General features: G+C 32.3%; 45 protein-coding genes and 3 riboswitches. Of the genes, 7 read left to right on the plus strand and 38 right to left on the minus strand.

Going from position 1 to position 50,889, the window contains the following annotated elements:
- Nucleotides 1–37: 37 nt before the first annotated feature.
- Nucleotides 38–853: a MetQ/NlpA family ABC transporter substrate-binding protein gene (locus HMPREF3046_RS05990; RefSeq protein WP_070717473.1), complete on the minus strand. Its 816-nt coding sequence runs from the start codon at nucleotides 851–853 to the stop codon at nucleotides 38–40.
- Between the two features lie 108 nt (nucleotides 854–961).
- Nucleotides 962–1,068: riboswitch (SAM riboswitch) on the minus strand.
- A 147-nt stretch (nucleotides 1,069–1,215) separates the two neighbouring features.
- Between HMPREF3046_RS05990 and HMPREF3046_RS05995 the strand changes: the two genes are divergently transcribed.
- Both HMPREF3046_RS05995 and HMPREF3046_RS06000 read left to right on the plus strand, forming a co-directional pair.
- Nucleotides 1,216–1,641 (plus strand): hypothetical protein, encoded by a 426-nt coding sequence (locus tag HMPREF3046_RS05995; protein ID WP_070717475.1) that lies wholly within the window; start codon nucleotides 1,216–1,218, stop codon nucleotides 1,639–1,641.
- A gap of 166 nt (nucleotides 1,642–1,807) precedes the next feature.
- Entirely contained in the window at nucleotides 1,808–2,449 is a 642-nt protein-coding gene (locus HMPREF3046_RS06000) for an LPXTG cell wall anchor domain-containing protein (protein WP_070717480.1), read from the plus strand.
- Nucleotides 2,450–2,571: 122 nt separating this feature from the next.
- Here HMPREF3046_RS06000 and HMPREF3046_RS06005 read toward each other — a convergent pair whose 3' ends face one another.
- A complete protein-coding gene (locus HMPREF3046_RS06005) occupies nucleotides 2,572–3,906 on the minus strand; it encodes a putative glycoside hydrolase (RefSeq protein WP_070717483.1) in 1,335 nt (444 codons plus the stop codon).
- A gap of 214 nt (nucleotides 3,907–4,120) precedes the next feature.
- Nucleotides 4,121–4,561 (minus strand): P-loop NTPase family protein, encoded by a 441-nt coding sequence (locus HMPREF3046_RS06010; protein ID WP_242271454.1) that lies wholly within the window; start codon nucleotides 4,559–4,561, stop codon nucleotides 4,121–4,123.
- A 227-nt stretch (nucleotides 4,562–4,788) separates the two neighbouring features.
- Here HMPREF3046_RS06010 and HMPREF3046_RS06015 point away from each other — a divergent pair, with 227 nt between their 5' ends.
- On the plus strand, nucleotides 4,789–5,679 hold the full coding sequence (locus HMPREF3046_RS06015) for a fructose bisphosphate aldolase (RefSeq protein WP_070717486.1): 891 nt from the start codon (nucleotides 4,789–4,791) through the stop codon (nucleotides 5,677–5,679).
- 148 nt (nucleotides 5,680–5,827) lie between these two features.
- Here the strand turns inward: HMPREF3046_RS06015 and lqo are convergent, their stop codons facing one another.
- The 9 genes from lqo to betB form a co-directional block, all read right to left on the minus strand.
- Nucleotides 5,828–7,330 carry an L-lactate dehydrogenase (quinone) gene (gene lqo, locus HMPREF3046_RS06020; RefSeq protein WP_070717489.1) on the minus strand — a complete coding sequence of 501 codons (1,503 nt, stop codon included), beginning with the start codon at nucleotides 7,328–7,330 and terminating at the stop codon, nucleotides 5,828–5,830.
- Nucleotides 7,331–7,651: 321 nt separating this feature from the next.
- Nucleotides 7,652–8,482: a pyruvate, water dikinase regulatory protein gene (locus HMPREF3046_RS06025; RefSeq protein WP_070717492.1), complete on the minus strand. Its 831-nt coding sequence runs from the start codon at nucleotides 8,480–8,482 to the stop codon at nucleotides 7,652–7,654.
- A gap of 5 nt (nucleotides 8,483–8,487) precedes the next feature.
- Nucleotides 8,488–11,112: a pyruvate, phosphate dikinase gene (gene ppdK, locus HMPREF3046_RS06030; protein WP_070717494.1), complete on the minus strand. Its 2,625-nt coding sequence runs from the start codon at nucleotides 11,110–11,112 to the stop codon at nucleotides 8,488–8,490.
- Between the two features lie 212 nt (nucleotides 11,113–11,324).
- Nucleotides 11,325–12,917 (minus strand): acyl-CoA synthetase MbcS, encoded by a 1,593-nt coding sequence (mbcS, locus tag HMPREF3046_RS06035; RefSeq protein ID WP_070717497.1) that lies wholly within the window; start codon nucleotides 12,915–12,917, stop codon nucleotides 11,325–11,327.
- 131 nt (nucleotides 12,918–13,048) lie between these two features.
- Complete coding sequence (locus HMPREF3046_RS06040) at nucleotides 13,049–13,543, minus strand: antibiotic biosynthesis monooxygenase family protein (RefSeq protein WP_070717500.1); 495 nt, start codon at nucleotides 13,541–13,543, stop codon at nucleotides 13,049–13,051.
- Between the two features lie 73 nt (nucleotides 13,544–13,616).
- Nucleotides 13,617–13,823 (minus strand): sterile alpha motif-like domain-containing protein, encoded by a 207-nt coding sequence (locus tag HMPREF3046_RS06045; RefSeq protein ID WP_070717504.1) that lies wholly within the window; start codon nucleotides 13,821–13,823, stop codon nucleotides 13,617–13,619.
- 123 nt (nucleotides 13,824–13,946) lie between these two features.
- A complete protein-coding gene (locus tag HMPREF3046_RS06050) occupies nucleotides 13,947–15,128 on the minus strand; it encodes an amidohydrolase (RefSeq protein WP_070717508.1) in 1,182 nt (393 codons plus the stop codon).
- Between the two features lie 129 nt (nucleotides 15,129–15,257).
- Nucleotides 15,258–16,964, minus strand: coding sequence for a choline dehydrogenase (gene betA, locus HMPREF3046_RS06055; protein WP_070717511.1), 1,707 nt, complete (start codon nucleotides 16,962–16,964; stop codon nucleotides 15,258–15,260).
- A gap of 135 nt (nucleotides 16,965–17,099) precedes the next feature.
- On the minus strand, nucleotides 17,100–18,590 hold the full coding sequence (gene betB, locus HMPREF3046_RS06060; RefSeq protein ID WP_070717513.1) for a betaine-aldehyde dehydrogenase: 1,491 nt from the start codon (nucleotides 18,588–18,590) through the stop codon (nucleotides 17,100–17,102).
- 239 nt (nucleotides 18,591–18,829) lie between these two features.
- Here betB and HMPREF3046_RS06065 point away from each other — a divergent pair, with 239 nt between their 5' ends.
- The gene (locus tag HMPREF3046_RS06065; protein WP_070717516.1) at nucleotides 18,830–19,384 is read left to right on the plus strand and encodes a choline uptake/conversion transcriptional regulator CudC; all 555 of its coding nucleotides are present in this window, start codon (nucleotides 18,830–18,832) and stop codon (nucleotides 19,382–19,384) included.
- A 93-nt stretch (nucleotides 19,385–19,477) separates the two neighbouring features.
- Here the strand turns inward: HMPREF3046_RS06065 and HMPREF3046_RS06070 are convergent, their stop codons facing one another.
- From HMPREF3046_RS06070 to HMPREF3046_RS06140, 15 genes are all read right to left on the minus strand, one after another.
- The gene (locus tag HMPREF3046_RS06070; RefSeq protein WP_070717521.1) at nucleotides 19,478–21,100 is read right to left on the minus strand and encodes a BCCT family transporter; all 1,623 of its coding nucleotides are present in this window, start codon (nucleotides 21,098–21,100) and stop codon (nucleotides 19,478–19,480) included.
- Nucleotides 21,101–21,529: 429 nt separating this feature from the next.
- Nucleotides 21,530–22,822, minus strand: a complete 1,293-nt coding sequence (locus tag HMPREF3046_RS06075; protein ID WP_070717523.1) for an anaerobic C4-dicarboxylate transporter family protein — start codon at nucleotides 22,820–22,822, stop codon at nucleotides 21,530–21,532.
- A gap of 163 nt (nucleotides 22,823–22,985) precedes the next feature.
- Entirely contained in the window at nucleotides 22,986–23,228 is a 243-nt protein-coding gene (locus tag HMPREF3046_RS06080) for a hypothetical protein (RefSeq protein ID WP_070717527.1), read from the minus strand.
- Between the two features lie 220 nt (nucleotides 23,229–23,448).
- Nucleotides 23,449–24,210 (minus strand): CHAP domain-containing protein, encoded by a 762-nt coding sequence (locus tag HMPREF3046_RS06085; protein ID WP_070717531.1) that lies wholly within the window; start codon nucleotides 24,208–24,210, stop codon nucleotides 23,449–23,451.
- 428 nt (nucleotides 24,211–24,638) lie between these two features.
- Nucleotides 24,639–25,238, minus strand: coding sequence for an adenylyl-sulfate kinase (cysC, locus tag HMPREF3046_RS06090; protein ID WP_070717534.1), 600 nt, complete (start codon nucleotides 25,236–25,238; stop codon nucleotides 24,639–24,641).
- An 18-nt stretch (nucleotides 25,239–25,256) separates the two neighbouring features.
- On the minus strand, nucleotides 25,257–26,435 hold the full coding sequence (gene sat, locus HMPREF3046_RS06095) for a sulfate adenylyltransferase (RefSeq protein WP_070717537.1): 1,179 nt from the start codon (nucleotides 26,433–26,435) through the stop codon (nucleotides 25,257–25,259).
- Nucleotides 26,436–26,480: 45 nt separating this feature from the next.
- Complete coding sequence (locus HMPREF3046_RS06100) at nucleotides 26,481–27,356, minus strand: sulfite exporter TauE/SafE family protein (RefSeq protein ID WP_070717546.1); 876 nt, start codon at nucleotides 27,354–27,356, stop codon at nucleotides 26,481–26,483.
- Nucleotides 27,357–27,377: 21 nt separating this feature from the next.
- The gene (locus HMPREF3046_RS06105; protein WP_070717548.1) at nucleotides 27,378–27,989 is read right to left on the minus strand and encodes an NAD(P)-binding protein; all 612 of its coding nucleotides are present in this window, start codon (nucleotides 27,987–27,989) and stop codon (nucleotides 27,378–27,380) included.
- Between the two features lie 33 nt (nucleotides 27,990–28,022).
- Complete coding sequence (gene cobA, locus HMPREF3046_RS06110; RefSeq protein WP_070717551.1) at nucleotides 28,023–28,787, minus strand: uroporphyrinogen-III C-methyltransferase; 765 nt, start codon at nucleotides 28,785–28,787, stop codon at nucleotides 28,023–28,025.
- A 35-nt stretch (nucleotides 28,788–28,822) separates the two neighbouring features.
- Nucleotides 28,823–30,544 (minus strand): assimilatory sulfite reductase (NADPH) hemoprotein subunit, encoded by a 1,722-nt coding sequence (gene cysI, locus HMPREF3046_RS06115; protein WP_070717552.1) that lies wholly within the window; start codon nucleotides 30,542–30,544, stop codon nucleotides 28,823–28,825.
- A gap of 18 nt (nucleotides 30,545–30,562) precedes the next feature.
- Nucleotides 30,563–32,416: an assimilatory sulfite reductase (NADPH) flavoprotein subunit gene (locus HMPREF3046_RS06120; protein WP_070717555.1), complete on the minus strand. Its 1,854-nt coding sequence runs from the start codon at nucleotides 32,414–32,416 to the stop codon at nucleotides 30,563–30,565.
- A 162-nt stretch (nucleotides 32,417–32,578) separates the two neighbouring features.
- On the minus strand, nucleotides 32,579–33,310 hold the full coding sequence (locus HMPREF3046_RS06125) for a phosphoadenylyl-sulfate reductase (RefSeq protein ID WP_070717558.1): 732 nt from the start codon (nucleotides 33,308–33,310) through the stop codon (nucleotides 32,579–32,581).
- A 575-nt stretch (nucleotides 33,311–33,885) separates the two neighbouring features.
- Nucleotides 33,886–34,992 carry a 5,10-methylene-tetrahydrofolate dehydrogenase gene (locus HMPREF3046_RS06130; protein WP_070717561.1) on the minus strand — a complete coding sequence of 369 codons (1,107 nt, stop codon included), beginning with the start codon at nucleotides 34,990–34,992 and terminating at the stop codon, nucleotides 33,886–33,888.
- The gene (locus HMPREF3046_RS06135; RefSeq protein ID WP_070717564.1) at nucleotides 34,989–36,191 is read right to left on the minus strand and encodes a 5,10-methylene-tetrahydrofolate dehydrogenase; all 1,203 of its coding nucleotides are present in this window, start codon (nucleotides 36,189–36,191) and stop codon (nucleotides 34,989–34,991) included. The genes HMPREF3046_RS06130 and HMPREF3046_RS06135 overlap by 4 nt, the downstream gene beginning before the upstream one ends.
- Before the next feature lie 90 nt (nucleotides 36,192–36,281).
- The gene (locus HMPREF3046_RS06140; RefSeq protein ID WP_070717567.1) at nucleotides 36,282–37,874 is read right to left on the minus strand and encodes a solute:sodium symporter family transporter; all 1,593 of its coding nucleotides are present in this window, start codon (nucleotides 37,872–37,874) and stop codon (nucleotides 36,282–36,284) included.
- 285 nt (nucleotides 37,875–38,159) lie between these two features.
- Nucleotides 38,160–38,261: riboswitch (TPP riboswitch) on the plus strand.
- Nucleotides 38,262–38,384: 123 nt separating this feature from the next.
- Between HMPREF3046_RS06140 and HMPREF3046_RS06145 the strand changes: the two genes are divergently transcribed.
- Both HMPREF3046_RS06145 and HMPREF3046_RS06150 read left to right on the plus strand, forming a co-directional pair.
- Nucleotides 38,385–39,134, plus strand: a complete 750-nt coding sequence (locus tag HMPREF3046_RS06145) for a 3-oxoacyl-ACP reductase (RefSeq protein WP_070717572.1) — start codon at nucleotides 38,385–38,387, stop codon at nucleotides 39,132–39,134.
- 63 nt (nucleotides 39,135–39,197) lie between these two features.
- Nucleotides 39,198–40,490: an LLM class flavin-dependent oxidoreductase gene (locus HMPREF3046_RS06150; RefSeq protein ID WP_070717575.1), complete on the plus strand. Its 1,293-nt coding sequence runs from the start codon at nucleotides 39,198–39,200 to the stop codon at nucleotides 40,488–40,490.
- A gap of 95 nt (nucleotides 40,491–40,585) precedes the next feature.
- Here HMPREF3046_RS06150 and HMPREF3046_RS06155 read toward each other — a convergent pair whose 3' ends face one another.
- The 7 genes from HMPREF3046_RS06155 to HMPREF3046_RS11335 form a co-directional block, all read right to left on the minus strand.
- Nucleotides 40,586–41,350, minus strand: a complete 765-nt coding sequence (locus tag HMPREF3046_RS06155; protein ID WP_070717579.1) for a DUF4064 domain-containing protein — start codon at nucleotides 41,348–41,350, stop codon at nucleotides 40,586–40,588.
- Nucleotides 41,351–41,441: 91 nt separating this feature from the next.
- Nucleotides 41,442–43,397, minus strand: a complete 1,956-nt coding sequence (locus HMPREF3046_RS06160) for an FtsX-like permease family protein (protein WP_070717581.1) — start codon at nucleotides 43,395–43,397, stop codon at nucleotides 41,442–41,444.
- Between the two features lies 1 nt (nucleotide 43,398).
- A complete protein-coding gene (locus HMPREF3046_RS06165) occupies nucleotides 43,399–44,148 on the minus strand; it encodes an ABC transporter ATP-binding protein (RefSeq protein WP_002449305.1) in 750 nt (249 codons plus the stop codon).
- A gap of 131 nt (nucleotides 44,149–44,279) precedes the next feature.
- Nucleotides 44,280–45,176 (minus strand): sensor histidine kinase, encoded by an 897-nt coding sequence (locus tag HMPREF3046_RS06170; RefSeq protein ID WP_070717585.1) that lies wholly within the window; start codon nucleotides 45,174–45,176, stop codon nucleotides 44,280–44,282.
- Between the two features lie 5 nt (nucleotides 45,177–45,181).
- On the minus strand, nucleotides 45,182–45,847 hold the full coding sequence (locus HMPREF3046_RS06175) for a response regulator transcription factor (RefSeq protein WP_070717588.1): 666 nt from the start codon (nucleotides 45,845–45,847) through the stop codon (nucleotides 45,182–45,184).
- Nucleotides 45,848–45,859: 12 nt separating this feature from the next.
- Nucleotides 45,860–46,027, minus strand: a complete 168-nt coding sequence (locus HMPREF3046_RS11330; protein ID WP_167805834.1) for a hypothetical protein — start codon at nucleotides 46,025–46,027, stop codon at nucleotides 45,860–45,862.
- A gap of 167 nt (nucleotides 46,028–46,194) precedes the next feature.
- Entirely contained in the window at nucleotides 46,195–46,368 is a 174-nt protein-coding gene (locus HMPREF3046_RS11335) for a hypothetical protein (protein WP_176746075.1), read from the minus strand.
- A 71-nt stretch (nucleotides 46,369–46,439) separates the two neighbouring features.
- Nucleotides 46,440–46,541: riboswitch (SAM riboswitch) on the minus strand.
- Nucleotides 46,542–46,749: 208 nt separating this feature from the next.
- Between HMPREF3046_RS11335 and HMPREF3046_RS06180 the strand changes: the two genes are divergently transcribed.
- Nucleotides 46,750–48,225 (plus strand): alkaline phosphatase, encoded by a 1,476-nt coding sequence (locus HMPREF3046_RS06180; protein ID WP_070717589.1) that lies wholly within the window; start codon nucleotides 46,750–46,752, stop codon nucleotides 48,223–48,225.
- Between the two features lie 260 nt (nucleotides 48,226–48,485).
- Here HMPREF3046_RS06180 and HMPREF3046_RS11000 read toward each other — a convergent pair whose 3' ends face one another.
- From HMPREF3046_RS11000 to HMPREF3046_RS06190, 4 genes are all read right to left on the minus strand, one after another.
- Complete coding sequence (locus tag HMPREF3046_RS11000; protein WP_071859546.1) at nucleotides 48,486–48,587, minus strand: SE2200 family small protein; 102 nt, start codon at nucleotides 48,585–48,587, stop codon at nucleotides 48,486–48,488.
- A gap of 160 nt (nucleotides 48,588–48,747) precedes the next feature.
- On the minus strand, nucleotides 48,748–48,927 hold the full coding sequence (locus tag HMPREF3046_RS11510; protein ID WP_002449454.1) for a hypothetical protein: 180 nt from the start codon (nucleotides 48,925–48,927) through the stop codon (nucleotides 48,748–48,750).
- A 95-nt stretch (nucleotides 48,928–49,022) separates the two neighbouring features.
- Nucleotides 49,023–49,292 carry a DUF1361 domain-containing protein gene (locus tag HMPREF3046_RS11515; RefSeq protein WP_371093790.1) on the minus strand — a complete coding sequence of 90 codons (270 nt, stop codon included), beginning with the start codon at nucleotides 49,290–49,292 and terminating at the stop codon, nucleotides 49,023–49,025.
- Nucleotides 49,293–49,497: 205 nt separating this feature from the next.
- Nucleotides 49,498–50,721 carry a poly-gamma-glutamate hydrolase family protein gene (locus tag HMPREF3046_RS06190; RefSeq protein WP_070717594.1) on the minus strand — a complete coding sequence of 408 codons (1,224 nt, stop codon included), beginning with the start codon at nucleotides 50,719–50,721 and terminating at the stop codon, nucleotides 49,498–49,500.
- Between the last annotated feature and the right edge of the window lie 168 nt (nucleotides 50,722–50,889).

The following is a 50,889-nucleotide window of genomic DNA, read 5'->3' on the forward strand; positions in this document are numbered from 1 at the left end:
ACTTATCCAGATACTTTATGTCCCGGACTCTTATGATTTATTTGTTTTCATATGGAATAACATCATCGCCATATTCTTTTTTAATATATTCTTTGATTTCTTTAGATTGCATAACTTTTAATAATGTTTGGAATTTTTTATCATTTTTGTGACCTTCTTGAACAGCGATCGTATTCGCAAATGGTGATGATTGACCTTCCATAACAATAGCATCTTTAGACGGTTTTAAACCATTATCAAGTGCATAGTTTGAATTTATAATGACTGCAGCTCCTTCACCATTCTTATATGTTTTTGGTAAAAACTCTGCACCTTGTTGATGGTTAAATTTCAAGTGTTTTTTATTTTCAGCAATATCTTCAAATTTTGCATTTTCAATTTTAACGCCTTTTTTTAATTTAATTAATCCTTCATTAACAAAGAAAGATAAAAAACGTCCTTCTTCTGCAGGATTATTAGAAACGTAAATAGTCGATCCATCTGGAATGTCTTTTAAATTTTTATATTTTTTACTATATACACCCATAGGCGTCGTAAACACTTTACCTAATTCTTCAATTTTATAACCATGACTTTTCTTTTCAGCATTCAGATATGGAACATGTTGGAAGAAGTTCGCATCAACATCGCCTTTATCTAGTAATTTATTAGGCACCTTATAATCATTAACTTCTTTGACTTCTAAATCATATCCTTTTTTCTTCATTTCTTCCTTAGCTTTTTTTAACACATCACCATGAGGTGCTGGCGACGCTGCTACGGTAATTTTTTTATTATCTTCTTTCTGATTTCCACAAGCTGTTAGCGTTATCATTACTAATAAAATACTGATCATACCTATTAATTTTTTCATATATATTGACACCTTTTTATAAATTTTCAATTCTCATTTTCTCTTACTAGACATGTAAAGACATAAAAAAATACTTTCTACTATTAAGAGAAAGCATCGATACACTTTCTCTCATCTTCTAAAGTATGATTAACTTTATGTGAATTAGCACCATGTCATACAATGACGGTTGCTGGGTTTCGTAGGGCACATCCCTCCACCACTCTTGATAAGAGTTAATAGATTATTGAATTATTATTAACTTATCATTGATTTAAACGTTAGTCAATATATTTTTTAAATATTCTAAAAATTCTAAAAGTGTTAAGCCTATTATTTCAGGGAATATTCTTATAATCTGTATATAAGAAGGAAGGAAAATTATGATCCGTTATTTTTATCATTGTCTTAGTGCTTTAGTTATAAGTATCATCTTATTAATTACAATGGTTATCATGGATGGCTTAGTTCAATCGACTCATCTTACTTTATTGTTAATTAATATTGATTTCTTAATTGATCCAAGCAAGACGCCGTTATTATTAGAATTAGCCATTCATGTTTTTATAGGTTGGTTAATATATTTTATTTTTTTACTTATTTATCACGTCTTTAAACCATTATATAAAATAAGTTATTTCTTATTAATGATTGTTTTTACCTCTCTTTATCCGTCACTCAACGTTATGGCAAAGCGTTCATTCTTTCACTTTAGCTGGAATGAATACGGTTTATGGATGATTGCTCATATTATTTTTATGATTTTAATGGCTTGTTCCATTCCATATTTTTCTAAAAAGAAGTATTGATGCCTTATATAAATCATGTGATAAATATTGATTTAATGTTTACAAATCATTTATTCTTTAAGTTAAGTTAAAGATTTATTATGATTTTTTTTAAAACTCTGTTTCTGATCTATTTAAATGCTACACTCTAGTTGTAATTGATCATGAATGAAATGGGGTTTTCATTATGAAGAAAGTATCTTTCATTGCATCTACACTTTTAACAAGTACAATGCTACTTACAATGACTCACTCTGTAGAAGCACATCCTGCTAACTTAGTGACTAAAGATAATGCTAAACAAATTGCTACAGAGGCATTATCTAATAGTGGAGGTAATCCAAACCTACAACGATTGGGTCGTACTGTTGACAAAGGAGACTACTTTGAAATTATAAGTCATAATAGATTAAATGAAGGCATTGGAATGTATAAAGTTCATAAAAATGGCGAAGTTGAGTACAAAAATGGTGCATATAGTGACTTTAATCAACTTCAAGATACACGCATTCACATAGAATCAGGTATCGCTAAAGCCGCTAAAACAACTTCCTCTTCTCATCATACACAAATTAATTCTGTTGATTGTGCACGTGAACTCAACCGTTATTATGTAGGAACAATTGCTTCTTCTGAGGTGCCATCATCTAAATCACTTAAAGATACTCAAACCACACAATCTTCTGTTAAAACACTCCCAAGTACTGGTGACGATACACAACAACACTCAATTCAACTTTTAGCCTCACTTCTATTAGTTATGGGAACTTCATTATTACTAAAACAAAAACATCATAGTCATTCTTATTTATCTACTGAACATTTCTAATAAATAAAAAAAGGAATGCGTCAAGGAATTCAAAATGAATTCTGACGCATTCCTTTCGTTTAAATAGTCTACAAGATAAATCATTTCCATACTAAATGAATATACGAGAAATTGTCTCCATATTATTTATTTTTATTATCCGCTTGTTCATTATCTTGACTATCAGAATGTTGATCATCTTTGTCATTAGTTTGTTCTACACCTTCAGGGTCTTGTTCTTTAGCATTACCTTTTTTAGGATTATAATTAACACCTTCTGTATAATCATTACCTGCATTCCATAATAAGAATTCATTAACGCCGTTATCTTTTAAAGCTTGAACTTCTTCAGATATCGCTTTTGCATCATAATCAATATAATTACCAGCACCTAAATATGAAGCGGTAAAGTCTTGAATCCATGGTCTTGAAATAGGCTTATCTTTACCTAATGTATCTAATAAACTGTTTTCTTTTTGAATATAGCGATTGACTGTTTTATATGGTTCCGTATCTGGTGCTTGTAAACCGAAATCTCCATTGCTCCAATGAGATGGATAAATCATTGATGAAATGGCATCTACATTTTTAGAGATTTTAGGGAAGCTTTGACCAATACCAGGTGCATTTTCAACTAATGCAGAATAACCAAATACATCAGCTGACACATTGACTCCCATTGGTTTTAATTCTTTATTTGCATATTCTAAGAATTTAGTAATTGTATCTACACGTTGGTCGCCTGAACTCATCTGACTATTTTTATATTCACCTTTATTATAAGTTAAGCTGTCCGCTTGATTTTCAAATCCTTCTGGGAAGCGTACATAGTCAAATTGAATATCTTGGAAGCCTGCTTTTGCAGCTGCTTTTGCAACATCAATATCATACTTCCATACTTCTTTCATAAATGGATTAACAAAGCTATCTCCTTTACCATTTGTCCAAACAGAACCATCACTATTTCTGAATGTCCATTCAGGGTGTTCATTTGCTAATTTTGTATCTTTAAATGTTACAATACGTGCAATTGGGTAAATATTATGATCATGTAGTTTTTTTAATAATTTTTTACCATCTACAATATCAAGCGTATTTTTATCTACTTGTTTATTGCCAGTATTTAATTTCATAGTAATGTTACCTGTATCATCTTTCACATCGATAACCATGGTATTTAAATTAGAATCTTTGATAAATTTAACTAACTCATCCAATTTTTTGCCTTGTGTAGAATTACTCGTTACATAAATCCCTTTAACTCCATCTTTAGGATAATCTACTTTATTTTCATTTGTATTCTTATCATTATTCTTTTTCAATGCATCACTTTGACTATTACCACTTTTATTACTAGATTGCTCATTTTTCTGATTTCCATCTTTTTGTCCACTATCAGATACATTATCTCCATTACTACAAGCAGCCAGTAATAGAGCACTTGTTGTTAATACAGCGAAAATTTTATTTTTCTTCATTACTGTTCCTCCAAGAAAGTATATAAGTATTGATTAAGAACTTAGTTATAATATATAAACAATTTAAAAATAAAGACTAATTTTAATTAATAAGAACTTAACTTATTTTAGAATAGCATATTTCAACAAAAAATATACAATACACTAAAGTTTTATAAAATATTCTATTTAATATTTACATATATTAAAATTTTGAAAAATCAGTTTATATTTTTTAAAGAAAATGCAAAGATAATGCTTTAGAATCATCGATAATCCACTGAACATTTGGCATTGATCCTTTCATTTCTTGGATGATAAATTGCTCATTATTTTTAGGAAAATCCCAAATATACTTAATAAATTCAAAACTTAACGTTTTAGGATTTTCTCCAATATGTTCTCTTTTAAATAATGAATATATGTAACGCTTGATTACTCTAACTATACATTTTACTCTTGGTTCTTTAATCCATATGACTTTAGTGGCATATTTTAATCTCATACTAAGTGTACTAGAATAATTTCCGTCAATTATCCATTCTTCTTTTACTACAATAGATTCAAGTTTTTGTTTTAATTCTTCAAAAGTAATGACGTTTTTATTATTAAGCCATTGAATTTGATCAATATGGTAAAGTGGAAGTTGATATTTTAAATGTAGTTGATATGCCAATGTTGATTTTCCAGAACCAGGGCTACCAATAATTAATATACGTTATTTCATAACAATCCCTTTTGAAAATGTTTGAATGTTTACATGAAATGTATAAAATACGGTAATTTCATAAATTTGTAAATAGTTAATTAAGAAATTTCAATAATTAATTACTTTATACTTGAGAATATTAGTATTTTTTACGATAATGATATTGAAAGTTTATTAAAGGAGTGAAAAGCATAATGAATAAAGAACAATTAGAAAAAGTAAGTAATGGAAAAGGATTCATCGCTGCATTAGACCAAAGTGGTGGTAGTACTCCAAAAGCATTAAAAGAATATGGTGTAAACGAAGATCAATACAGCAATGATGACGAAATGTTCCAACTTGTACATGACATGCGTACACGTGTTGTCACTTCACCTTCATTTACTTCAGATAAAATTTTAGGTGCGATTCTATTTGAACAAACTATGGATCGTGAAGTTGAAGGTAAATATACTGGTGACTACTTAGCTGATAAAGGTGTTGTTCCTTTCTTAAAAGTCGATAAAGGTTTAGCTGAAGAGCAAAATGGTGTTCAATTAATGAAACCTATCGACAACTTAGATGAAACTTTAGACCGTGCAGTTGAACGTCATATCTTCGGTACTAAAATGCGTTCTAACATTTTAGAATTAAATGAACAAGGTATCAAAGACGTTGTTGAACAACAATTTGAAATTGCTAAAAAAATTATTGCTAAAGGTTTAGTGCCTATCATTGAACCTGAAGTAAACATTAACGCTAAAGACAAAGCTGAAATCGAAGAAGTATTAAAAGCTGAACTTAAAAAAGGCTTAGATTCTTTAAATGATGATCAATTAGTAATGTTAAAATTAACTATTCCTACTAAAGCTAACTTATACAAAGAATTAGCTGATCATCCAAATGTTGTTCGTGTTGTTGTATTATCTGGTGGTTACAGCAGAGACGAAGCAAACAAATTATTAAAAGACAATGATGAATTAATTGCAAGCTTCTCACGTGCATTAGCAAGTGATTTACGTGCAGGCCAATCAAAAGAAGAATTTGATAAAGCTTTAGGCGATGCAGTAGATTCAATCTACGATGCTTCAGTAAATAAAAATTAATAGTCAGGTTTTTATTTAAAAAGTGATGAGTAACGTGCTCATCACTTTTTTCATGTATTTAAGCAGTTATAGCAATTAATTTTATTTATTTAAAACAAAAAAACTGTTAACAGAACGTGATGTCCTGTTAACAGTTATCTAATTTTTCTTATTTAGCATTAGTATTTTCATAGAAACCTAATTCTAATTGTTTAGATGTTAAACGACGAGTTTTTCTCATTAAGTCAACATCATGAATTAATGATTCACCATATGAAGGAATCATTTTTTTGATTTTTGGTTTCCATTCATCTAAATATTGCTCGAAGTTTCTTTCGATAACTTCTAATGCTACTGAAACTGATGTAGAAGCCCCTGGTGATTCACCAAGTAAAGCAATGATAGAGTGGTCTTTAGAGTCAACCACTTCTGTACCGAATTGGATGAATCCTTTACCTTCTTTTTCATCGTCTTTAATAACTTGTACACGTGTACCAGCAGTATATACTTGCCAATCTTCGTCACGAGCTTCAGGGTAGAACGTACGTAAGTGGTTCATACAACCTTCTTTAGTCATGATGATTTGGTCAAATGAATATTTAAGTAATGACATATTCTTAACTGCTGCAGCTAATAACGTAGTGATATTGTGTGGTTTAACTGATTTGAATAAATCTAAGTTAGAACCGTGAATTAAGAATTTAGGACCAACATTTGCGAATGGTCCGAATAATAATGTTCTTTCACCATCAATGTAACGAGTATCTAAGTGAGGAACAGTCATTGGTGGTGTGCCAGGTGGCTCTTTACCATAAACTTTCGCATCATGTTGTTCGATAACTTCTGGATTTGTACAAGCGATAAATTGACCAATGATTGGGAAACCACCGATATGTTTACCTTCTTCGATACCAGTTTTTTGTAATAATGGAATTGATCCACCACCAGCACCGATGAATACATGGTCAGCTTCTTTAGTAATCACTGTATTATTCGCTAAATCTTTAATTTTAACTTGCCATTTACCGTTAGATAAACGTTTGAAGTCTTGTACTTCATGATTATAATTGACGTTTACGTTTGAATCGTCGTTTTGTAAGTTATGTGCCATTTTACGAGTTAATTCACCGTAGTTAACGTCAGTACCTTCGTCGATTTTACTAGCAGCCATTAAGCCGTCATCGAAACGACCTTGCATCATTAATGGAATCCATTTTCTCATTACTTCGATGTCTTCAGTGTATTCGATATCATCAAACATAGGGAAATCTTTCATTTTTTCGTAACGTTCTTTTAGGAATTGAACGTTATTTTTACCACGTACGAAACTGATATGTGGTAAAGGATGAATGAAATCTCTAGGATCCTTAATTTGTCCTGATTCTACTAAATGACCCCAGAATTGTTTAGAAATTTCAAATTGTTCATTGATTTGTTTTGCTTTTTCAATGTCAATTGTACCATCTGGTTGTCTTACAGTATAGTTTAATTCACATAATGCAGCGTGACCAGTACCAGCATTGTTACGTTCATTTGAACTTTCAATACCTGGACGATCTAAACGTTCATAAAGATCGATGTTCCAGTTAGGTACAAGTTCATTGAACATAGATGCAACTGTTGTACTAATTACACCAGCACCGACAATAATCATATCTTTTGATTCTGTCATGTTTGTACACCTCTCCAAAAATTATGTTTCACAATATAATATAATTACCTGTTGCTCTTGTTTCCCTAATATCTAGTAATCAATATATTGTTTTTAGTAATGTGTTAAGTCTTTCACTACTATGTTAAAACAAATATTGTCAATTGTAAATCAGAAAAACTTAATTATTCGAATTAATAAATTTAATATCATTAAATCAAGCAGAAAGATTTATCAATATAAGCTAAATAGTAAGGACGTTTAGTTGAATAATCCATTTATTCATCATAACATAATTTTATGACAACCACTTAATGGTTTGCTTACAACCTTATATGATGATTATTTATTATTTTGTAAAAACTTTTCAATATAAAAAGCTGATTCTTCAATAGATTTATACTCAGTATTAATCACTGTAGCATTTAATTTTTTAAATACTTCTTCTGCATAACTGAGTTCTTCTTTTATACGATTTAAATTATTATATTGAGACTCTTTCGACAAACCTAATGTTTCAGCACGACTTTTTCGTATATTTGCAATATATTGTGGGCTTGCAGTTAATCCAAATACTTGTAACCCTTTTTGCTTAAAAACACTGTCTGGAATACTAACTTCAGGTACTAAAGGAATGTTTGCTATTTTGTAGCCTTTATTCGCTAAATACATACTTAATGGTGTCTTTGAAGTACGTGATACCCCTACAATCAATGCATCCGCTTCGCCTATATCAGAAAAATGCTTACCATCATCATATTTAACCGAATATTCAATAGCTTCAATACGCTTAAAATAAGCTTCATTTAACTTTCTTAACGCGCCACTTTCCATCAATGGTTTTTCACCTGTCACGTGTTCAATAATGCTAATTAAATCAGACATATAATCTACATATGGGATGTCGTGTTCTCTAGCAAATTCATGACCAAGTGCATTAAATGATTCACTTACTAATGTCGTAGCTACTATTGCGTGGTGTTCTTTCGCTAAATTTAATATATTTAAAAATTCTTCCTCATCTTTAATATAAGGAAATTTTTTTATTTCTACATTATTTAAATCTGGAAACTGGGTTAAGGTTGCATGAATCATACGTTGAGCAGTTTCTCCAATTGAATCTGAAACAATAAACAATTTTAAATTATGCGCTTGTGACTCGACTTCATTCATTTTGATTACTCACTTTCCTCCACTTGACTCTGAGCAGTCGCTAAAATTGCTCCTGGAACTCGGAATGGTGAACATGATACATAATCCATTGATAAGTGATTGAAGTAATGAATAGATTTCGCATCTCCCCCTAATTCACCACATACACCAATCTTAATATTTTCGTTCACTTTCTTTGCCTGTTTAACTGCCATTTCAATTAGTTTTCCAACGCCATCTTTATCTAATGTTTGGAACGGGTCAAGTTTCAATATATTTCTTTCAGTATACACATTTATAAACTTCCCTGCATCATCTCTAGAAAAACCAAATGACAATTGTGTTAAATCGTTCGTACCAAAGCTGAAGAAATCACAATGTTTTGCTAATTCGTCTGAAATAAGACATGCACGAGGCGTTTCAATCATTGTTCCCATTAAGTAATCTACGCTTTTCTGATGTTGTTTTTCTAATTGATCAATAGTCTTAACAAGGGTTTCTTTTAAAGTAGTAAATTCTTCTACTGTAGACACTAACGGAATCATAATTTCTGGTTTACACTGAATGCCTTCTTCTTTTAATTTAAATACACTTTCAATAATCGCCTCTACTTGCATTTCATATAACTCAGGGTATGTGATTGCTAAACGACAACCACGGTGTCCAAGCATTGGGTTCACTTCGTTTAAATCCATAATGCGTTTATCTAATGTTTCCTTTGGAATATTTAATTGCTTCGCAACATTCGCAATATCTTCTTCAGAATGTGGTAAGAACTCATGCAATGGCGGATCAAGTAAACGCACTATGGTAGGATGTTCACCTGATATTTTAAAAATTTCTTTAAAGTCTTCTACTTGATATTGTTTAATATGATTAAGTGCTTCGAGACGATCTTCCCGAGATGATGATAAGATGAAACGTCTCATTTCTACTAGTCGCTCAGCTCCAAAGAACATATGCTCTGTACGTACTAATCCAATGCCTTTAGCACCAAATTGGTAACCCACTTTAATATCTTGAGGTGTTTCTGCATTCATACGTACTTTTAAACGAGCTGTTTCTTCTGACCACTCCATAAATTGATTGAATGACTCACTATGCTCAGCATCGACTGTTTTAATCTCACCTAAATAAATATCACCTTCTGAACCATCAACCGACACCATATCTCCTTCATGTAGTGTTTGATCGCCATAGTATACCGTCTTAGCACTCGTATTAATTTCTAAATCAGAACATCCTGTCACACAACATTTACCCATTCCACGAGCTACAACTGCTGCATGTGACGTCATGCCACCATGTGTGGTTACAATCGCTTCACTTGCAATCATACCTTCAATATCCTCAGGAGACGTTTCTGGTCTCATCAAGATTACTTTTTTACCTTGGTCTGATTGTGCTTTCGCCTCTTCAGCAGTAAATACAATTTGACCTGTTGCAGCACCTGGACTCGCTGGCAATCCCATTTTAGATACAACTGTTGCTTCTTTTAATGAAGACTCATCGAAATTAGGATGTAAAAGTTGATCAATTGATTTTACTTCAACATTTTTCATTGCTTCTTTTTTAGTAATAATGCCTTCATTTACTAAATCAACAGCAATTTGAATAGCCGCACGTGCTGTACGTTTACCATTACGGGTTTGGAGTAAATATAATTGTCCATTTTCGATTGTAAATTCAATATCTTGCATATCTTTATAGTGTTTTTCTAATTGTTTTGTCACATCTACAAATTCTTGATGAACCTCTGGCATTTGATCGTATAATGTTGAGATATCTTTAGGTGTACGAATACCTGCAACAACATCTTCTCCTTGCGCATTAAGTAAATATTCCCCAAATAATTTATTTTCTCCAGTCACTGGATTACGTGTAAAAGCAACGCCTGTCCCACTATTGTCTCCACTATTACCGAAAACCATTTCTTGGATATTTACTGCTGTACCAATGTCATGTGGAATATCATTTAAATCTCGGTAAATACGAGCACGATCATTATCCCAAGATTTAAATACAGCTTCTATAGCTTCTTCCAGTTGTGTCAAAGGCTCTTGTGGAAAAGGTTGATGTACTTCTTCTATATATATTTCTTTAAAGCGCTTACAAATTTCTTTTAAACCATCTGCACTAATGGCAGCGTCATTCTCAAAATGATGTTGTTTTTTATACTGTTCGAAATATGTATCAAATGCTTGCATAGGCACACTATATACGACTTCACCAAACATTTGTAATAAACGACGATAACAGTCATAAGCAAAACGTTTATCCCCAGTTTTTTCAGCTAATTTTTCTACATTCTCATCATTTAAACCCAAGTTTAATATTGTATCCATCATTCCTGGCATAGAAATTTTTGCCCCACTTCTTACAGAAACAAGCAATAAATTCGTATCAGAAGAGAATATTTTTCCGGTTCTCTCTGAGAATGAAGCCAAGTGATCAATTAATTCTGTTTTGATGTCAGTAGATAATGACTTCCCTTGTTTTAAATACTCAATACATGCTGTTGTGGTAATGGTGAAACCATCTGGTACAGGTAAGCCTAAGCGTTTCATTTCAGATAGATTGGCTCCTTTACCTCCCAATAAATCTCTCATTGATTTTTGTCCTTCATCAAAAGCATAAATATATTTAGTCATTATAAATCACCTCAAATTTTTATTATGTCATACTAATTATTTAAAAGTATGTCATAATAACACATGAAATACAATTAAAATTATCTTTATTTTTAACTTTTCTAAATATAGACATATTTTCAACATTGATTCTATCTGATACATCAGTATTCTCATCATAAAAAACACTGATAAATTAGTGACATACTAATTTATCAGTGTGATGCATATTATTATTTGTTTTGAGAGTTGTTATGTTTTGTGCGTTCTGCTTCGCGTAATTCAACACGACGAATTTTGCCAGAGTTTGTTTTGGGTAAATCTTCTACAAATTCAATCGCACGTGGATATTTATATGGTGCGACTACTTTTTTAGAGAAAGTTTGTAACTCTTTCACTAAATCATCACTGGGTTTATAGCCCTCTTTTAAAATAATAAATGCTTTAACAATATTGCCACGAATTGGATGTGGACTTGCTACAACTGCACATTCTTTTACCGCTTCATGATTTGTGAGTGCATCTTCAACTTCGAAAGGTCCAATAGTATAGCCAGAACTAATAATAATATCGTCACGACGACCTTCAAACCAGAAATAGCCATCTTCGTCGATATGTGCTAAATCTCCAGTAATGTAATAATCTCCTGCATGTGCATCTTTTGTACGTTTCTCATCTTTAAAGTAACCTTTAAACAATCCAGGGAAATCAAGTGGTAATGCTATATTACCTTTTACATTTGTATCCACTTTATTTCCATCATCATCAACAACGGCTACACGACTACCAGGAATCGCTTTACCCATAGAACCAGGACGTTGCTTTGTATCTTTTAAGAAACCAATTAATAGCGTACTTTCTGTTTGTCCATATCCGTCACGCACTGTTAAATTAAAATGTTTACGGAATTGTTCAACTACTTCTCTATTTAATGGTTCCCCTGCAGATACTGCGCTGTGTAAATGATCTAAATTGTATTTATCTAAGTTATCTAATTTTGCCATCATACGATATTCTGTCGGAGTACAGCAAAGCACATTAATTTTAAAGTTTTGTAATAATGATAAATAACGAGAAGGATTAAATTTACCATTATACACAAATGCTGTCGCTCCTGATCCCATAATAGATAGGAATGGACTCCACACCCATTTTTGCCAACCAGGCGCAGCTGTTGCCCACACTAAGTCATCTTCTTTTATAGCTAACCAATGTTCAGGAGCCATTTTCATATGAGCATATCCCCAACCATGAGAATGTGTAACAGCTTTTGGATTACCTGTAGTTCCAGAAGTATAAGATAAAATAGCAACGTCATCTCTTGTTGTATTGGCTATGTCTAATTCATCACTTTGCTTTGATTTTTCATCTTCAATACTAATCCAATTCTCTTCATTTCCATTAATAATAAATTTTGTTAATTCATGATATTCTTCAATATCTCTAAATTCTTTTATGAAATCGGCTAACGCAATAACTGCATCAATTTCTCCATGCGTAATACGATATTGTAAATCCTTTGTTCTTAACATTTCAGAACTTGGGATAATTGCAATACCTAATTTTAATGCTGCAATATAAAGTTCATACGTGATGATAGCACGTGGCATCATAATTAACACTTTATCGCCTTTTTTTAGTCCATGGTTCAATAATACATGTCCTACTTTATTAGCATTTTTAATTAATTCAGAGTATGTCACACTAATGGGTTCTTCTACACCATTTTCATAAATAATTGCTTGTTTATTTTGATTTGAAGCATGCTTTTCTATTTCAGATACAATATTATATGTCTTTGGTGCTAATAAATTTAAATGATTCATTACTTTACTTTCCTTCCAATTTTTAAATCCTCATCGTTCATAAAATCATACATCTTAATTTCATGCAATTCTACGCGGTATTTGGTTTAAATATAAAAAAGATTAAGTTTCTATACCAGTATATTACTTTTTTAGAAACTTAATCTTTGAATATTAAACATATTATCTATATCAATACTCGTTTCTAAATTAGCAAGTTCTATTCTTACATTATAAGATAAATCGCGATTCACTATTTTATTATCGACACCTTGTTTAGTGCCTCTTTTTTTATGCGTTTTATCATAAGCGTCTGAATTTTGCCAATCATAGAACGATTGTCGATCTTTCCATAACGTCAAAATAATATAATGACGATGCTTAGTTGGAGGACGTAAAAAGCGCAAAGCTTTGAATCCTGGCACATCTTGTAAATATTTAGTACGTTTTAAAAATTTAGATTCAAATTGAGATTCATTACTTTCATTTACGAACAAGTGATTCAAAACACAGAATGAATCATTAGTTAATTCATTTATTGACTCAAGTACTGTATAAAGGTGAACATCATTATTTTTTTCGATAGACATAGTTTGATTTTCTTTTTCTTCTATTACATATGTTTTATAACTATCTATTAAAGTCATTTCTTTATTCCTTCATTTCTTAACTAGCCTTAACTAGTTTTAAGCTATCATTTCTTAATTCTGCTATTCACATCTATCTTCCTTCATATAACGAAAGGGAACGTTTAACAATTTCTAAGAATTCATGATCTAACATCGACATCTTAGAAAAGTAATCAAGTATATTTTCAGCAAGACATTCGTCTTTTGGAAAACCTTGGTCTTGATTTATCCATGATGCAAGTTCACCTAATGGGGTCTTATCATCAATAAATCCTTGCATAAAATCATAGAAACTCATCAACTCACCCCAATATCTAGATATAGGATAATACTATCATGACATATTCTTTAATACTAGAGGATAAACTTGACTTCCACTTTAAAAATGAAGACTTATTTCTTAAATATATGTTTTGATTGCTTAATCAATAGTTAAATAGTTTAGTACCACAGCACCTACTGCTTCTGCTGCAACTAACATACTTGATTCATCAATCGTAAATTTAGGATGATGATGTGGATATGCTTTACCCTCTCTAGGTTTTGCTCCAGAATATATAAAAGTACTTGGCAATGTTTTAGCATAAAAAGCGAAGTCTTCAGATGGCGATTGAGGTTCGCATATTTCTACGCCTTTAACATCAGCTAATTTTGCTTGTTTAATGGTTTCTGCAACATATTCAGTAAAGTCAGGGTCATTATACAATGCAGGATAATCTTTACTAAATGTAAACTCACAACTTACACCAAACGTTTCTTCCAAACCGTGAACTATTTGTTTTAAAGCCGTTTCAATACGATCGCGTGTAGCATCTGTCAAAGCGCGAACGTCACCTTCAATGGTTATTTTATCTTTAATCACATTAAATTGACCTTTACCATCAAATGATCCAATTGTAACGACACCCGTTTCAAATGGATTAAGACGACGTGAGACCACTGTTTGAGCGGTAGTAACAAAATTAGATCCCGCTACAATCGCATCATTTGCAGTATGTGGAGAAGAACCATGTCCTCCTTCACCTTTTACAATTAATTTAAAGTAAGAACGTCCTGTTTGAACGTTACCCTTATGATAATAGACTTTACCAGGAGCCATATTAGTCATCACATGGGCACCTAGAACATGATCAACGCCATCCAATACACCATCTTCAATCATACCTTTGGCTCCACCAGGTGGCATTTCTTCAGCAGGTTGATGAATAACAATTACTTTACCTCTGAACTGAGATTTCATTTCTATCAATGTTTCTGCCAAAATAAGCATATATGCTGTATGTGCATCATGTCCACATGCATGCATGACCCCCTCGTTTTTAGAAGCAAATGATAAATCAGTCTCTTCTTGAATGGGAAGCGCATCAAAATCTGCTCGAATAGCAATCGTTTTCCCAGGTTTACCACTATCTATCGTTACTTTTACACCATTTTGTCCTATATTTGTTTCTACCTTACAATCTTTATCTTTATAAAAATCAGCAATATATTCTGGTGTCTCAGTTTCATGAAATGATAACTCTGGGTGTTCATGTAAATGTCTACGGATCTCAATCATACGTTTTTCTTTATCTTGTAAACGTTGCACTAAATCTTTAATCATTTCATTTCACTCCTTCTCTTTCATTCATTATATACCTTTACGTATTAAAAATGTTGTAGAAGGAGATATTTAAAATAAAAAGGTCAGAATCATCTTTGATTCCAACCCTTATTTTATATAACTATCTTATTAATGTTTATAGTATGGATCGAATTCCATTGCTCCAGCATTCTCATCACTAACACCATGTTTATAGTAATCAACATATTGTGGTTCTAATGGTTTTTTACCACGAATGATATCAGCTGCTTTTTCAGCGAGCATTAAAACTGGTGCATGAATATTACCATTAGTAGTGCGAGGCATAGCAGACGCATCAACAACACGTAAATTTTCCATGCCATGTACTTTCATAGTTAATGGATCTACCACTGCCATTGGATCTGACGCTGGCCCCATTTTAGCACTACAAGAAGGATGTAAAGCAGTTTCGCCATCTTTACGTACCCAATCAAGAATTTCTTCATCTGTTTGTACAGATGGTCCTGGTGAGATTTCACCACCATTATATGGATCCATCGCAGGTTGAGATAGAATATTACGTGCTACTCGAATTGCTTCAACCCATTCTTGTTTATCTTCTTTTGTTGATAAATAATTGAATACAATACTTGGTTTTTCAAATGGATCTTTTGATTTAATTTTTAAACTACCACGTGAATTTGAATACATAGGACCAACATGTACTTGATACCCATGCGCAACTGGTGCTTTTTGACCATCATATCTTACAGCAATCGGTAAGAAATGGAACATTAAATTTGGATATGCAACTTGATTGTTAGATCTAACAAAAGCGCCACCTTCAAAGTGGTTTGAAGCTGCTGCACCTTTACGTGCAAATATCCATTGTAATCCAATCCAAGGCATACGTTTTACATCTAAACTTGGTTGTAGTGAAACTGGCTGCTTACATTTATGTTGAATATATACTTCTAAATGGTCTTCGAAGTTTTCTCCAACACCTGGTAAATGCATGCGTGGTTCTATACCTTTAGATTTTAAGAATTCAGAATCACCGATACCAGACAATTGCAATAACTGAGGTGTATTAAATGCACCACCTGAAAGAATCACTTCACCGGCATTTACAGTATGAAGTTTACCATTACGTTTAAATGTTACACCTGTAGCTTTCTTACCTTCAAAATGTATTTTAGTAACAAATGCACGTGTTTTAACTGTTAAATTCTTACGCTTCATTGCAGGACGTAAATAGGCACGTGAAGCTGAAACACGACGGCCATTATGTACTTGACTATCAAATGGACCAAAGCCTTCTTGTCTATAGCCATTGACGTCGTTTGTTTTATGATAACCTGCTTCAACACCTGCATCGAAGAATGATTTAAATAATGGATTTGTGGCTGGTCCACGTTTTAATTTAATCGGACCATCATGTCCTCTATATTTATCATATGGCGCAGCTCCAAATGTTTTTTCTAGTTTTTTAAAATAAGGTAAACAATGTGCAAAGTCCCAAGTTTCCATTCCTTCTGGTTCAGCCCAGCCTTCATAATCCATTGGATTACCACGTTGATAAATCATGCCATTAATTGAACTTGAACCACCTAATACTTTACCTCGAGCATGGTCTACCTTACGTCCCATATGAGGTTCTTCTTCAGTTTGGTATCTCCAATCGTAAAATGGATTTCCTGAAGGAAACATCAATGCTGCAGGCATTTGTATAAATAAATCCCATGGATAATCACTTCTACCCGCTTCTAATACAAGCACGTCTTTATCTTTATCCTCAGACAAACGATTTCCTAATACTGAGCCTGCACTTCCGCCGCCAATAATTACATAATCATATGATTGATTTTTACTCATATATTGTCGTCCTCCCATAAAAATATAAATCTTCTATTAAATACAATTTAGTTTGATTTGATACATCGTTATACTTCAAAATAAATGGACCGTAAAATAATACGCCTACGGTCCTTTATAGTTAAATTGTAAAAGTTATTTACTAAAGAAATTTACAGGTTCTGGATTTCTATTTGTAAGAATATGTTTAGAGATTAAATATTCTTCTAATCCTTCTTTACCTAACTCACGTCCAATACCAGATTGTTTATAACCACCCCATGGCGCTTGAGCGAAGTAAGGATGGAAGTCATTAATCCAAACTGTGCCTAGTTTTAATTTATTAGCTACACGTTGTGCTTTTCCTATATCTTTAGAAAATACTGCACCTGCTAAACCATAAATTGAATCATTTGCGAGTGCAATCGCTTCTTCTTCATTATCGAACCCTTCTACTGTAACAACAGGGCCAAACACTTCTTCTTGAACAATTCTCATATGAGTATCGCAATTAGTGATTACAGTTGGTTCAAAGAATAAACCATCTTTTAAATCTTCATCGTCTGGACGTTTCCCACCAGTCGCAATGGTTGCACCATCTTCTTTAGCTACTTCCATATATTTTTCAATTTTATCTCGATGTTCTGGAGAAATAACAGGTCCCATTTCAGTATCTTCATCGAATCCATTACCTAATTTAATTTTTCCAACACGTTCAATTAATACTTTTTCAAATTTATCTTTAATATCGTTATGCACTAAAATTCTTGAACCTGCTGAACAAACTTGACCTGCATGGAAATATCCGCCATTTAATGCTTGATCTACAGCTAATTCAAAATCAGCATCATCAAAAATAATATTTGGATTCTTTCCGCCAAGCTCTAATGCAATATTGGTTACATGATTTGCAGCATTCTTCATAATGTGTTTACCAGTTTCAATTCCACCCGTAAATGATACTAAATCAACTTCTTTATGACCTGATAATGTATCTCCTACTTCTTCACCACTACTTAATATTAGGTTGATAACCCCTTTAGGGAATCCAACCTCTTCCATTAATTCAAATACGCGAATTGTTGTTAATGGCGTAATTTCACTTGGTTTCATTACTAATGAGCAACCAGTTGCTAATGCAGGTGCAATTTTCCATGAAGCTTGTAATAATGGATAGTTCCAAGGCGTAATTTGTGTAACTACACCTACAGGTTCTTTGACAAGTTTACTTTCAGTGTTAGGTATTGGAGAATCAATAATTTCTCCTCCGTCTTTATCCGCTAAACCTGCAAAATAATTAAACACATTTGCAATATCATCCATATCTGCATAAGATTCCTCTAATGTCTTACCAGTATCTAGCGTTTCTAATTTTGCTAATTCATCACGATTTTCTGTAATTTTATCAGCAATTGCTCTTACTTTTTTACCTCTGACTTCACTTGTTTCGTGTGACCACTCACCATTTTCAAATGAACGACGTGCTGCTAAAATAGCCTGTTCTGCATCTTCCTGAGTCCCTTCAGTAACAGTAAAAATCACTTCTTGATTATATGGATTAATAATATCTCTAGTATTTTTGTTAGCGCTCTCTACCCATTCACCATTGATATATTGGCGATTAGACAATGCTTTTACAAGTTCCATCATACTACCTCCGTTAAGTTTGTTAAATTTTTATTTAACGAATTTTACAAAAGTAGCTTATCATATTTTTTACGTCAATGCAAAAATCATCTTTATATATTTTTTTATATTATTTTTTATATTGTAAAGATTAAAATTGACTTTTGAAACTCTTAAGAAAAAATCATATAATGAGTGAGAATGTAAAATTTGTGTTAATATTTCACATCTTATGAAGATGAAAATAAGTGAGGTGCAATATGAGCAATTCTAATAATATTAATCAAAAAATAGAGGAAGCGAAAGATTTAGTTATTAACTCAATTGGTGAAACAATGGATTTATATGGTACAAACCGTAGTGTTGGTAATCTTTACGGTACGATGGTTTTTGAAGGTAGTATGACGCTTGATGAAATGCGTGAACATTTACAAATGAGCAAGCCTAGTATGAGTGCGGGTGTAAAAAAATTGCAAGAATACGATATCGTTAAGCAACAATTTACCCGTGGCAGTCGCAAACAACACTTTATAGCCGAGAAAGATTTCTTTAATTTTTTTCGAAACTTTTTCACACAAAAATGGGAACGTGAAGTCGATACAAATTTAGAAGCGACGAAAAAAGCAGAAAACATTCTTCAAAACATAATACAAACTAATAATTTAAGTGAAGAAGAAAAAGAAAAAATAGATAGTATACAATCCCAATTAAACCACACAAAATTATATTGTAAATGGTTAGAAAATTTAAGCTCTGCAATTGAATCTGGAGACATTTTCGAACATTATCCTATACCAAAAGAAGAAGATTTATAACTTAATTTATTATCAATATTATTCAAAAATCCTCAGAAATTAGATTTATTATCTAATTTCTGAGGATTTTTAAATGCACTATCATTTTTCACATTATAAATTATCGTCTTCAGGATCTGATTTAACTTGAACAATACGAAGTGAACGTCGTTCTACTTCTTTTAGTTTATCTGCTCTTGTTTCCAGTTTAATCCGATCTTTATTAAGTGTAATAATAAAGGATATCATCATAAACGTAAATATAAATAGAAGTGGTACACTTGCTAATAATGAAGCAGTCTTTAATACTTCAAGAGCTCGTTCTCCACCAACTAACATAAGGGAGAAAGGTAATAGACATAAAGCGAAAGCCCAAAATAAACGATTCGCTTTTAATGGTTCCCCTATTACCTTCTTCTGAGACGCAGCCGCTAAAATATAAGAACCTGAATCAAAAGTCGTTGCTAAGAATAAAAATGCAGATATTAAGAACAACACTATAATTAAAGAACCAATTGGCAATTGGTGCATAACTTCTATAATTGTTGCTTCAGTACTATGTTTATTTAAAAAATCAACAACATTAAACTGTCCACTAATTTGTAAATAAACAGCATAGTTACCAAAAATACCAAAGAATAAGACACATCCCAATGTACCATAAGCAATTGTTCCTAATATGACTTCTTTGAGACGACGACCTTTTGAAATTCGAGCAATAAATAAACCAATAAATGGTGCATATACAAGCCACCATGACCAATAAAATATCGTCCAATCTTGAGGGAAATTTGTTTCTTTACGATTTCTAATTCCACCAAATGGCTCCATCCATGTTGCCATATGGAAGAAATCTCGCATCATATTCCCAAAACCAGTTAAAGTTGTTTCCATAATAAAGATGGTTGGACCTACAATAAATACAAATGCAAGTAGTAAGAATGATAACCATACGTTAATATCACTTAATTTTTGTATTCCTTTTTTTAAACCTGTATAAGAACTAATTGCAAAAATGACTGTGATTGTGAAAAGTATAATTGAGCGAATAACCATATTGTCTCCATCTATACCTGTTAATCGTTCAATTCCAGAAGAAATTAATGGCACACCTAATGCTAAAGAGGTTGCCGCTCCTCCTAATAGTCCAAATATAAATAAGATATCTACTAATTTACCTAAAAATTTATCAGTTTGTCCTTTCAGTACTGGACGACAAGCTTGACTAATTTTATATACTGGTTGTTTCTTTACAAATACTAAATAGCCAATAGGCAAAGCAGGTAATACATAAATTGCCCATGCAATAGGTCCCCAATGAAACATGCCATATTGCGTTGCATATGTAAGGGCCTCATCAGTCATTCCTTTAGCTCCATTTGGAGGTACCTGATAATAGAAGGCCCATTCGATAACACCCCAATAAAGAATATCTGAACCAATGCCTGCACAAAATAGCATTGCAGCCCAACTAAAATTATTGAATTCAGGTTTATCACTTGCTTTTCCTAAAGTCACATTCCCATATCGACCGAAAGCAATATAGAGTACAAAGGATAAAACAGCTAAACCTATAAATAAGTAAACAGATCCTATCGAGTTAGAAATAGCACTATTTATATCAGTAATAACTTTCTCACTTGCACTTGGAAAGACCATCATAGGTATAACTGCCGCAAGCAAGACAATCACAGTACCTATAAAGGTGGGCCAATCCATTATTTTTTCTTTTTTCAACTAAGATCCTCCTTTGAATATTATATGTACGACTTATAATTTATTTAAGTGAATGATCCACATGATGACAATATCTAAAATTAAATAAAAATGCAAATTACATTCATAAATTTATTTTAGCAAAACTGAATATTTATATATTTTATTCCATTGAAACTATCAAAAAAATTAACTATATCAATAGTGTTAAATTAAAAATAAACGTTTTAAACAAACCTTAGATTATAAACATTGAATTTTTATTCATTTTTAATGAATATATATTTTTTTGAAATTCTCTGTTTTAAATTAAAAATAAGAGAAGCATGGAATTCATAATAGAATTCACATTCTTCTCTTCAATATTTAAAAAGGCACAAAAGGTCTTCTCAATCTATTAAATTTTCATGAAACTTTAAATCATTTATATTACAAATATTCTATTATAAATTAATATCCTAATATTATTTTTATTATAAAACCGACAATAACTGAAACACCTATTGCAAAGAATCCTGGAATAATAAAGCTTGTAGGTCGTGTACGTCCTGTTTCATCTAAATTAACTGCGAATAATAACGTTGGTTGCGCAGGTATAACAAAGTTAACATTTAATGTTTGTACCATTGCTACAAAATACATGGGTGGAATTCCCATACTCATGACGATAGGTACCATAATCGATGCTGTTGCTGTTTGTGAAATAACAATCATCGCTACTACAGCTACAAGAATGATCACAAGCCAAGGCATGTGTTGAATCGTTTTACCTACATCATTTTGTATGATATGTAAATTGTGAGGTGCGTTAAATACTGTCGCACCTAACCAACCAGGTCCAAGTACTGCAAATAATGCACCAATAGCAGATTGTGTAATATTTGAAGATAGAATATTACTCGTATTCACTTTCAACATTAATAAATTAATTGCTGCACTTAAATACATAAAGAATTGTACAATTTCTGTCATTGATACAGTGACATCTTTTCCATTGACATTAAACGAAGGCATGAATTGAGGAAAAATACCAAACGTAAGAATACCAAACACACACAGAATAAATGCTAAAACACCTATCTTTACTCTAGTAGAAAAAGCATGATTTACATCAACATCAGGTGTATGCGCAATTTCACTTTTAGTAATTGTATTTTTACGTCCTACAAACGTACAAAATATACTTAACATAAACATAGTGATTAATGATGTAGGTAAGACAATGCTTAAATATTGACCCATTGAAATGTCATGACCTGCAAGTACTGAAATAATATAGGCTGTTGCAGATGCAGCTGGACTACAAAGTAAAGCCAAATTAGCAGTTAGTACTGAAGCAATGAGTGGTCGCTTAGGTTGGATTTTAGCTTTTACTGCAGTTTGAGCAATAATAGGTTCTAGTGATAAAGCAATATTTGCAGTTCCTACTCCAAATACGAAGACAAATACAATCATCGGTGCAATAAAAATAATTGATTTTGGAAATCGTTCAATGATTTTCGAAGCAAGATAGACAAGATAATCAATTCCGCCTGTAGCTTGTAACGTTCCTCCAGCTATACCAATTGCCAAAATAATTAGTACTGCTGTAACAGGGGCAGAACCAGGAGGAAGTTGAAATCCAAATATCATAATCAATTGGGCCACAATAGCAAAAATACCACACCCTAAAGCACCTGCTGTGCGCAATCCTAGCATAATGGCTACAATCATTATGATAATTTCTACTATAAACAGTAGCATTATAATAGCTCCTAACTTTAAATAGTTCATGTGAATTTTTTAACATGTCTATTTTATCACTTTTATTTGTTAAAAGTATATAATTGTATAAAGTTAATTAATATAAATATTTTGATAAAAAAACCTTTAAAAATCAAACAGATTCTTAAAGGTTTATCAATGTTTATTGATTTTTATAATCTTCGTTGAGTGATGCACGACCTTTTTCATCATATACTACGTCATCATTGGTATGGCCTTTTGCCATTTTAAGATTTTTCTCAATACGTGCTTCTTCTTCTTTTTTAGAACGACTTCTATAAAAGCGTTCCTCAAAAAGCGAACCCCAAATGAGACCAAATATGACGCCAATCGTAATTACCACAATTGCGATCACTAGGATCCATTGAAGTACTCCTAACGCCATTGTGAATCACCACCTTTATATTTGAACACTATAAGAACTAGTAGTTATATATTCCCTTTATAAAGCGATTTAAATCATATTAAATATAATTTTTAAAAATAAAAAAAGAGCAAGTTAGAATTCGTTTTGAATTCATATACTTGCTCTTTTAAACAACGTTATTGTTTTAATATCTTAGTCTTTATTTTACATTAATTTTTAAATAATTTATTTCCTTAAATTATGAAATGTAATTGTATGAACTTGCTTGACTTGCTGAAATTGTACGTGTAGATACTACACCTACACCTTGATAGTTCATTTCAGATACTGTAACAGAACCATCATTATTTACACTTTCAACATATGCAACGTGACCATAACCACCTTGAGTTGTTTGCATTACAGCACCTGCTTTAGGTGTATTGTTTACAGTATAACCAGATTGCGCTGCTGCGTTAGCCCAGTTATTTGCATTACCCCAAGTGTTACCGATTGAACCACCAACTTTGTCATATACATAATATGTACATTGACCCCAAGTATAGTAATTCGCACCTGAACTTGTTTTACCTGAGAATGCTTTAGTTGAATCAGTTGATTGTGTTCTTGGTGCACTTTGAGTTGTAACTTTTATATTACTGTCTGATGTTGACGCAGTGTTAGCGCCTAATCCACCTGTCGTATTATTAGTTGTATAAGATTGATTGTTGTTTGTTGTATATGAATAATTGCTATTGTAATTATAGCTATTATTGTTGTAATTATTATAGTTAGATTGACTATTATTTGAATCATTAGTGTGATTTAAACGATCAGGACTCCAATTACCTTGCCATGTGTAATGATAGTTACCTTGTTGATCAATTGTATAAGAGTAGCTATATGAAGTTGGGTCATTAGGGTTATATCCATTATTTTCCGCTGCATGTGCGTCATGATGCGCAAATCCAACTGTAGCGATTCCGGCTGTGGCGATAGTTACTGTAGCGATTTTTTTCATAATTAAATATCCTCCTAGAAATTTAAAACATTCTTCCTTTATTTATCACGTGGCTACTTTCAAATGACATCTCAATATTCAATTACTTCGAATTATTTTTTCTCGTTAATTAACGACAAGACATACTTTATCAGATAAACAAGCGTTTGTGGGCGTTGTTAATACCTTGTAATTGAATCATAATAATACGATGATTTTTGTAATTAAATATCTCGTTTGTTACATCACTCAAAATGCTTTATTATCAGTCTTTTTATCAATTTAATCAACAGTGTCATTACAGATAGTGTAATATATCTGATTATTTTAAATATGTTTTATTTCATAAAATAAGGGAATATTATCTATTATTTTCAAGAATTTATAGCAAAAAAACGAGTGAGACAACGTTCATTTTGAATTCGTTATCTCACTCGTTTGGTTATTCATTAAATATATTGATGTTCTTTTAAGTAATTAAGAATATGTTCAACTGATTCATCTATACTCTGTGTTTCAGTATTAATAGTTATTTCAGGATGTTTTGGCGCTTCATAAGGCGCACTAATTCCTGTAAATTCTTTAATTTCACCTGAACGTGCTTTTTCATATAAACCTTTAGGGTCTCGTTTCTCACATTCTTCTACACTACACTCCGTGTATACTTCAATGAATTCTTCGTCTTCTAAGATATTACGCACTTCATCACGATCTTCTCTATATGGAGAAATAAATGCAGTAATTGCAATTGTTCCTGCATCTACAAGCAATTTACTTACTTCACCAATACGACGAATGTTTTCTTTACGGTCTTCTGGACTAAATCCTAAGTTTTTATTTAAACCGTGTCGGACATTATCACCATCTAATCGATATGAATGTTTACCTTTTTCAAATAGCGCTTTTTCAAGTGCCACAGAGATTGTTGACTTACCAGAACCAGATAAACCTGTAAACCAAATGACAGCACTTTTATGACCATTTTGGCGTTGTCTATCTTCTTTAGTTACTTCTGAATCATGCCATGTAATATTTGTTGATTGACTCATGTTATATACTCCCCCAAATTACTTTTGTCTTAATCCTTTAATTAATACTTCTGCAACTTCAGGTCTTGAGAATTCTTTTGGTAATGATTCGCCATTACGTAATTTTTCTCTTACTTTTGTACCACTTAAATGTACATGGTTTGATGCATCATGTGGACACGTTTTGGCTGTAGCCATATTGCCACATTTTTTGCAGTAAAATGCATGTTCAAATTTTAAAATATGAATATCTAATTCATCCTCAAATTGAGAGATAAGTTCTTGTGCTTCATAAGTACCATAATAATCACCAACACCTGCGTGATCACGTCCAACAATAAAGTGTGTACAACCATAATTTTTACGAACTGTAGCATGTAAAATTGCTTCACGAGGACCTGCATAACGCATCGCTGCGGGATAGATAACTAAACGTGCTCTATCTTTAGGAAAGTAATTTTTCAAGATAGCTTGATAACTTTCCATACGTACATCTGCTGGGATATCATCCGCTTTAGTTTCGCCAACTAAAGGATTTAATAATAAACCATCTACAATTTCTAATGCAGATTTTTGAATATATTCATGTGCACGATGGACAGGATTACGTGTTTGGAATCCAACTACTGTTTTCCACCCTAAATCTTTGAATAATTGGCGTGTTTCAGCAGGATCTAAATGATAATCTGAAAATTCATCATGTTTAGGACGATTTACTAATTGAATAGGACCTGCTAAATAAACGTTCCCTTTTTCATATACTTTTTTGACACCTGGATGCGCTTCTTCAGTCGTACCGTAGACATTTTGAGCTTCTTTTTCTTTATCATACGTATATTTTTCTTCAAGTTTTAAAGTACCATAAAGCACTTCATCTTCACCATATAAAGCAATATCATCACCAATATTAAGTTCATTAGCTTGTGTCTCAGTGACAGGTAAAGTGATAGGAATACTCCATACTAGTCCATTTTCAAGATGTGTATCTTCAACAACTTTTTTATAATCCGCTTCTCCCATAAATCCAGTAAGTGGACTAAAACCACCAATAGCTATTAATTCTAAATCTGAAATGGACCAAGGATTTAAAGTTAATGATTTAAAAGCGTTCGCTTTTTCAATTAATGCTTCTCTATCCTTTCCTTCTACAATTCGATTAATTAACTCTCCACCATGTGGCTTAATTGTATAATTGATAATATCTTCATTTATTGGCATTATTGATAACCTCTTTTCTAATTATTTTGATTAGTTTACTCGGTTTTATTTATAAGAAAAAGACAATTTTTTGTTGCGAATAATAGTAATAATAACTAATACAATAATCGCACAAATAATTGCGAATCGAATAACATTTGTCACTGTAGTGTCTTTGATGAAATACGTCATTAAAGCATTACTATTTGTAAAAATAATAAGACCACCTACACAGATTGCTAAAATATTAATGGGCAATATTTTAGTTAAATAGGCTGAAATTGGTGCGGCAATCATACCGCCTATACTTAATGCAATGACAAACCACCAATTAATTTGAGTAAATCCTAAAAAGATAATAAAACTTAATGATGTTGAAAGTGTTACAAAAAATTCACTTGCAGACACTGTACCAATAGCATAGCGTGGTTGAATTTTATGACTTGCAAGTAACAACGGTGTATTGACTGGTCCCCAGCCTCCACCACCGATGGCATCTAGAAAACCAGCAACGGCTCCTTGTGGAACAAGTTTCACACTACTAAGTGTTCCTACGTGTGTATGAACGTCTTTGTGACGTTTAAATAAAAACTGATACAAAATATAAAAACCCATTGAAAGTAAGAATAGTGCTATATAAGGTTTAATATAGTCACCATGTATTTGAGTTAATAATGCTGCACCGATAAATCCACTGATTGATCCTGGTATTGCGAGTTTCAACATGGTTGGCTTATGTACATTTTCAAATTTCCAATGTGATGTACCCGATGCAGCAGTCGTTGCTATTTCTGAAAAATGTACCGTTGCTGAAACAATCGCGGGTGCTATTCCGTATGTTAATAATATGGATGAGGAGGAGGCACCGAATCCCATTCCGAGTGATCCATCAACAAGTTGTGCTAAAAATCCAGCTAATGCAAATATAAACAATTTTCTCATATATCACATATCCCTTCATACCTAAACTTGTAAATGAAGCCATCGTGTGAATTCTTGTTGCTTAACCTCATCTAAATACTCATCAGATAAAATATGTTGTAATAAATCCTGTTTCCTAGATGGCTCGATTGATAATCGTTTAATTAGTTGTCTACTTTCATATAAAAAATCAATATACATTTCATATGATTCATCGTACATATCGCTTATTCTTGAAATCATTTTTTTACTCAATTTAGGACTTGCCCCATTGGTTGACACGCTAATAGAAAGTTTTCCACGTTTTAAAATACTTGGAATCGTAACATTTCCAACTTGGGCTTTCGAAGCATGATTACACAATGCATGAGGAGGAACACTTTCTAACACTTTTGTATTGACTTCGTTATTATTTGTGGCAATCACTACAAAGTCGGCATGTTCAACGTCTTGTGGCTCGAATTCTTTTTGGCTCCAAGTGATATTTTCGTTATCTAATAGTTCTTTTAAAGTTGTTGAAATAATAGGACTAACAATATGAACATCAGCACAATATTCAATTAAAGTTGAAGCTCGTTTCGTTGCAACTTTTCCGCCACCTACTATGACAATAGATTTCTGGCTTAAATCAATCATGAGCGGCATATTATTCATATTGTCGTCCTCCTATATTAGATATTTTTCAAATTATGGTAATGTCATTTCAAAATCTGATACTTGTTCTTTGAACCAGCTAATTTTTTGACGCATATTTACAACATCACCAATCACAATCATTGCAGGATTTTTGATTTCAGATGCACGTTGTACAATACTACCTAATGTTCCAGTGACTGTTTTTTGAGAAGCTGTTGTCCCTAAATGTACTAGCGCTACAGGTGTATCTACTGACTTACCATGACGCACTAATAGTTCACAAATTTCAGGCAAACGTTTTACACCCATATAAATACACAATGTTTCAGGACCATGCGCTAAATGTTCCCAATATGCTTCTTTCGTCATACCTGGTTTATTCACAGCTGTAACAAACGCAACTGATGAACTATAATCTCTATGAGTAACAGGAATTCCTGCATAAGCAGGAGCTGCAATTCCTGATGTAATACCAGGAACAATTTCAAATGGAATTTGATTATCCGCTAATATCCCTGCTTCTTCACCACCACGTCCAAAAACAAAAGGATCACCACCCTTTAACCGTGTAATAGTGTGACCTTTTTTCGCTAAATTCACTAACATACGATTTGTTTCCTCTTGTGGCAATGAATGCTTATTTGGATCTTTACCACAATAGAAGAACTTTGTGTTGGGTTTTGCAAAATCTAAAATTTCTTTATTCACTAAGCGGTCATATAAAATCACATCTGACGCTTGAATCGCTCTCATACCTTTTACAGTTATTAAATCTGGATCACCAGGTCCTGCACCTACAAGATAAACCTTTCCCATCTTATCACCCCGTTCGTCTTCTATTTCTTTAAAAATCAGCTGTGAAAATCTCTACCATCATGAACTTTAGCTACTACACCCGAACGAATAACGAAGTCTCCGAAATGTTCACCTTCGAGACGTGATTTTCCATAATCCATTAAAATTGGTCGTAAGCTTTCAAGGATTTCTTTTTCATCGATGTTTTCTTTATATAATTTATTTAAGCGATCACCGTTAAAGCTTCCACCTAAATACATATTATATTTGCCAGGCGCTTTACCAATAAATGCAATCTCAGCTAATGCAGGTCGTGCACATCCATTTGGACAACCTGTCATACGTATAGTAATCTCTTCTTCACTAACACCTGCTTCATCTAATAAATCTTCAATTTTAGATAATAGCGTTGGTAAATAACGTTCTGATTCAGCCATTGCTAAACCACAAGTTGGAAATGCTACACAAGCCATTGAATTACGTCTTAAACCACTATAATTTTTACCATCAGTTAAACCGTATTTATCAATAAGAGATTGAATATCTGCTTTTTTCTCTTCAGTTACATTAGCAATAATTAAATTTTGGTTTGGAGACAATCTAAAATCACCCGTATGTGTTTCTGCAATTTCTCTTAACGCCGTTTTTAATTTATAGTCTTCTGTATCTTTTACACGTCCATTTTGAATGAATAATGTATAATTCCATACACCTTTTTCACCTTCAATCCAACCTAAACGATCGCCATTGTGTTCAAATTTAAATTCACGAGCTTCACTAATTTCCCAGCCTAGACGCGTATTTAATTCTTTAACAATATTGTCTACACCAAAACGATCTACTGTGTATTTAAAACGTGCATTTTTACGATTTGAACGATTACCAAGATCACGTTGAATTGTAAGTAAAGCTTCACATACATCTATGACTTTGTCTTTAGGAATAAATCCAGCGATGCGTCCTACTTGAGGATATGTATCTGGATTACCATGCGTCATACCAATGCCGCCACCAATAGCCACATTAAATCCAATAAGTTCATCATTTTCTACAATTGCAATTAAACCAATATCTTGTGAAAATACATCAATATCATTGGATGGTGGTACGGCAATACCAATTTTAAATTTACGTGGCAAATATTTTTCCCCATACATTGGTTCTACTTCTTCTTTAGAATCAAGTACTTTCTCTCCATCTAACCAAATTTCATGATAGGCATTTGTTTTTGGTAATAAATGATCACTAATAGCTGTGGCATAATCAAGTATTTCTTTATTAATATTTGATTGATATGGATTTGGGTTACACATTGTATTACGATTGACATCCCCACATGCTGCAATCGTATCTAACACTGAGTCATTAATTTTTTTCATAGATGATTTTAAATTTCGTTTTAAAATACCATGAAATTGGAATGTTTGACGTGTTGTTAATTTCAATGTATGATTCGCATAATTATTAGAAATATCATCCATTGCAATCCATTGTTCAGGTGTTGCTTTACCTCCAGGTAGTCGCACACGAATCATGAAAGTATATGCAGGTTCTAATTTTTGTTTACGACGTTCATCACGTAAATCTCGGTCATCTTGTTGATAGCTCCCATGAAACTTAAGTAATTTGGTATCATCATCAGAAATAGCACCAGTTAAAGGATCAGCTAAGCTTTCTTCAATCGTACCGCGTAAATAATTACTTTCAGTTTTTAAATGTTCTAACGCATCAAGGTTTTCATTTAACTCATCAGCAATTTGTTTAATCGTTTTAGCCATTCACTCTCCACCCTTTCTTTAGTACACGTCACGTTGATAACGTTTATCTTTTTTCATTTGTTTTAAGTAACTTTCAGCTTCTTCTTCAGTTAAATTTCGTTCTTTCACTAATACATTGCGTATCGCTTGATGTACATCTTTAGCCATATTTTTTTCATCACCACAAATATAGATAGATGCACCTTTTTCTAACCACTCATTAAATTCTTTACTATGTTCAGCAATGCGATGTTGTACATACACTTTTTGATCTGTATCACGTGAGAAAGCGACATTCATTTTTTCAAGAACACCATCGTTTAACCATTCTTGCCATTCCGTTTGATATAAGAAATCAGTAGTAAAGTGTTGATCGCCGAAGAATAACCACGTATTACCTTTATAACCATATTCTTCACGTTCTTGCATATGTGCTCTAAATGGCGCAATACCTGTACCAGGTCCTATCATAATAACAGGTGTCTCTCCATCTTTAGGGAATTTAAAGTTTGGATTACGTTTAAGATAAATTGGAACAGTATCTCCTGGTTGAATACGTTCAGCAAATTGAACTGAACATACACCTGAACGATCTCTACCGTGTGTGTTATATCTTACTGCACCAACCGTAATGTGAACTTCATCAGGTAATGATTGATAACTACTTGATATAGAATATTCTCTAGGAGGTAATTTTCTAAGAATTTGATATACATCTTCAGGCTCTAATTCTTCAGGTGGGAAATCATTCAGTAAATCAATAAAATCTCTACCTTCAATATAGTTTTGTATCCACTCACTATCTTGAACTTTGTCTTCTAACGTTTCATTATCAAAATATGCTGCTGCATTTTGAAGTAATGGTCTCGTTAATTTTGTAATTTCAAAGTAAGATGTTAATGCTTCTTCTAATGAAATCGTATCTCCATCTTCTGAGATTTGAATTTGATCTCCCGGATCCCATCCTAATGTACTTATCAGTAATTCAACTAAAGCTGGATCATTTTGTGGTAAAACGACTAAGCAATCTCCTACTTCATATTCTTCACCAAAATTATCTAATAAGAACTCAATATGACGTGTTTCTTTATTAGATCCTCTACCATTTAAATTAATATTTTCTAATACTTCAGCTTGGTATGGATTTGCCTTTGAGTATTTTTTTTCTTTTGCAGATTTAATTGATTCACTTACAACTTGTTCACTTTGTGTACCTTCAGGTGCTGAGTCAATAGTATTAATGACATTAGCCATCCATTTTTCAGCATCTTCTTCATAGTCAACATCACAATCAACACGTTCATATAATCGTTCGGCACCAAGTTCTTCAAGTTTTTTATCAAAATCTCTACCTGTTTGGCAGAAGAATTCGTAGGTTTGATCACCTAATGCAAGTACTGAAAATCTCACTCCCTCTAATTTAGGTGCCTTTCTACCATGAATAAATTCATGTAATTCGGCTGCATTATCCGGTGGATCTCCTTCACCTTGTGTGGAAGTAATAATAAATAAATCTTCAACATTTTTAAGATTTTTAGGTTTAAATTCATCCATTGCTTTTAACGTTACATTATGTCCAATATTTGAAAGACGTTCTTCAAATATTTCTGCTAAACCTTGCGCATTTCCTGTTTCTGAACCATATAGTAATGTAATCGCACGTTTTTCAGGTTGAATTGTTGGTTCATTTTGTTGAAGCATTGTTTCAGTATCCTTTGAAACAGCTCCTATTTGCGAACCCTGTGTCTCAGATGTTCCTGATGTAAGTTGTTGATTTGCGACTAAATAGCCACTTAACCATACTTTTTGTTCTGGCGTAAGTGTCTGTAACAATTCATTAATTTGTGTGGCTTGTCCTTCAGTAAAAGGACTGTTGGTAACACTTAGATTCAATTCATCCACCTCTATCATTTCAATCTTTATTTTATTTAAAATACTTACTATCTCTATATTATGTAATCTATATTCGACTTTCCAGTAAAAATCGAATATAGAATATTTTTAAATACTTATCAGAATACTATGTTTTTTGTATAAAATTTTTTAAACCTTACATCACGGTTTATCTGCAACATGAAGTCCACATTCTGTTTTTTCAAAACTTGACCAACGTCCTGCTCTGGAATCATCAGAATTGAATACTGGCGCTGTACAAGGAATACAACCAATACTTGGATAATGCTGGTCATGAAGTTCATTATAAGGTAAATCATGTTGTTTAATATAATCCCAAACTTCATCTTCCGTCCAATAAATTAAAGGACATACTTTAATCGATTTAAAACGTTCATCTTTATTAATGAAATTAGTTTTAGCACGAGTCGGAGATTGATCTCTTCGTAGTCCCGAAATCCAGGCAATCGCACCACCTAATACCTCTTCTAAAGGTTTAATTTTACGAATATAACAACATTGATTTGGATTATTTTTCCATAATGCAGGATTGTATTTCTTAGCTTGTTCTTCAAGCGTCAATTCTGGTTTCTTCATTTCAATACATAACTTAGGAAAACGTTCTTTTACTCTATCAATTAAATCGTATGTTTCTTGAAAATGTAAATCTGTATCTAAAAATACAATTTGAGCATCTGGTTTAATTTGATAAATCAAATGAATAAGTACCATGCTCTCTGCCCCAAAACTACATGAGTAAACGATATCTTCACCATACGTAGTATAAGCCCATTTTAAAATTTCATAGGCACCCTTTGTCGCGTCGTCAGTAGAAATGGAGTCAATAAATGGATCGCCATCCAAACTCTCATACGTTATCTTTGATACTGACATAAACCTATGATCCCTCCTCAGTATTTACAAATTTATTAATCTAATACCTATCAGAATTGTCAGAATAATATGCTAATACTTTAACGAGTTTTGAGGAGAAAGTCAAGAAAGTTTAGGGAATATTTACTTTAAAATAAACATACATTTTTTTCGAACTAAAAAATAATATTAATAAAAAAGTGCAATATCCTGTTATGGAATCGCACTTTTTTTAATTAATATTCTCGAACTACAAATATAAGTTTTATTTTATTCCTACTTAAATAAATACCTACTTCATAACCGTTTTTTTCATTATTGAAGCAACTCCAACTGTAATTACTACCTTTTCTTTAAAACTAGGATTATAATTAACTACTAAATCCTTGTAATCAATTCATAATCTATACACTCTATATGAATTTTATATTTTCCGACTATCTTTTTAACTTCCTTTTCAGTCATACTTGAAAAACTATATATCCATTCATACTTATATTTATTCATGATTTCAAATGACTTTAAAGATATTTTCTATAAATTTATTATAGTATGTAAAAATAATAATGAAGTGTTTCTCACTTCATTATTACTAACTAGTTATTCTTTTCATAACGTACTTTTTGACGGTAACCATATGTGCTTTCTTTAATTAATTGATCATTAAGCAATCCTGCGCCTATTGCTCCTGCAACAGTAGATATTGAGGTTGCAAACCAAGGAATACTTAAATAAAGTTGGACACTGGCTGGTCCTTTTAAACCTACTTGTTGTCCTAAGAATCCTGGAGGTAATAAAACAAGCTCTGCAATTAAGAATAATAAATATAAAATCATATAATATATAACAATGGCTATCAATAAAGTCATGATGGTTGTTAAATTATATAACATTACAATTCTTTTATGCTTAGCTTTTTTTGTAGATTCCCATAGACCATGGGATACCATGATCCAAACGAGCATACCTAAAATTGCCATGATGGAAATTCCAAATAATCGCCATACAGAAAAATCAAGCCCCATATTCCACATGGTTGAAAAAATCAATCCGAATGCACCTGTCGTAAAAGCAATCGCTACAATATTACTTAAACTTGCCATCATATTCAGTGGGTTATTCGCAAAGGTCATTCCACTGACAAGTCGTATCATTCCAAGACTACGTGAATTTGATAAATATCTTAAATGATTGTTTCCTGTTTCTTTTAAATGTACTTCTGTTTTCTCAATACGTGAAAAAGGAAATTGTTTATTGATTTCTTTCTTAACCCTATTATTGTCATCATAACCCACATGCTCTCTTTCAGAATAATGAAGTTCATTAATAATGGTTACGATAGCATGTTTAAAACGATTCTTTACAGGACGCCATCCAAAAGCAGGATATGAGAATATTGCAGCGCCATTTTCTTTATTAATATCTAAAGCAAGTACGTTTTGATGATAGAACATAGGTAAGTCTGTAATTCCTACAACATAATCCCATTCTCTTTTATTATGATAATCTTGAATTTTTTTGAATATTTCCTCCACACTTTCCGCAAAACCAGTAAGAGGATCCACCACGAGATCAACTTTCCAGTCACGTTGATGATTATCCTGTTCTGATAATATATTGGGGATGTCATTAATTAAACTTTGTGCTAATTTCTCTGTCACTCCTGGCGCCACAACGAGACCAATTACTTTTTCTCCACTCATGTTGTCTCCTCCTCTCTATGATCTTGTTTTTTATGTTCATCTTGGTGGTTATCATTATTTTGTTTATTGGATGCACTTTCTTTAACTTGTTGATTTGATGCATCATGAGAAGATGATTGAGCTTGTTCTTTTTCTTTCTTCTCTTGTTCTGCTTCTTTATAACGATGATATTGTCGATACGAATAAGTAATCTGACGGATTTTTTCTTCATTCTCGACGGTAGACCCCATTGCCCCAGCAAGTAAACCTAGTGAAGATACAAACCATACTAATTTTACATAATTTATAAATGTAAAATGAGGATGTGCGCTGGTCCATTGATTAAATAAACTTGGTGGAACAAACAATGATACACTTACCGCTAATAAAAGATATAAAATAATATAATTTAAAAATGTAATAATAAATAATGTAAATATGGTAGTGAAATTATAAATATAGCGATACACACGCTGTGATTTAGCTGTTTTACGTTCAATTAATTGATGTGCATAGAGTAACCAGCCTGTCATACCTAGGATAGCAATAAGCATAAGTATAATAAATCTTATTATGGAGTACTGTATACTCAGTTCCCAAGGCATGGAGAAAATCGATACATAAGTCCCAGTTGCAAAAGCAACTGAAATAATCTTTTTGAAATTAAAAATATTTTTCCATGGTTCATTTGCACGTGTGAGTCCTAAAATCAGTTGAATCCAACTGAGAATAAACCATCGATGAATATAACGTTGTTTGGGCGTTTCATCTTCATTGGGTTCTACTGCTTTAGGATGTATAAGAGGATGAATTTTGGGAGCCACTCTTGAAGTTGAATAATACAATTGTTCAATAATAGAAGTTAAACTATTTCTTAATTTTCGTCGTAAGTCTATCCAACCTAATGAAGGTAAAGATAGCATCGCTACTTGTTTATCATTATTAAAATCACTAATCACTACTTTATTTCCAGAAATACTTGGTAAATCTGTAATACATACAACAAAATCCCAATCATGTTTCTCTTTCATCTTTGCCGCTTTATCAATACTTTCATGTACATCTTCAGCTGAGCCAATCATTAAATCAACGTGGAGTTGAAATACCCATTCTTGTTGATCATTCACACGTTGATTCAGCTGTTCTTTTATATCTGGAATAACAGATTCTACATGTTTATGAGACACACCAGGTGAAGGTATCAAACCGATTTTGTGCATTGTGTTATCCTCCTTTCTTTATCAATATAAAGAGCAAGGTGTACGTCGAAAAAGTCTACTCTTTTCAAACGTACACCTATTTATATATGATTATTTAGCAAGTACAAGTGGTGAAAAGATAATGTAAGCAAGTACCACTAAACCTAGAACAATACCGCCTGTAACATAACGATATTTCCAAGGTGTAAGATCTACTTTAGCTTTATTAGTATTTAAGTCAAACGTATTGGAAGGTTTAAATTTATTAAAGACAAGTATAATAGCTAAATCAATAAAGAACATAAAACTAAAAGTATATAGATAATTTAATTGTGGCACCATAAAACTAATTGCAGCATATAACACAATGTGTGTAACTAAAGCAACTTTAGCGCCTAATTTAGATGTATGCTTAGAATAAAATGCAACTAAGACCAATGCAAGTACCGGCATACTATACACACCATTGAACTGTTGTACAATCGCATATAATCCACTTGGGAAAAGTGCAATAAGTGGAGATATACCTACTACAATGATGCCAATCACAACTGTCGCGATATGCCCGACACGTGCAATATGTTGATCCGAAGCACGCTTACCAAAAATAGGTTTATAAAAGTCTAAAGTAAAGAGTGTTGTTGTACTGTTTAATGATCCTACGAATGAACTTAATATGGCTCCAAAAATAACTGCTCCGAACAGACCATAACCCCAATCAGGTAAAATCGCCTGAATCAATGCGGGATAAGCATTATCATTAGATGTTATACCCCCATTGAAATAATTATATGCAATGATACCTGGAATTACTGTAAAAATAGGACCAAATACTTTAAATAAACTTAAATATATCGCACCTTTTTGTGCTTCTTTTAAATTCTTACCAGCTAATGCTTTTTGCACAATCATTTGGTTCGCACACCAAAAGAATAAATTATTAAAGAACATACCAAAGAATAATGTTGGCCATGGAACAACATCTGAATCAATGGCTCCAAAAGCGTTTAGTTTTTCAGGCGTACGTTGGACCATGTGGTCGAACCCTTTTACAAAATTCCCATCACCTAAATGATGTAAACCTAAAATTGTAATAATCAAACCACCTATAATTAATCCGACACCATAGATTGAATCACTAAATGCACTCAGTGACAAACCACCGATGAATAAATAGATAACGCCTACTGCACCAATGACAAACGCAATAATAATCGTTGCTGTTGCATCACTTACTCCTAAGTATTTTCCAATATTAAACATTTTATTAAATACTAATGAACCAGAATATAAGACAACTGGTAAAAATGATACAACATAAGTGAAAATAAATAATATAGAAACGAAACGTTTAGTAAAGGTACCATAACGCATTTCAAGCAATTCAGAAATGGTATCCACACCGTACCTTAAATATTTTGGTAAGAATATCCATGCAAGTAAGACAACTGCTACAGCAGCTGTGACTTCCCAAGCCATCACTTCCATACCCTTACCATAACTTTGACCATTCTGTCCTACAATTTGTTCTGTAGATAGATTAGTCATAATAATCGTTGAGGCAATCGTAAATCCTGTTAAACTATTGCCTCCCATAAAATAGCCATCTGCACTATCAGTCTTTATTTTTCTTGAACGCCAAAACGCATAAAGACTGACCCCCATAACAACGGCTAAAAATAAAATAATTGCTAGCCAATTCATAATAAGTGTCGCTCTCCTCAATATTTTATTTATAAAAAATAAAAACGTTAAATCTTCATTCAACGTTAAACTGTTTATTACTTATCCTATAAAGCACCTATTTAGGGTAACTTCTATTTTAAATACGGTATATCTGATTTTCAATCATATAATTGAAAATTATTATAAAAATAAATTATATAAATTTTTATTTTTATATTCAAATAAAAAAGCAATCAATATAATCTTTAATGGGAGCGCTTGACTTCTGATAATAGAAGTCATAAAGTGAAACTATAGTTAAATCATATGCACTAGGGGTGTTTTAAAACTGAGATGAGGTGTAACCTCAAACCCTTTGAACCTGAACTAGCTTATACTAGCGTAGGAAAGTGTCTTATAAAATAAGATGACCTGTTGAGATGTGTCAAACTGTTCTCAATAATGATAGATCTATTTTAATGCAACTTTCCTAATGTGAAGGTTGCATATTTTTTTACTGTAAATGAAGTAAATGGAGGCACGATATTTATGACGAGAACAGTATTAGTAACTGGAAGTAGCCGTGGTTTAGGTGCGGTCATTGCAAAAACATTAGCTACACAAGGATTTGAAGTCATCATTAATTACAACCAAAGTCGTGAAGCGGCTGAGGCACTTGCAGAGGAGCTCGGTGACAAAGCTATCGCAATTCAAGCAGATGTAACACAACGTGATGAAGTTGATCGTTTAGTGAATGAGGCAACACATCATTTTGGAAAAATTGACGTTGTTGTCAATAACGCATTAGTTAATTTTAAATTCGATCCTAATGCTCAAAAGCCCTTTAAAGATTTAACATGGGAAGACTACCAACAACAAATTGATGGTACCCTAAAAGGCGCTTTTAATGTTACTCAAAGTGTCATTCCACAATTTATAGAGCGTGGTTCTGGTGCCATTGTAAGCATTGGCACAAATTTATATCAACATCCCGTTGTACCATATCATGAATACACAACAGCTAAAGCTGGGTTGATTGGATTCACGCGTAATGTTGCAGCCGAATTAGGGCAATATGGTATTACTGCTAATGTAGTGTCAGGAGGGTTGCTTAAAACAACTGATGCTAGTGCTGTCACTACACCAGACGTTTTTGATTTAATTGCACAGACGACTCCATTACGTAAAGTGACTACCCCACAAGATGTTGCTAATATGGTTGCTTATTTAAGTAGCGAAGCAGCAAATGGTATGACTGGTCAAAATATTACTGTCGATGGTGGTTTAACCATGAATTAATATAGGACTGGTCTTCCTTATCTTAGAATAGAAATAAAATGAACATTGGAGTGAGAAATTAAATTGACTCATCAACATCAACTTCATCTCGGTGTATTGATCTATGGGTGTGGTCATCATCAAGCTGCTTGGCAACTTCCCAATTCAAGTATTGAACGTATCGGTGATATTCAATACTATCAAGAATTAGCTCAGTTATCTGAAAAAGGATTGTTAGACGTAGTTTTTTTCGCAGATAATCAGTCTTTTATCCCTAGCTATACTTCGATGCCAAGTTTTTGGTTTGATCCACTGATTAACCTAACTGCTATATCTCAAGTCACACAACATGTTGGATTAGTTCCTACGATTTCAAGTACATTTTCTAATCCATTCACTGCAGCACGTCAGTTACTTAGTTTAGATCATATTAGTGGTGGACGAGTGGGATGGAATTTAGTCACTTCCATGACAGATGTCGAAGCTCAAAATCACAGCATGGACCATCTACCTAATCATGATGAACGCTATAAGAAGGCTGAAGAGTTTGCTCAAGTCATGAACGGATTGTTTGATTCTTGGCATACTGAAGATTTCAAACCCAACCGGCATCATCATACAATGATCAATCGCAATATCAACCCGCTTCACTACAATGGTAAATATTTTCAAGTTCATGGACCATTGACAACGCCAAGTAGCATTCAGGGAAAACCTGTGGCCATGCAAGCAGGTGCATCTAAACAAGGTATTGCATTAGCTACAAAATATGCAGATGCAGTATATTCTGTTTCTTGGAATATGAAGCAAGCAAAACGGTATCGCGAGCGCTTAGATAGTGAAATGGCACAACGTGGCCATCAGCGTTCTATTAAAGTCTTTCCTGGACTAGTCACTTATGTAGGTCATACACATGAAGAAGCATTGAAAAAGAAAGCAGAACTTGATCAACGACTTCCTATCAAAGCCGCTTTAAAGCAACTCAGTTTTTTCATTCAACAAGACTGTAGTCAGTGGGAATTAGATGCTCCTGTGCCTAAACTACCTTCTTTAGAAGAGTTTAACGGTCCCGTTGGTCGATATGAAACCATCTTAGAAATTATTCAAGATAAGCAACCTACTGTCAGAGAATTGCTAAGTTACCTTAATGCGGGTGGTGGACATCTGACACTCATAGGTACGCCAAAAGAAATTGTAGATGAAATGGAACGCTGGTTTAATGAAGGTGTTGCAGATGGATTTAACTTAATGCCACCTTCTTTACCAGATAGTTTAAACGACGTAGTTACACTCATTGTACCTGAATTACAACGTCGTGGCTTATATCGACATCAGTATAAAGGTTCTACACTAAGAGAACACTTAGATTTAATTTAATGTCTAATATATTTTATCCAAACCATATAGTAGAAATTAACGTAAAAAGCGATGGTATTAACTTAGGAATACCATCGCTTATATATATCATATTATTAATATTTGTATGGATCGTTATCTTTTTCTTCTTGAAGCTTTCTTGCTTCATCTTGAATAAAATCATTACTTTGTTGATTCGTTTTATGATTTGAATAACGTTGATCACGATAGTCGTCATCATTTGAATCATTTACGTGTGTATCGTGCTCTTTTTCATTATTATTGTCCACTGCTTGATCTTTATTTGAATAATGATCTTTAATATAACGTTGTTGTTGTCTTTCTTCTTCTTCATTCAAAATGAATGCATTATTATTTGCATTTACATCATGATGATCTCTTTTGTAATGATCATTATAATCAGCATTGCCATACATATCATGCTTAGGTTTACGAACAAGTAACATAATACCTGCAATTAACCATAAAATTAAACTGATCCAGTTTGTAGCAATCGCTAAAATACCTGCAATAATTAATAAGATACCTGCAAGTTTAGGCTTTTTATTAATTAAAATACCGCCAATAATTGCAAGAATTAATGGGATGAACGCGCCCCATGTAAAGAAATTAAATAAACCGCCTAATGCATCCATACCATTATTTATTTCTGTTATAGAAACCTCATTGCCTTGCTTTTGTGTTTCATTAATAATTTGTTCTTTAAAATCAGCATTACCAATAAATGGTTTAATCATTAAAAACATAATTGCAACTAATGCTTGAATTGCGACACCTATCCAAGTAAGGACGTGTTCCCCTGTACGTTTAATGTTATTGTTACCATTTCTATTTGTTGCATCATCATATTGTTTCGCCATTATTCCGCCTCCTTTTTTATCCTTATACCCTACTGCCTAAAGTCTTACACTCATTTATATATAAGAATGAGGATTTCTTTTTACTAATATATCAACGATGAATGAGACGATAATATACACGAGACGTCATTACATACATCAAAGCATAGATTATCATTACAAACACTAAGACACCGATATAAGTTGTTAAGAATAATTTTATATCATTAACATCTAAAATACCAAGCAAAGTATAAATCATTTTAGAAGCACATAGTACATGTATCATAGATACTATAATAGGTAAAGTAAAAATAATAACTACTTGGTCATTAATAACAGATCTAATCCGTTCTTCTTCTAAACCTACTTGACGCATAATTCGATAGTTTTTCCGATCTTCATATCCCTCAGCAATATTTTTGTAATACATCATCGTAAATGTACCAATCATTAAGACTAAAGAAACAATAGTTCCAACAAAAATGAGACCACCATAAATATCAAACATATCCTTATTTAATTCATCTTTATTATCAATTTGAATATCATATTGTTTCATCAATTTAGACTTAATATGATCTATGGACTGTGTATCTTTTGTTTTAAGATTAAAAGCAATGTATGAGTTAATATTTGCTGTTGTTTGATAATAATGAATCAATTGACGTTGTTGATTTACATTATGAGTAACAAGTGTGACTCCACCTGGAACTGGAAATGAAAAATGATCTCCTTTTAACTGATTTGTTTTAAATGTTTGATTCATTAATTTGATATGGTCTAATTTTTGAAACATGAAATGATTCGCTAATATTCCCATTTCATTATGTTTAAGTCTCAGGTGCGTATGATTGATTGTATTGTAATCTTTCTGATTCATTACAATTAAATATATACTATTTAAATCCAATGGACTGTTTTCATTATCTCGCTTTACAAATGAACCCTTCTTATAAGTGACTGCAACACTTCCACTTGTATATTCCCTGAAAGCATCAACATCAGCATGTCTCTTAATCTCATTTTCTAGCTGACGTACTTTATGTTTGCTCGTAGTACTATGATGCACATCTCCACTCAATTCAATACGATATTGTGTTGACATTAAATGATTCGCACGTTGGTCTACACTACGATATGTAGCGACGCTCATTCCTAGAGTCACAATAAGAAAAGTACATAGCATGGTTAAACTAGCCAAACCAATAGAATTAGAATTCATTCTTGAACGTAATCCAGAAATAGTAAAAAAATATTTAGGTCGATAATAAATACTTGGAATCTTTTGAAGCCAATCTATCACTAAGACACTCAATGATATAAATAAGCAATATGTTCCTATTGTCACTAAAATAAGGGCAATAAAAATATTACGTAGTGAAACCAAAATGAGTGTATCTTTTAAGGCAATCATATAACTGTCAACAACAGTTATGATCCCAACAATCAATAAGATATAGAGTAAAGGTTTGGACCATTGTTTTTCCGTTGGATGTTGTTGTTGTATTAACTTAATAGGACTTTGAAATGTGATTTTTATATTGTTGACAATAAATAAAAATAGCATCATTATTGCTAACATCAACAAGGTGTATCTCATTGCACTTATATCAAATGGATATTTTTTTAAAGATACATGCGTATAACCTAATATTCTATTTAACGACATATAAGTTAATGCACCAAATAAGTAACCACCTATAATACTCAGACACCCAATGATAATATATTGATACATTCCTTCTATAAACAGCATTAACCTAAAATGCTTTTTTTCCATACCCAAAATCATATTCATGGCCAGCTCTTTTTGACGACGTCGCATAATAAAACGATTAGCATAAAGAATAAAAAGGAGTCCAAATAGACACATAAAAAAATTTCCTATACTAATAAAAACTGGAATAACATCACTATGCTTATGAATCGAAGTATTCATGTTTAAGGATAATAAAATAAATTCAATCCCAAATAATGTACTGATTACTAAAATAAATGGAATTATAATATGACGCTGTGTCTTAAAATTCTGAATGACTAACGTCCAAACCAAGCGAAAAGTCATTTTAATCACCACTTTCGTGAAGCATTGCTAAACTATCAGCAATACGTTTTTGAAACTCTGATTGTAGTTCCTCCCCACGATAAATTTCATGATATAAACGGCCATCTTTAATGAATAAAATACGTTTGGCATAGGAAGCATCCACAGCCGAATGTGTCACCATTAAAATGGTTTGCTCATTTTTATTAATGTCTCTAAATAGTTCCATAATCGTTTTAGACGTTTTAGAATCAAGTGCACCTGTAGGCTCATCTGCGAGTAACAAATCTGGTTCATTAATCAGTGCTCGACAGATAGCCACGCGTTGTTGTTCGCCTCCTGATATTTCAAAAGGATATTTATTAAGAAGTGGTTCAATATGTAACTGATAACTTAAGCGATAAAGACGATGACGCATCGTTTGATGTGAGCGATTCGCAAGTACAAGTGGCATTAAAATATTATCTTTATTTGTCATCGTCGGTAAAATATTAAAATCCTGAAAAACAAAACCTAAATGGTCTCGACGGAAATAAGCGATTTCTTTATTACGTAATTGACGGATATTTTGCGCGTCAATCGTTATCGTACCTTCAGTAGCTTTATCATAAGTTGCAATTAAATTAAGTAAAGTGGACTTCCCAGATCCAGATTCACCCATAATCGCTACAAACTCACCCCTATCCACATTAAATGAAATCCCATTTAATGCGGTAGTAGCATTCAGGCCTCTTCCAAATATTTTTTTTACATTATTCACGTCTAACAACATGATATCCATGCTTCCTTTCTTTTCATTGAACTCTTTAATTTATCACTTACTTCTATCATAAAACAAAAAGAAACCAGTAACATTAATCATTTCTTAAAAATGTTACTAGTTGTCCTTACATTATTGAAAGTTTAATTATTTTCTGGGAAATGTATGTCAAATGTAGTTCCTTCATTGAGCGTTGAAGACACTTCTACTTTATGATGTAAATGTGCCGATATATGTTTAACAATAAATAATCCAATGCCACTTGAATGTTGATGAAGTCTTCCGTTATAGCCTGAGTACCCTTTATCGAAAATTTTGGGAAGATCGGCTTTACTAATTCCTACACCGTTATCTCGTATAGATAGCACATGATTTTCGTTATTAAACGTAACCCAAATATCTTTACCTCGTGCATATTTCAAAGCATTATTAAGAATTTGTTCTATCATGATCGTACACCATTGAACATCAGTCAGTACTTCATCTTCACAACGTGTGTAATGAATAGTTGTTTTTTGATCGATGAATTGAATCGAATATTTCATAATAAGAGGTTTAACGAGATCGTTAATGGTCACTTTTGAAAAGGACATATCCGTTTCTTGATTCATCAATTTTAAATAGCTGAGTGCAAGACTCGTATAGTTATCAATTTGTATAATTTCTTGACGCACACGATTTACTACATTATCTTCATTTCTTTCTAGAAGGAGTTTTGAAGCGGTAATAGGTGTCTTCATTTGATGCACCCATGTTAGAAAATAGTTCTCAACGTTGACTTGATATGCAGCTTGTTCATTTTTTACACGTTGTAATTCATCTTCTAAGTGAGTAACTTCTTCTTTTAAAGACATTGCTTCTTGAAATCCACTAAGTTGAATCAACCAAAAAATAATCATTATGAAAAGAATAATTGCCATACCTAGAAAGAAGGCATTGAAAGGTAAATTAAAAAGAAAGAAAATCACCAAGAAAAGTAATAAAAATAAAGCTACTATCATAATTTGATGACGTATCGATTTTATAAACGCTTTTAACATACTATTTACACCTTATACCCTACATTTTTCTTTGTCTCAATGAAATCAACAATACCGATAGATTGCAGCTTTTTACGTAGGCGTGTCATATTTACTGCTAACGTATTATCATCAATAAAATTCTCTGATTCCCAACATTTTTCAATAATTGCTGTACGATTGACATACTTCCCTTCATTTTGAAATAATTTATTCAAAATTTGTAGTTCAGTAAACGAAAGTTGTACAGAGTCATTGTTGTAGTATAGTGTGGCTTCATCAACAACGAGCTTACACCCTTTAACAGTCATCTCATTATTTGAAACCGTTAAATCATATGTTCTACGAAGCAATGCTTGAATTTTCGCTATAGTAAGTGACAAATTAAATGGCTTTTCAATAAAGTCATCTCCACCCATTTGAATTGCCATAATTTGATCCATATTGTCAGTACGCGAACTAATGAAAATAATTGGGACATTAGATACTTTACGTATCTCCTGGCACCAATGATAACCATTAAATGTAGGTAAATTAATATCTAACAACACAAGTTCAGGTTCTGTAGTTTTAAATTCTTCAAGAATATTATCAAACTGCTTAGCAATATTCACCTCATAGTTCCAATGTGAGAGTTCATTTCCTAGACTTTCTGCAATGACGACATCATCTTCGACAATCAATACTTTCATTTTTTTCATCCTTTATTTTGCGTCATGATCATTATTGTCATTAGGATTAGACATTTTATTTTTTTCTTTCTCAAATTCATTTTCTTTATGTTGAGTTTTTTTCTTACGTTTTCTTTCTTCTATAATAGATAATGCGATAAATACAATTATCAGTAAAGGAGATAACATTACGAATATCATTATTGATTCACCTCTATATATTTATTAATGACATAATTTCTTTAACTTTATTTTAACGCTTTTTCTTTAAATTGAATATGTTCGAGATTGACTGTTTCATAAAAAGTAAGGAGCGAGATTCGAATTCATTTTGAATACGCTGTCTCACTCCCATACTTCTTTTACTTTTAATCTTCTTTATTTAAAATATACTTTCTAATATCTTCTATGGTGATCGCTTCTTTAATTTGTCTTTGGATATCATTGATTTTTGCTATTCTTCCCATACTTCCTGCCCAACTTTTAGGACTGTGCTGTTTCCAATCATCTAATTCTTTAAATAGTTCTTGTAATGTTGTCATATGTTTACCACCTTTTTTTAATTTGGGTAAATAAAATAGCCCTCCTTAAATAAGAAGCGCTTGTCGACATCTTCTTATCTTTCAGGAAAATCCTGTTGGATGTAGCACCTCACGCAAAGCGCAGTTGCTGAAGTTTCATAGGGCCAATTCCCTCCACTTACTCTTAATAAGATCAAACTATTTTATTTAATACTATTATAACATATATTTTCAATTCTTTATATTAAATTAATTTATCAAAACATAGAATATGATAAATTAATATTTTTTTACAATACCTTAAACTAAAGTTTACTAAATACTTACTTCAAATCAAATAAAGTTTCTTAATATAAAGATGTAAGTAATCTATATTTTACATATTAGGGGGCTTTTTTAATAATGAGTTTCATCAATAAATTTGGAAAAACCACAGTAGCAACTTCAATTCTAGCTGCTTCAGTATTAGGTACAACACATGTGTCATTCGCATCTGGTGCTGGACAAAGTGCTCAAGATCAACAAGGTCAAGATGATAATTACATGGCCATCGGTAACACTAAAAATCCTAAAAATGTGATTTTCATGGTTGGAGATGGTATGGGTCCTTCTTATAATTCAGCTTACCGTTATTATGCAGATAATCCTAATACCCAAGCATTAGATCAAACTGCTTTTGATACATATTTAAAAGGAACTAACCGTACTAATCCTAACGATCCTAAAGAAAATGTCACTGACTCAGCTGCAGGTGGCACAGCTTTCGCTACAGGTCATAAAACATATAATGGTTCAATCTCTGTAGATAATGATAAAAAACCTTTAAAGTCAGTATTAGAATATGCTAAAGAACAAGGTAAATCAACTGGTTTAGTGACAACAGCAGAAATCACTGATGCAACTCCAGCCGTGTATGCGGCACATGTAGATGATCGTGATAAAAAAGATGAGATTGCACAACAATTTTATAATGATAAAATTAATGGCCAACATAAAGTAGACGTTCTCTTAGGTGGAGGTTCTAAATACTTCGGTAAAGAAAATGGTCATTTAACTGAGAAATTTCAAAAAGATGGGTACGACTATGTAACCAATAAGACTGACTTAGCTAACTCAAAAAGTGACCAAGTATTAGGTTTATTTGCTGAGAAAAATATGCCGTTACAAATTGATGCACCACAACAAAATCCATTATTAGCAGATATGGAAGAGAGTGCACTATCTAAATTAGAAAAAAATGATAAAGGATTCTTCTTAATGGTAGAAGGCGCTTCAATTGATAAATCTGGTCATCCTAATGATATCACTGGTGTCATGTCAGAAATGAGCGGTTTCGATAAAGCATTCCAAAACGCTATCGACTATGCAAAAAATCATAAAGATACATTAGTTGTCGCAACTGCTGACCACTCAACTGGCGGTTTATCCATCGCTAAAGGTAAAGATTATGTATGGAATCCAGACGCTATTCATAAAATGAAACATTCTGGCAGTTACATGACTGAACAAATTGCTAAAGGTAAAGACCCTGAAACAGTGATCAATGAAGGTTATGGTGTCGACTTCCCTAAAAAACAATTAGAGAAAGTTAAAGATGCAGCGAAAGAACTAAAAGACGTTAAAGATAAAGCTAAAAATGAAGATGATCCAAAAATTGCAGAAGCAACAACTCAATTACAAGATGCAATTCAAAAACCAATTAACGATGCATCTCATACTGGTTGGACAACATATGGTCACACTGGTGAAGACGTAAATACTTACGCATATGGCCCAGGTGCTGATAAGTTCCGTGGTAACATTGATAACACGGATAGTGCGAAAAACATCTTCGACTTCTTTAGTCAAGATGTCACGTCTAACCAAAATCAACAATAGTATTGAGCTCATAGATAAGACGTTCTCTATAATTAAAGAGCGTCTTGTTTTATGGTCAGAAAAAGCACTTTAGCAAGTAACGAACTGCTAAAGTGCTTTTTACATCACTATTTCATTTCTAAATTATCTTTAATTTTTTGTTTTACTTAGTAATATTTTTAGCTGTAAATGATTTAATTATAATTAGTTGTTGCGTATATCAATACATTAAGACAAAAAACCGAGATATTTCAATCTTAGAAATATCTCGGTTTATATGATTAATATTCAATATTTGGCATTTCGTTTACTTTGCTTTGATATTTTTTGAAAGCAATATAGCCTACAAAACCAATAATAGTTGTAACTAAAAGTTTTTTCATTATTGTCACTCCTTTTAATTTTTAGCGTACATTAGATTTGTTTTGTCAAAAAACAAGTCTAGACTAAATCTATTATACACTCATTTGGTATTATTTTTAAAGTCAATCGAACGAATTGCGTTATATTTATGTCAATTCAGAGAAAGTATTGACAACATATTTAATTTTTCATCACAAATAAACAAATATATATCGCAACAAACTCTAAGAAAGTAAAAAGATAAATATATTTTAAATTCAGCTTTTCTTTAAGTGGTACCTCCCAATGTGGATACTTACGTTCATAATATACATTTTGAACAAAAAACAATCCTAAACCTAATGGTACATAAGTAATCATATTTTTATACTTTGACTCTAACTCTATTTTATTAAGAAAATGTCTAATCAACGCTTGCAATATAATAACCATGACTAAGAGGAGTAGTATGTGAATCATTTTATTGATCGTACTCCTTTCACAAATAATATAACAATGGTTTGTAATAATACCACAAGCATAATAAAAATAACACTTTTTAAATCGATGGCATCAAAAACGTGATACGTAATGGTTAACGAGTGTGTAAATAAATAAATCGTATGAAATCTCAAAACACGTTCTACAAATATTCCTATTCCATTTAGAAACTTTAAAAACAATACTACGTAATGATTAAGGTCATATATTAGAAGTATAATGTTATAAATATAAAGATTATACAATTTATTGCAAAGGAAACACTTATTAAGTAACTATGTAAATACTGCCTATTCAATTAAATCAGTAACGATATAAAAATATATCCTTACAATATAACGTGGTGTTACATTCTACACTACTTTCTTTCTATAAATAAATTAAGGTTAGGAAAAAAGAATGCTAACACATGATATCTTAACATTCTACTTTACTCTAACCTCTTCTATATTAAATCATGTACTTTCGAATTGCATTATTTATGGCTGTCGCAAAACGATCCATTGTTGATGTCCAATTTTTTTCATTTTTACGTGCTTTTGACGAATCATCACCATTACTGAAAAATGATTTTCGAAGATCTGGTGTTAATTCTAGTTGCACGCCTTGCCCTTTTTTATTATAATTCACCACATTATTTGTGTCTATTCCAGCTAAGTGTCCCAAACTACGTTGTACATTAAATTTAAACGTACTTAGCTCTTTTGAGATAAGTTGAATTAATTTTTCATCTCTACCCCCAATAAGCACCGTATTTTTCCCTTGAGATTGTCCTGCACCATGAACAGAAATAGATACATCTTTATTGTAGTTACGATTAATTAAATCCAGATCATTATAATTAGTAGATGTTACATGTAATTGTGAATTATTTTTATTTCTAGTTCCATTAAATGCATAATAATCATAATTTCCTTTATTCGCAATGGCCTTTGTTAATTCTGTCGTTCCCTTCTCAATATTACCTCCATGAGGCGCAAAAATAAGGACATTACTGTGTCTATTCGTGCTTTCTTTTGTCCAATCTTTTCCTTCTTGCGTATCCTTCAGTAAATCTGTCATCGAACGATAATAGTCTGTTGGCTTCACAGATCCTAATTTATAGACTGGTGGTGTTACCATTACAGGTGCTTTTGATGTTTGTGTTATTTGTCGTTTTGTTGTTGTTGAAGATGGTGTTTTAGTTACTGATATTTTAGGTGCATCTATTTTTTTAACAATAGTTGATTGAGTCTTATTTAAGGTCGTATTCTTAGAAGTTACTGGCGTTTTAGTTGTTAAAGTTGATTTTGGTGTTACTTTCTTTGTCGTTGACTTTGTTGTTTTAATTGGTGCAGTAGACTTTGACGTTACGCTCTTTGTTGTCGGTTTTGTTGATGCAGCTGATTTCACTGCTACTGATTTAGTACTTGTAGTATGTTTTGTGTTAGGTACTTGTGTTGATGTAGTAGTTGGTTTTGTGTTAGGTAATGAAGTTTTAGTCGTTGAAACTTGTGAGTGCGTTGTTTTCGTGATGTTCTCTTTCTGTGTGCTAGAATTCAATACTTGATGTATTTCAGCTGCATAAGCATTGTTTTGTGCAAATCCAAAGGCGCCTATCCCTGCAGCCGTCATTGCTAATCCCAAGAACGTTTTAGTTGAATAAGATAAATATGTGTTTTTTTTATTTTTCATTGTTTCCCCTTAGTATTATCAAATATATAGTTTAATAATACTAAGATTTCCAAAAAAATCAATCTTATATTTAATTGTTTTAATTAATTTTTAAATTTCATTAATATCCCACACAATAAAAAAGCTAAACTGTCATATTGGACTGACCCCAATTAGTGGGAATGATAT

Origin of the sequence: Staphylococcus sp. HMSC070D05 (assembly GCF_001815595.1) — a bacterium.
GTDB lineage: Bacteria > Bacillota > Bacilli > Staphylococcales > Staphylococcaceae > Staphylococcus > Staphylococcus hominis.

Excerpts from the sequence above, each read along its gene's own strand:
- HMPREF3046_RS05990 (WP_070717473.1), bottom strand. The coding sequence starts at position 853 with ATGAAAAAATTAATAGGTATGATCAGTATTTTATTAGTAATGATAACG.
- HMPREF3046_RS05995 (WP_070717475.1), top strand. The coding sequence starts at position 1,216 with ATGATCCGTTATTTTTATCATTGTCTTAGTGCTTTAGTTATAAGTATC.
- HMPREF3046_RS06000 (WP_070717480.1), top strand. The coding sequence starts at position 1,808 with ATGAAGAAAGTATCTTTCATTGCATCTACACTTTTAACAAGTACAATG.
- HMPREF3046_RS06005 (WP_070717483.1), bottom strand. The coding sequence starts at position 3,906 with ATGAAGAAAAATAAAATTTTCGCTGTATTAACAACAAGTGCTCTATTA.
- HMPREF3046_RS06015 (WP_070717486.1), top strand. The coding sequence starts at position 4,789 with ATGAATAAAGAACAATTAGAAAAAGTAAGTAATGGAAAAGGATTCATC.
- lqo (WP_070717489.1), bottom strand. The coding sequence starts at position 7,330 with ATGACAGAATCAAAAGATATGATTATTGTCGGTGCTGGTGTAATTAGT.
- HMPREF3046_RS06025 (WP_070717492.1), bottom strand. The coding sequence starts at position 8,482 with ATGAATGAAGTCGAGTCACAAGCGCATAATTTAAAATTGTTTATTGTT.
- ppdK (WP_070717494.1), bottom strand. The coding sequence starts at position 11,112 with ATGACTAAATATATTTATGCTTTTGATGAAGGACAAAAATCAATGAGA.
- mbcS (WP_070717497.1), bottom strand. The coding sequence starts at position 12,917 with ATGAATCATTTAAATTTATTAGCACCAAAGACATATAATATTGTATCT.
- HMPREF3046_RS06040 (WP_070717500.1), bottom strand. The coding sequence starts at position 13,543 with ATGACTTTAATAGATAGTTATAAAACATATGTAATAGAAGAAAAAGAA.
- HMPREF3046_RS06045 (WP_070717504.1), bottom strand. The coding sequence starts at position 13,823 with ATGAGTTTCTATGATTTTATGCAAGGATTTATTGATGATAAGACCCCA.
- HMPREF3046_RS06050 (WP_070717508.1), bottom strand. The coding sequence starts at position 15,128 with ATGATTAAAGATTTAGTGCAACGTTTACAAGATAAAGAAAAACGTATG.
- betA (WP_070717511.1), bottom strand. The coding sequence starts at position 16,964 with ATGAGTAAAAATCAATCATATGATTATGTAATTATTGGCGGCGGAAGT.
- betB (WP_070717513.1), bottom strand. The coding sequence starts at position 18,590 with ATGGAACTTGTAAAAGCATTGTCTAATCGCCAATATATCAATGGTGAA.
- HMPREF3046_RS06065 (WP_070717516.1), top strand. The coding sequence starts at position 18,830 with ATGAGCAATTCTAATAATATTAATCAAAAAATAGAGGAAGCGAAAGAT.
- HMPREF3046_RS06075 (WP_070717523.1), bottom strand. The coding sequence starts at position 22,822 with ATGCTACTGTTTATAGTAGAAATTATCATAATGATTGTAGCCATTATG.
- HMPREF3046_RS06080 (WP_070717527.1), bottom strand. The coding sequence starts at position 23,228 with ATGGCGTTAGGAGTACTTCAATGGATCCTAGTGATCGCAATTGTGGTA.
- HMPREF3046_RS06085 (WP_070717531.1), bottom strand. The coding sequence starts at position 24,210 with ATGAAAAAAATCGCTACAGTAACTATCGCCACAGCCGGAATCGCTACA.
- cysC (WP_070717534.1), bottom strand. The coding sequence starts at position 25,238 with ATGAGTCAATCAACAAATATTACATGGCATGATTCAGAAGTAACTAAA.
- sat (WP_070717537.1), bottom strand. The coding sequence starts at position 26,435 with ATGCCAATAAATGAAGATATTATCAATTATACAATTAAGCCACATGGT.
- HMPREF3046_RS06100 (WP_070717546.1), bottom strand. The coding sequence starts at position 27,356 with ATGAGAAAATTGTTTATATTTGCATTAGCTGGATTTTTAGCACAACTT.
- HMPREF3046_RS06105 (WP_070717548.1), bottom strand. The coding sequence starts at position 27,989 with ATGAATAATATGCCGCTCATGATTGATTTAAGCCAGAAATCTATTGTC.
- cobA (WP_070717551.1), bottom strand. The coding sequence starts at position 28,787 with ATGGGAAAGGTTTATCTTGTAGGTGCAGGACCTGGTGATCCAGATTTA.
- cysI (WP_070717552.1), bottom strand. The coding sequence starts at position 30,544 with ATGGCTAAAACGATTAAACAAATTGCTGATGAGTTAAATGAAAACCTT.
- HMPREF3046_RS06125 (WP_070717558.1), bottom strand. The coding sequence starts at position 33,310 with ATGTCAGTATCAAAGATAACGTATGAGAGTTTGGATGGCGATCCATTT.
- HMPREF3046_RS06130 (WP_070717561.1), bottom strand. The coding sequence starts at position 34,992 with ATGAGTGGAGAAAAAGTAATTGGTCTCGTTGTGGCGCCAGGAGTGACA.
- HMPREF3046_RS06135 (WP_070717564.1), bottom strand. The coding sequence starts at position 36,191 with ATGCACAAAATCGGTTTGATACCTTCACCTGGTGTGTCTCATAAACAT.
- HMPREF3046_RS06140 (WP_070717567.1), bottom strand. The coding sequence starts at position 37,874 with ATGAATTGGCTAGCAATTATTTTATTTTTAGCCGTTGTTATGGGGGTC.
- HMPREF3046_RS06145 (WP_070717572.1), top strand. The coding sequence starts at position 38,385 with ATGACGAGAACAGTATTAGTAACTGGAAGTAGCCGTGGTTTAGGTGCG.
- HMPREF3046_RS06155 (WP_070717579.1), bottom strand. The coding sequence starts at position 41,350 with ATGGCGAAACAATATGATGATGCAACAAATAGAAATGGTAACAATAAC.
- HMPREF3046_RS06160 (WP_070717581.1), bottom strand. The coding sequence starts at position 43,397 with ATGACTTTTCGCTTGGTTTGGACGTTAGTCATTCAGAATTTTAAGACA.
- HMPREF3046_RS06165 (WP_002449305.1), bottom strand. The coding sequence starts at position 44,148 with ATGTTGTTAGACGTGAATAATGTAAAAAAAATATTTGGAAGAGGCCTG.
- HMPREF3046_RS06170 (WP_070717585.1), bottom strand. The coding sequence starts at position 45,176 with ATGTTAAAAGCGTTTATAAAATCGATACGTCATCAAATTATGATAGTA.
- HMPREF3046_RS06175 (WP_070717588.1), bottom strand. The coding sequence starts at position 45,847 with ATGAAAGTATTGATTGTCGAAGATGATGTCGTCATTGCAGAAAGTCTA.
- HMPREF3046_RS11330 (WP_167805834.1), bottom strand. The coding sequence starts at position 46,027 with ATGATATTCGTAATGTTATCTCCTTTACTGATAATTGTATTTATCGCA.
- HMPREF3046_RS11335 (WP_176746075.1), bottom strand. The coding sequence starts at position 46,368 with ATGACAACATTACAAGAACTATTTAAAGAATTAGATGATTGGAAACAG.
- HMPREF3046_RS06180 (WP_070717589.1), top strand. The coding sequence starts at position 46,750 with ATGAGTTTCATCAATAAATTTGGAAAAACCACAGTAGCAACTTCAATT.
- HMPREF3046_RS11000 (WP_071859546.1), bottom strand. The coding sequence starts at position 48,587 with ATGAAAAAACTTTTAGTTACAACTATTATTGGTTTTGTAGGCTATATT.
- HMPREF3046_RS11510 (WP_002449454.1), bottom strand. The coding sequence starts at position 48,927 with ATGATTACTTATGTACCATTAGGTTTAGGATTGTTTTTTGTTCAAAAT.
- HMPREF3046_RS06190 (WP_070717594.1), bottom strand. The coding sequence starts at position 50,721 with ATGAAAAATAAAAAAAACACATATTTATCTTATTCAACTAAAACGTTC.